This window comes from Amycolatopsis sp. NBRC 101858, assembly GCF_030269325.1.
Taxonomy (GTDB): Bacteria; Actinomycetota; Actinomycetes; order Mycobacteriales; family Pseudonocardiaceae; genus Amycolatopsis; species Amycolatopsis ponsaeliensis.
Genome location: NZ_BSTD01000005.1, coordinates 163561 through 218047, shown reverse-complemented (window position 1 = coordinate 218047; position 54487 = coordinate 163561). Strand labels below are relative to the sequence as shown.

The following is a 54487-nucleotide window of genomic DNA, read 5'->3' as shown; positions in this document are numbered from 1 at the left end:
TCGAAGGGTCGATCACGCGGTCCTGGGAACCGTGCACGACGAGGGTGGGTTTGTCGACCGCGGCCAGCACTTCGTCACTGCCGATGTCCCGGCGGAACAGGGCCGCGCGGACCGAAGGGGGCACGCTGAGAGAAGCCCCGAGCAGGGCCTGGACCTGCGCTCCGGGCACCGGCCCGCCGGCCAGGTCGCGGCAGAACTCGGTGAGCGCCGGGACCGCGATGTCCGGATCGTCCGAAAGCATCGCCCGCATGTGCTCGCGCATCAGCGGGCCGACGCGCCCGCCCGCGCGGTCGCGGCCGATTTCGGTGATCGCGCCGACGAGCACGATCCCGCGCAGCCGTGCGGTGCCGTGCACCCGGATGTGGTCGGTGAGCACCAGGCCGCCGTAGGACCAGGCGACGACGATCGCGCCGGGTCCGGCGAAGTCGAGCACCGCGGCGAGGTCGTCGGCCCAGACCACCGGGTCGTCGTAGCCCGCGGCCGGGACGTCGGACGCCCCGTGGCCGCGCAGGTCCACCGCGACCAGCCGGAACCGCTCGGTCAGCGCCGGGTCGGCGAGCTGGGCGGCCCAGCAGCCCGCCGACTGCGCCCAGCCGTGCAGGAACACGATCGGCCGGCTGTTCCCGGCGCCTTCGACCCGCAGGCCGAGCCGGGTCCCGCCGTGCCCGACGACTTCGGTGCGCATCGGCTACTTCGCGCCCATGCCCTGCCACGCCGACCAGGAGAAGTTCCAGTCCTTGACGTCGGAGTTCATCGGCGCGCCCAGCTGCGAACCGGTGATCTCGACCGGGTCGCCGACCAGCGCGGAGTCGAAGTAGTCCTTGGCGTCGGCCTCGAGGAGGTTGACGCAGCCGTGGGAGTTGTTGGTCTTCCCGATGTTGGCCGCGTTGTCCTGGTTCTCGTGGATGTACTCGCCGTGGTTGGAGAACCGGCAGGCCCACTTCTTGTTGACGTTCGTGTAGCCGTAGCGGGCGTTGTCGAACACTGCCGTCGGCTCCTTGCTCATGACGATGTAGGTGCCGTTCGGGGTGTTGCGGTCGACCTCGGCGTCCAGCCCGTTCGCGCACGGGTAGCTCTTGACCTGGGCACCGTTGCGGTAGACGTGCATCTGGTGGTCCGGGGTGTTGACCTTGACCACCTGGTTGCGGCCGATCTTGAACTTCGTCGTGACGTCGGCCTTGCCGTACGCGCCGCCGCCCAGCTCGACGCCGTACAGCTTCGCCTCGACGCTCACGGTGATGTTCTGCGGCCAGTACTCCTTCGGCCGGTAGTCGACCTGGCTGTCCGAGAGCCAGCCCCACGCGCCCTCGACGTTCTTGTCCGTCTTCACCGAAAGCGCCTTCTCGACCGCCTTGCGGTCCTTGACCGGCGACTGGAACTTGACGCTGATCGGCATGGCCACGCCGACCTGCTGGTTGTCGGCCGGGTTGAGCGTGGCGCGGATCTGCTTGGCCGGGGTGATCGTGCTGAAGGTGCCGGTGAGCTCGACCGGCTTGCCGTCGGTGCCGGTGGCCTTGGCCGCGTAGGTGTAGGTCTTGCCGTAGCCGAGCGGCTCGGAGCTGGTCCAGGTGAGCCCGTCCGGCGCGGTGTCGCCCTTGAGGGCCTTGCCGCCCTCGGCGGTCACCTTGCACTCGGTGAGCTTGCCGTCGGCGACCTTGATGGTGACCGGCTTGAGGACGGCGGCGTCCTTGGTGTTGACGGCGGGCTCGGCCGTGATCTTCGCCACGGGCTGCGCGCCCTCACCGTCGGCCCCCGCGGCGCCGGTGGGCAGCGCGGTGCCGTCGTTCGTGCTCGAACACGCCGCGGCGACCAGAGCGGCTCCCGCCGCCAGAGCGGCCTTGAAGACCGTACGCCGTTCGATCACCGAAACCTCCCGAGTTCCCCCGCCTGACCAGCGGAGCACACGCTCTTAGCGCTGGTGGCGCGCTCGACGTTACCCGCCGAAAGGTAAAGACCATCCGATCAGGTGGCGCCGCCCTTGTCGACAAAGACGTCTCATACACGTCCAGGTTGCCCGTTTCGGCTCAAATGACGCAGTTGATCAAGAGCGGTTCGGGGTGCAGCCGGACGCCGAACCGCGCGAAAACGCCGTCGCGGACCTCCCTGGCCAGGGCGAGCAGGTCTTCGGTCGTCGCGTCGCCGCGGTTGGTCAGCGCGAGGGTGTGCTTCGTCGACAGCGAGACGCGGTTCCCCGGCCCGGGGTACCCCTTCGCGAAGCCGGCGCGCTCGATCAGCCAGGCCGCGGACAGCTTGACGCCACCGTCGGCCGGGTACTGCGGGGCCGCCGAGCCGACGCTGTCCGTGATGCGCGCGAGCACGGCCTCCGCTTCGGCCGACGGGACGATCGGGTTGGTGAAGAAGGAGCCCGCGCTCCACGTGTCGTGGTCGTCCGGGTCGAGCACCATGCCCTTGCCGCGACGCAGCTTGAGCACCGCTTCGCGCGCTTCGGCCGCCGGGACGCGGGCGCCGATCTCGACGCCGAGGGTGCGGGCCAGCTCGGCGTAGCGGATGGGCGCGGAGAGGCCGTCTTCGCGGATCTCGAAGCGGACCGAGAGGACGACGCCGGTGTCGGTGCCCTTGAGGACGCTCGTGCGGTAGGCGAAGCCGAGCTCGTCGGCCTTGAGCGTGCGCACTTCGCGCGTCCGCCGGTCGTACAGCTCCACCGAGACGATCGACTCGGCGACTTCGCAGCCGTACGCGCCGACGTTCTGGATCGGCGTCGCGCCGACGCTGCCCGGGATGCCGGAAAGGCACTCGAGCCCGCCGAGGCCCGCTTCGACGAGCCCGGCGACGAACGCGTCCCAGTTCTGGCCGGCCTCGACCGCCACGACGTCACCGTCGCGGCGCCAGCCCGTGTTCGCGACCTCGATCAGCGTGCCGTCGAACCCCGCGTCGCCGACCACCAGGTTGGAGCCGCCGCCGAGCAGCAGCACCGGCTCGCCCGCCGCGTCGGCCTCGCGGACCGCCGTGACGAGGTCTTCGCTGGTCACGGCGCTGACGAACCGGCGCGCGGGGCCGCCGAGGCGCAGCGTGGTGTACGCGGCGAGCTTCGGGAGAGCGGGAGTTCGGGCGGTGTTCACGCGTCTGACGGTACTGTCCGGCTCATGGGATCCCGGATCGAGCACCGTGCTGAGTTCTCCGCCGACGTCGCCGCGACGTACGCGGCGGTCGCCGGCGAAGACGCGCTGCGGGCGCGGCTCGAGGAGCTCGGCGGGCACGACGCGGCGCTGCTGTCGTACGAGGTCTCCGGCACGAACCTGCGGTACGAGCTGCGGCAGGGCATCAGCGCGGACAAGCTGCCGCAGGCGGTGCGGACACTGCACAAGGGCGACCTGCTGGTGACCCGCACGCAGACCTGGCGCGTGAGCAACGACGGCACCGGCCGGCAGGGCAACGCGACGGTCGAGGTCGGCGGCGTCCCGGGCGAGATCGCCGCGCGGACGGCGTTGCTGGCCAGTGACGAGAAGACCGTCCTGCGGATCAGCGGCGAGGTCACCGTCCGGATCCCGCTGTTCGGCGGGAAGCTGGAGAGCGTGATCGCCGAGCAGGTCACGAAGCTGCTGGAGCGCGAAGCCGAATTCACGGCGAAGTGGCTCACCGAACCAAACTGAGCCCGGTCGGCGCACCGACCCGCGGCACGACCAACCCGAACCGCCTCCGCCGGGTCGACCGGTGGATCACGTACGCGCCCGCGACGACCCGGCTGCTGCGCGCGGCGGACGCACCCCTGGTCGTCGACCTCGGGTACGGCGCTTCCCCGGTGACGACGGTGGAGCTGGCCCGGTGGCTGCGCCGCGTCCGGCCGGACGTCCGGGTGCTGGGGCTGGAGCTGGATCCCGCGCGGGTTTCGGCGGCCCGGCCCGCCGCGTCGCCGCCGCTGCTGGACTTCCGCCGCGGCGGGTTCGAGCTGGCCGGGACGCGGCCGGTGCTGGTGCGCGCGTTCAACGTGCTGCGGCAGTACGCGGAGGACGAGGTCGCGGGCGCGTGGGGGCTGGTGCTGGACTCGATGGCCCCGGACGGCCTGCTGGTCGAGGGCACGTGCGACGAGATCGGCCGGCTGTCGACGTGGGTGCTGGTGTCTTCGTCCGGCCCGGTTTCCCTGACGCTCTCGATGCGGCTGGCGGGGCTGGACAAGCCGTCGACGATCGCCGAGCGGCTGCCGAAGGCGCTGATCCACCGGAACGTCCCGGGCGAGCGGGTGCACGAGCTGCTGGCGACGCTGGACACCTGCTGGGCGACCGCCGCGCCGCAGCAGGCGTTCGGGGTGAAGTCGCGCTGGCTGGAGACGGTCCGGCTGCTGGTGGCCCGCGGCTGGCCGGTCGCGGACCCGCGGATCCGCCTGGGCGAGCTGACGGTCCCCTGGGCGGCGGTCTCCCCTGCCTGAACGTTCACCGGGGCACCCCCGCTGCGTCACCCCGAAGTGACCTGCGGTGATCACCATTGAGCCGTGGAACTGCTGGCGCATGTCACCGACCTGCTGCGCGACGCCCTGGGCTCGCCGTGGCTGTGGGTGCTCGTCTTCGCCGTGTCCGGGTTGGACGCGCTGCTGCCGTTCATGCCCAGCGAGACGACCGTCGTGACCGTCGCCGTGCTGCTCGGGCCCGATCCGGCGAACCTCACGCTCCTCGCGGCCGTGGCCGCCGGGGGTGCGTGGGCCGGTGACTGCCTCGGGTACGCCGTCGGCCGGGCCGCCGGGCCGCGGGCGATCGCGCGGCTGCAACGCGGGCCCGAAGGGCAACGGCGCTACGCGTGGGCGCAGGACCAGGTGCGGCGCAACGGCGGGCTGCTCATCATCGCCGCGCGCTACCTGCCCGGCGGCCGCGTCGCGAGCGCGCTCGCCAACGGCAGCCTCGGCTACCCCCTGCGCCGGTTCGTGCCGCTGGACCTCGCCGGCGCGGCGATCTGGGCGGTCTACAGCGTGCTGATCGGCCTCGCCGGCGGAGCCGCTTTCGCCGACGAGCCGGTGAAGGGCCTGTTGCTGTCCTTCAGCCTCGGACTCGGTTTGGTGGTCGCGATCGAGGCCGGGCGACGGCTACGGTCGGCCCATGCTGGAAGCGATCGACATCCACGCGGACGCGCTGAAGCGGGCGGCACTGACGGCCGGCCCGGCGGCCCGGGTGCCGAACTGTCCGAAGTGGACTGTTCATGACCTGGTGGCGCACATCGCGCTGGTGCACTGCTTCGCCATCGGGCTGGCGATGAACCGGCCCGCGAAGCCGGCGCCACCACCGGACTGGGAAGACCTGCTCGGGTGGTGGGACGGCCAGCGCCTGGCCCTGCGCGAAGCACTGGGCCAGGACCCCGGATCTCCCGCGTACTCGCCGTACCCGGGCTTCGACGTGACGGTCGGCGACTGGACCCGCCGGATGGCCCACGAGACGGCGATCCACCGCCTCGACGCCGAATCGGCCCTCGAAGAAGCTCCGGAGACACGCTTCTCCCCCGAGTTCGCGAACGACGGCATCGACGAGTTCCTGACCTACCTCGCCCCGCGCCTGGGCCGGAAGACCGACATCCGCGTCACGACGCCGGAGCGCACGTGGAGCCTCGGCGAAGCCCTCGCCGAAGTCGACGGCCCCGCCGACGACGTCTACCGGGCACTCTGGGGCCGTCCGCACCGGGCGTCCGTCACGGGCGACCTCGCACCAGTCGAGGCGCCCTGACCAGCGCGGGGGACAATGCCCGTCGTGACCGCTCCCGAACGCCGCTACGTCATCACCTTCGGCTGTCCCGACCGCACCGGCATCATCGCCCGGATCTCCGGGTTCCTCGCCGAGCACGGCGGCTGGATCGTCGAAGCGGCCTACCACACCGACCCGGACACGGGCTGGTTCTTCACGCGCCAGGTCGTCCGGGCCGGCTCACTGCCCTTCGACGCCGACGAGCTGCGCGCCCGCTTCGGCGAGGTGGCCGCGGACCTGTCGGCGGAGTCGAGCTGGGAGGTCAGCGACACCGGTGAGCGGCGCCGCGCGGTGGTGCTCGTCTCGAAGGCCGGGCACTGCCTGTACGACCTGCTCGGCCGCGTCGCGTCCGGCGAGCTCGACGTCGACATCGCGGCGGTGATCGGCAACCACGAGTCGCTGGCCGACATCACCCGCGCGCACGGGATCCCGTTCCACCACGTGCCGTTCCCGGCCGGGGACAAGGCAGCGGCGTTCGAAGAGGTCCGCAAGCTGGTCGGCGAGCACGACCCGCACGCGGTGGTGCTGGCCCGGTTCATGCAGATCCTGCCCGCGGACCTGTGCCGCGAGTGGGCCGGCCGCGCGATCAACATCCACCACAGCTTCCTGCCGTCGTTCATCGGCGCGAAGCCGTACCACCAGGCGCACACGCGCGGGGTGAAGCTGGTCGGCGCGACGTGCCACTACGTGACGGCGGACCTCGACGCGGGCCCGATCATCGACCAGGACGTGATCCGCGTGGACCACGGCGACTCGGTCGAGGACATGGTCCGCAAGGGCCGGGACATCGAGAAGGTCACCCTCGCCCGCGGCCTGCGCTGGCACCTGGAGAACCGGGTGCTGGTGCACGGCAACCGCACCGTGGTGTTCTGACGCGGTTGCCGTGCTCCCGTGGTCACGCCCCGATGGTCGAGGCGTCGATGACGAAGCGGTAGCGCACGTCGGAGTTCTCGACGCGCTCGTAGGCCTCGTTGACCTTGTCGGCGGAGATCGTCTCGATCTCCGCGCCGATGCCGTGCTCGGCGCAGAAGTCCAGCATCTCCTGCGTCTCGGCGATGCCGCCGATCATCGACCCGGCCAGCACCTTGTTGCCGCCGAGCAGCGAGAAAGCGTTGTACGACAGCGGTTCGCCGGGCGCGCCGACGTTCACCATCGCGCCGCCGACCTTCAGCAGGCCGAGGTAGGCGTCCACCGGCAGCTTGGCCGACACGGTGTTGAGGATGACGTCGAACTTGCCCTTGAGGACGTCGAACGTCGCCTCGTCGCTGGTCGCGTAGTAGTCGGTCGCGCCGAGCTTGAGGCCGTCCTCCTGCTTCTTGAGGCTCTGGCTGAGCACGGTCACCTCGGCGCCCATCGCGGCGGCGATCTTGACGCCCATGTGCCCGAGCCCGCCGAGGCCGATCACGGCGACCTTCTTGCCGGGGCCGGCGCCCCAGTGGTGCAGCGGCGAGTAGGTGGTGATGCCCGCGCACAGCAGCGGCGCGGCGATGTCGAGGCTGATGCCCTCGGGGATGCGGCAGACGAAGGCGTCCTTCACGACGATCTGGTTGCTGTAGCCGCCGTAGGTGTTCTCGCCGTCGAAGCCGACGCCGTTGTACGTCTGGACGTTGCCCTTGACGCAGAACTGCTCGGTGCCGGCCTGGCAGTACTCGCACTCGCCGCAGGAGTCGACCATGCAGCCGACGCCGACGCGGTCGCCGACCTGGTACTTCGTGACGCCGGACCCGACCGCGGCGACGACGCCGGCGATCTCGTGGCCCGGGACCATCGGGAAGATCGCCTGGCCCCAGTCTTCCTTGGCCTGGTGGATGTCGCTGTGGCAGATGCCGGCGTAGGCGATGTCGATGAGGACGTCATCGGCACGCAGGTCGCGGCGCTCGATCGTGGTCGGTGCGAGCGGCGCACCCGGCGCCGGGGCGGCGATGGCGTGCGTGGTGGTGCTCATGGAACCCTCCAGGTTCAAGTACCGTTGGTCCTCGTAAGAGGTCTCTTACATCTCTACGTAAGAGGGGTCTTACATATTTCGAGCGGGAGATGTGATCCAGGTCATGGGCGGCAAGTACCACCACGGCGACCTCCGGGCCGAGCTCGTGCGCGTTTCGCTGGACCTGATCGCCGAGCAGGGCCTCGAGGGCTTCTCGGTCGCGAAGGTCGCGAAGCTGGCGAACGTCAGCCCCGGCGCGCCGTACCGGCACTTCGCGACCCGCGAAAGCCTGCTGGCCGAGGTCGCCTGCCACATCGCGTGCCAGCTGACCGAACGCGTCGCGGCCGCGGCGGCCGAGCACGAAGACCCGGCGGACGCGCTGGCGGCGGCCGCGGGCGCGTACACGCGCTACCTGATCGAGCGCCGGGCCGGGATGAACGTGATCTACGCCGAGGGCCTCCACGGCCCGGAGCACGTGGAGCTGATGGAGCAGACCCGCCGCCTGACGGACGAGTTCCTGATGCGCTGCCTGGCGGTCGCCCCCGACCCGGCGACGGCGCTGGAGCTGATGGAGCAGCTGTTCACCCAGGCCCACGGCTACGGCACGTTCCAGCTCGACGGCGTCTTCGTGAAGCACGGCTACCCGGTGGACCTCGTGGTGCAGAAGTCGACCGAGGCCGCGCGCATCGCGATCGCGGGCCGGACTGTCGGTGGTCCGCGCTAGCTTGGGTCCATGGGCATCACCGGCACGCACATCGACACGCACGAGGCCCTGCGCGAGCTGCTGGGCGAACCGAAGCCGAGGACGAAGCAGAAGGTCCTCGGCCACATCGACGAGCACGCGCGGGACCTGATCGCGCACTCGCCGTTCGTGCTGCTGGCGACGTCGGCACCGGACGGCACGTGTGACGTCTCACCCCGCGGCGACCCGGCGGGCTCGGTCCTGGTGCTCGACGACCGCACGCTGGTGCTGGCCGACCGGCCGGGCAACAAGCTGATCGACAGCTTCCGCAACATCGTCGACAACCCGCACGCGGGGTTGCTGTTCCTGGTGCCGGGGATGAACGAGACGCTGCGGGTCAACGGCCGCGCGCAGCTGCTGTCGGACGCGCCGTTCTTCGACTCGCTGGTGGTGCAGGGGAAGCGGCCGAAGCTCGCGGTGGTCATCGAGGTCGAAGAGCTCTACATGCACTGCGCGAAGGCGTTCCTGCGGTCTTCGCTGTGGGACCCGTCGACGTGGCCGGAGCGCTCGACGCTGCCGACGCTGGGCACGATCCTGCGCGACCAGCTGGCGCTGTCCACCTCGGCGGAAGAACTCGACAAAGATCTCAACGAACGGTCGCTGACCCAGCAATACTGAACCCATGCTCTGCGTCTTCGACGTCAACGAGACCCTGCTCGACCTCGCCGCCATGGACGACCTCGTCGGCGGGCCCGAGCTGCGGCGCGAGTGGTTCGGGCTGGCCATCCACACGGTCCTGACCGTCACGGCCACCGGCGGCTACCGCGACTTCGCCGGCATCGCGGGCGAAGCCGCCACCGAAGTCGCGGCGCGGCACGGGCGCGAAGTGAACCTCGCCGCGATCGGCGAAGGACTCCGTTCGCTTCCCGCCCACCCGGACGTCGAGGAAGGCCTCGCCAAGCTGCGCGAAGCGGGCCACGACGTCGTCGCGCTGACGAACTCGCCGCTCGCCACGGCCGAGGCCCAACTGCAGAACTCCGGCCTGGCCAAGCTCTTCGACCGGATCTTCTCGGCCGAGCAGGTGGGCAGGCTCAAGCCCGCGCCCGAGCCGTACCGGCAAGTCCTGGACGCCTACCCCGGCAAGCCGGCGGTGATGATCGCCGCCCACGACTGGGACATCGCGGGCGCGCAGGCGGCCGGGCTGCGGACGGCGTTGCTCGCCCGTCCCGGCGTCCGCCCGCTGCCCGGCTCACCCGAGCCGACGTACACGATCACGTCCCTGACCGAGCTGGCCGGCGTCCTCTAGTCCGCGATCCGGACCAGCATCTTGCCGGTGTTGGCCCCGGACAGCAGGCCCAGGAAGGCCTCCGGCGCGTTGCGGATGCCGTCGACGAACGTCTCGGAGTACTTGATCCGCCCGGACTTCACCAGCGGCGCGATCTCGCTGACGAACTGCTGCTGCAGGCCCCAGTGGTCGAGCACCAGCAGGCCGCGGATGGTGATCCGCTTGGCGATGATCTGCGTGAGGTTGCGCGGCGCCGGCGTCGGCTCGGTGGCGTTGTACTGCGAAATCATGCCGCAGACGGCGATCCGGCCGTGGAGGTTGATCGAGTTGATCGCCGCTTCCAGGTGCTCGCCGCCGACGTTGTCGAAGTAGACGTCGATGCCTTCCGGCGCGGCTTCCTGGAGCTGCTGGGCGACCGGGCCGTCCTTGTAGTTGAACGCCGCGTCGAAGCCGAGGTCCTCGACCAGGTGGCGCACCTTCTCCGCCGACCCCGCCGAGCCGATGACGCGCTTGGCGCCCTTCAGCTTCGCGAGCTGCCCGACGAGCGAGCCGACCGCACCGGCCGCGCCCGAGACGAACACCGTGTCGCCCGGCTTGAACTCGGCCGACTCCAGCAGGCCCGCGTACGCGGTCAGGCCCGGCATGCCGAGCACGCCGAGGTACGTCGACAGCGGGGCCGCGGCAGCGTCGACCTTCACGTAGCGCTTGGCGTCGAGGACGGCGTGGGTGCGCCAGCCGGCCTGGTGCAGCACGTGGTCACCCGGTTCGACGCCATCGATTTTCGACCCGACGACCTCGCCGACCGCCCCGCCGGACATGACCTCGCCGACCTCGAACGGCGGCGCGTACGACTTGACGTCGCGCATGCGGCCGCGCATGGCCGGGTCGACGCTCATGACCAGGTTGCGCACCAGGATCTGCCCCTCACCAGGAGTGGGGATCTCGGTGTCGACGACGTCGAAGTTGTCGTGCGTCGGGACACCTTCCGGGCGCGAAGCCAGCCGGATTTCCGTCGCCTGTGCGTTCACCGTCGAACTCCTCAAGTCTCTCTCGAAGCGGGGCAGGCGCCCCGGATTCCACCGGGTAGAACCGGCTAACCGGGGCGCGCATTCCGATTGTGACGCGCTACACGATCTCCGCAAGCTTGCCGAGGACGCCGTCGTAGATCTTCTTGAGCCCGCCGGGCGCGAACGTCTTCTCGAAGAAGCCGCCGATGCCGCCGGCGCCGTCCCAGGTGGTCTCGATCTTCACGACACTGCGCTCGCCGGCCTCGGAAACCGTCCAGGTGGTGACCATGCTGGAGTTCGCGTCGGTCTCGACCAGGGTGCCGGGCTTCGGCTCGCTGATGGTGGCCTTGACGTCGCGCACGCGCTTGGACGTCGCCTGCAGCTTCCAGCCGGCGTGGGTCCCGGCGCCGGTGCCGCCCTCGGTCACCTCGTAGTCGCGGTAGTGCTCGGTGAGCAGCTTCGGGCGCGTTTCGGCGTAGTCGGCGACGAGCGCGCGGACCTTGTCGGCCGGGGCGTCGATGGTGCGCTCCGCGGTGGCCGTGACCTTTCCCATTTCGCTCCTTCTCCTTCTGGCGTCGATTGTGGTCCACGATTCCACCACCGGCCCGGCGGCCGTTCACCGCGTTACGCTGACGCGCATGAGTGCCACGACGGACGCCACCGGGCGGCGGCGCGCGACCGTCGCGCTCAAGGAGTCGCTGCGAGACCTGCGCAACCAGCTCTCGCTGCTGAACCACCAGGTCAGCGCCCACTTGGCGCTCAAGGACGTCGACCTCGACTGCCTGGAGCTGATCGGCAGGCACGGGCCGCTGAGCCCGAGCGCGCTGGCGCGGCGCGCCGGGCTGCACCCGGCGACGATGACCGGCATCCTCGACCGGCTCCAGAAGGGCGGCTGGGTCGTCCGCGAACGCGACCCCGAGGCAGCCGACCGCCGCGCGGTCGCGGTGCGCGCGGTCCGCGGCCGCAACGCCGAGCTGTTCCGGCTGTACGCGGGGATGAACACGGCGATGGACGAGCTCTGCGCCGATTACAGCGAGGAGGAGCTGGCCCTGATCGCCGGGTTCCTCCGGCGGGCGACGTCAGCGGGCAACACCGCAACGGGTGATCTGGCTAACGGCTGACCAGCGGTTCTTTGTGCTGTACTCCCACTCATGTGGCAGACGGGCGACGCGTACGAGGCCTACATCGGGCGGTGGAGCCGCCGGATCGCGCCGATCTTCGTGCGGCAGCTGGCCGCCCCGGCGAGCCGCCGCTGGCTCGACGTCGGCTGCGGCACCGGCGCGCTGACGTCGGCCGTGCTGGCCGCGGGCGATCCCGCCGAAGTCGTCGGCGTCGACCCGTCCGAGGGATTCCTGGCGACCGCCCGGGCGAGCGTGACCGATCCACGGGCGTCGTTCGAGGTCGCCGACGCGCGTGAGCTCCCGTTCGAGGACGACAGCTTCGACGTGGTCGTGTCCGGCCTGGTGCTGAACTTCGTGCCCGACCCGGTGCGCGCGGCGGCGGAGATCGCCCGGGTCACGCGGGGTGTGGCCGCCGCGTACCTCTGGGACCTCGCGGAGGGCATGGAGCTGATCCGGCACTTCTGGGAGGCCGCCGCCGAGCTGGACCCGGCGAAGGTGGCCGAGCTGGACGAAGGCCGCCGGTTCACGCTGTGCCGCCCCGAGCCACTGGGCCGGCTGTGGACGGAGGCGGGCTTCTCCGGGGTGTCGGTCGGCGAGATCAAGATCCCGACGGTGTTCGCCGGATTCGACGACTACTGGCAGCCGTTCCTCGGCGCGCAGGGCCCGGCCCCGGCGTACCTCGCGACGCTTCCGGAGGCCCGCCGCGACCAGGTGCGCGAGCTGCTGCGCAGCCGCCTGCCGACGAACCCGGACGGCTCGATCCCGCTCTCGGCCCGCGCCTGGGTGGTCCGCGGAACGGCGTAGGCCGCCCCCGTTCCCGAGGGCGGCCTACGGCTCAGCTCAGAGACCGGCCTGCGCCAGCCAGTCCTTCGCGACGTCGGCGGCCTTCTCGCCGTCCGAGTCGACGCGCTTGTTCAGGTCGCGCATGACGTCCGTGGTCAGCTTCGCGCTCACCGCGTTCACCGCGGTCGCGAAGTCGGCGCCGCGTTCGTCGAGCACCTTCTTGTTCACCGCCGGCACGACGTTCTCCGTCGGCACGATGTTCAGGTCGTCCTTGAGCACCGTGTAGTTCGAGTCGCCGGTCAGCGGGCTGACCGAGTCGACCGGGATCACCGTGACGGCACCCGACTTCAGCTGCTCGACGCGCGGCCCGGCTTCCTGGATGGTCTGGAACGTCGCGTTCGTCAGCTTATAGACGTCCTTGAAGCCCTGGAAGCACGGCAGGCGCTTTTCGCACTCCGGCGGCCCCGCCATGACGACCTTGTCCAGCTTCTTCAGGTCGCTGATGGACGCGATGCCCTTGTCCTTGGCCAGGTCGGACTTGACGATGTAGGTGTTCTTGTCCTCCGCCGCGGCGAAGTTCAGCAGGCCGACGCCGCTGGGCTCGAACAGCTTGGCCAGCTGGTCGTGCTCCTCCTGCGCGGTCTTCCCGGCCTCCTTGCCGAAGCCGGTCGTGATCGCCGCACCCTGGTACTCCGGGATGAACTGCAGCTCACCGGACTTCAGCGACGGGTAGATCAGCTCCCGCGACCCCAGGTTCAGCTTGCGCGTCACCGGGTAGCCCTTCGCCTCCAGCGCCTGCGCGTAGATCTCGGCGAGGATCTGGCTGTCGGTGAAGTTGAAGGACGCGACGACGATCGGCGCCCCACCCTTGCTCTGCGCGGCGGGCTTGTCACCGCTGTCGCTGCCACCCCCACAGGCGGCCAAACCGAGCGTCGCCGCGACGGCCACCGCCACCACGGACGCGTTCCGGAACCAGCGCACGAATCCCCACTCCTTCGTCACTCGAACAGACGAAAGGACCCTAGCCCCGCCCACCGACAAGCGCCCACATATTGGGAGAAAAGCACTCGAATTCCCAGACTTCGGAATGAGTCCCCACCAAACGGGGTAGGGTCGCCAGGTGCACGTGACCGCGGTGACCCCGCTGGCCGCCGATAGCGGGCCCCCGATCTTCCAGTGGAAATGGGTGGACCGCAACGCGGACGACATCGTCCAGCGCCTCGGCGAACACATCTCGCTGACCGCCGCCGCACTCGGCGTCGGGCTGGTCGTCTCGATCGCGCTGGCGGTGCTTTCGCTGCGGTACCGGTGGTCGTACCCGGTCATCCTGGGCACGGCCGGCGCGCTCTACGTGATCCCGAGCCTCGGCGCGTTCGCCGTGCTGGTGCCGTTCTTCGGGCTGACGTTCCTCACCGCGATGATCCCGCTCGCGACGTACACGCTGCTCATCCTGGTCCGCAACATCGTCACGGGCGTCGACCAGGTGCCGAACGAGGTCCGCGAGGCCGCGGTCGGCATGGGCTACACGCGTGGCCGGCTGCTCTGGCAGATCGAGCTGCCGCTCGCGCTGCCGGTGGTGATCGCCGGGCTGCGCGTCGCCGCGGTGACGACGATCGGCCTGGTCACCGTGACGTCGATGCTCGGCCTCGGCGGCCTGGGCTACTTCATCCGCGCAGGCATCCAGACGGCGACGCCCAACCCGACGGAGATCATCGTCGGCGTGGTGCTGTCGGTGGTCCTGGCGGTGGTCGTCGATCTGCTGTTGTGGCTCAGCGAGCGCCTGCTGGCGCCGTGGTCGCGGAAGGTGCGGGCGCGATGAGCTTCCTCGACCAGCTGAACGCGTGGCTCTCGGACCCCAACCGGTGGAGCTGGACGGACAAGGCCGGCATCCCGTACCGGACGCTGGAGCACCTCCGGTTTTCGTTGCTGGCACTGGTGATCGCGGCGGTCCTGACGATCCCGGCGGCGCTGTGGCTGGCCCACTACCGCAAGGGCGCGTTCCTCGCGAGCAGCGCGGTGAACATCGGCCGCGCGATCCCCAGCTTCGGCCTGATCATCCTGTTCTGGTTCCTGGCCAGCCGCTGGGAGTTCGACACGACGTTCTGGCCGTTGCTGCTGGCGCTCGTCGCGCTGGCGATGCCCCCGCTGTTCACGAACACGTACGCGGGCGTGGTGTCCCTGGAGCAGGAGACGGTCGACGCGGCCCGGGGAACGGGCTACCGCGAGTGGCAGATCATGCTGCGCGTCGAGCTGCCGCTGGCGTCCCCGGTGCTCCTGGCGGGTGCCCGGGTGGCGTTCCTCCAGCTGATCGCCACGGTGGCGATCGGCGCGATCGTCAACGACGGCGGCGGCCTCGGCCGCTACATCGTCGACGGCTTCGCACTGGGAGCGTCGGGCTACGGCGAGATCTTCGCGGGCGGTCTGGCCGCGGTGGTCCTGGCGCTGGTGTGCGACGGGCTGTTCGCGCTGATCACCCGCTTGGCCACACCCCGAGGCCTGGCCCTGCAGAACGCCCGGCGCGAGTCGTAGCAAGCTCGCGGCTTCAGAAGGCACCGACCAGGATCAGCACGCCGAGCGCGACGAGCACCACGGGCAGCACGACGTGCCCCCACCGCGCGAGCACCCGCGCGACACCCGGCCGCGTCGCGAGAAACCGCCCGGCACCGCACCACACGGCGACGCCCACGAGGAAGACCACGGCGTAGCCGACGAGCCCGGCCGCCCCGGTCGCGGCGAAGGCGGGCACGTAGACACCGATGTTGTCCCCGCCGTTGGCGAAACACACGAGGGCGATCCCGAACACCCCGGCCGCCGGCGCGGGCTCGTCTTCCTCGGTGCGCCAGGCCTGCCAGGCGGCCCGGATCCCGAGCAGCGCGGGCAGCACGCCCAGCCAGCGGACGGTGCCGTCGGGCAGCAGCCCGGCCCCGAGCGCCCCGGCGACCGACGCGGCGAGGATCGCACCGAACCCGAGGAACTGCCCGGCGACGACCGTGCGCCCGGCGGCCCGCCCGAAGAAGACGGCGAGCAGCACGAGATCGTCGACGTTGGTCACCGCGAACATCGCCGCGGCCCGCCCGATCAGCCCGAGGTCCACTTACGAGCCGGTGAAGCCGCGGCAAGCCGCGATCAGCCGTTCGACCTCCGGCCCCAACGGCCGGTCCTCCTCGACCGGCGGCACCACCGACCGCACCCATTCGTAAGCCGCGCCCAAGGCCGCGACTCCGTCCGCGGCCAGGTACCGCGCCTGCGACCCGGTGATCAGCTCGCACGCCGTGATCGCGAACAGGTGCGTCGCCGCCGCTCGAAGCTGCTCCCCCGCCGCCCACGCAAACGCTTGCACGTCCTCCTGGCCGGCCGATGTGTCCAGGGAACCGATCGTCGCGGGCGTCGCGAGCCGGCGCAGTGCGTGCAGCTCGCCGACCGCCCGCTTGTGCAGCGGCACCAGCCCCGCCCGTGGTCCCGGGTCCGTCGTCAACTGCGCCGGCAACCCGCTGAAGCGCTCGTCCAGCAAGCGGTGCATGCGCTGCACCGAAATCTCGCCGAGGTGGACCAGCGCGGCCGTCACCGCGTCCATCCGCAGGCCCAGGTCCACCGCGTGGTACGCCGTCCCCGGGATGAACTCGCCCTCGACGAACGACGGCGAATCACCCGGCATCGTCGCCCAGCGCCGCCGGGTCTCGGCCAGTTCGTCGTTGACGCGGGACGCGTGGGCCAGGGCCCGCGGCGCGACCCGCACCGACAGCGGCGCCTGCACGACCCCCGCGCGCACCGGGCCCGCGCCCACCATCCCGGTCAGGGCCTGCAGCAGCCGCCGCAGGTGGTCGTCGCCGCCCGCCATGACCGGGGAGAACACCTCGCGCGGTGCGCCGAGGACGTCGATCGCCAGCGCCTCGGTGAGCGTCTGCAGCCGGATGAGCTGCCGCGCTTCGGCCCAGCCCCGCTGCGCGTGCATCACGGCCAGCGGAGAACCCTGAAGCAGCGAAGCACCTTCCTTGGGCCCCAACACATACGGCGCTACGCCACGCTTGGCCAGTGCCTCCGCGGCGGCGGTCTCGACGCCGTCCTCGAGGACCGTGCCGATGCCGAGGAACGTCTGGAAAGCGTGCGACAGCGGGATGATCTCGCCCGAACTGCCGAGACCGGAGCGCGGCACGGCAGGCGTGAAGCCGTCGTTGAGGCGGTCCACGAGGAACTGCACCAGCTCCGCGCTCACCCCCGACCACGGCTGCAGGAAATCCCGCAGCCGTGCGACGAACAGCGCGCGGACGTCCTCCGGCGGCAGCCACGGCGGCCCGCCGACCGCGCGGCCGATCAGCAGGGTGCGCTGGTGTTCCGCCTGCTGCCGCGCGTCGAGCGCGACGCCCGCCAGGCGGCCCATGCCGGTGTTGACGCCGTAGACCGGTTTTTCGCCCTTTTCGAGCGCCGTCAAGAGCTCGTTCCGACGCTGCTGCAACGTCTCCACCAGCGGTTTGGCCAGAACCAACCGTTCACCGTCGGCGAACTCGCTTCCGTCGATGATCATCGGTACGGCAGCATGGTGCCGACGCCGGAAGCCTCGGCACGGGCCAGGATCATGGTCGCCACCGCGACGTCCGTTGTGGACAGTCCGCGGTGCCAGAACAGGATCCGCTCGGCGTCGTGCTCGCGGCCCGGCTTCTTCCCGGCCACGATGTCGCCGATCTCGGCGTGGACCCCGTCCGCGGTGAGGAGGCCGGCGTTGAGCTGCGGGCGCAGGGCGCCGAACCGCGGGTTGCCGGACTGCGATTCGCGCCAGTCGTCGACGACGACCTTGTCGACGTCGTCGAGCAGTGTGAGCTCGAGCGCGCTGATCGTGCCGTAGGGCACCAGGAAGGTGCCCGGCCGGAGGAACTCGCGCCGCACCAGCGGCTCGGGCTCGACCAGCCGGGAGGCCTCGACCTGGATGTCCGCGCCGTCCAGGGTCTCCTCGGCCGTGGCGCAGACGCGGACGTCCTTGCCGAGCCGCTCGGAAAGCCGGCGGCCGAAGTCCTCACGGGACTCCGGGCGCTTGCTGGTCACGCGGATTTCGGCGAAGTCGAACAACGAGTCGAGGAGGACGACGTTCCACCAGGCGGTACCGCGGGCGCCGATGTGCCCGAGCACCCGGGAGTCCGGGCGCGCCAGGTACTTCGCGCCGACGGCGGTCATCGCGCCGGTGCGGGCCTCGGTGATCATCGTGCCGTCGACGATGGCCCGCGGCATGCCCGTGTCCGGGTCGAGCAGCAGGATCAACGCCATTTCGGAAGGGAGGCCCCGTTCGAAGTTCCCCACGAAGTCACCGACGACCTTCACGCCACTGACCTGCTTCGCGGAGAGATGGCCGCGAAGGATGTTGAAGTGGCCTTTGCCGCCGTTGTCCGGCACGAGGTGCGTCCGCGGCTCGAAGACGACCTGGCCGCGGCCGTGGTCGGCGAGCACGTCCTCGACCGCGCCGACGATGTCCGCGTCCGTGACGCCGAGCGAGTCGATGTCGGCACCGGTCAGGTACCGGAGCCAGACGGACGTCACTTGGCGAGGTCCTCGATGACCTCGGCGCCGGGCAGCGAGGCGAGCGCGGTGCCGGAGATCAGCAGCTTGCTGCCGCGGATCCCGCTGCCGATGACGAGCTCGGGCGCGTCGGCGACCCGCTGGTCGATGAGGATCGGCCAGTCGGCGGGCAGGCCGACGGGCGTGATGCCGCCGTACTCCATCCCGGTCAGGGAGACGGCTTCGTCCATCGGCGCGAACGACGCCTTGCGGACGTCGAGGCGGCGCTTGATCACGCCGTTGACGTCGGCGCGGGTCGTCGCGAGCACGAGCGCGGCCGCGAAGCGGACTTCGCCCGCCCGCTTGCCGGCGACGACGACGCAGTTCGCGGACGCTTCGAGCGGCGAACCGTAGGTCTCGCAGAAGGCGGCGGTGTCGGCCAGCGCCGGGTCGATCTCGGCGACGCCGACGGCGTCCGGATCGGCGAGCGCGGCGAGCGCCTTGGCGACGGGATCGGCGAGCAGGTCGGTACGCGTGGGGGCGGGAACCACGGTGAGGCTCCCGGCAATCGTCCAGGTCACCCGGCCAGCGTAGCTACCAGTTGGAGCCGCCGCGCTGGACCTCGATCAGCTTGGGGCGGACGTCCACGATGTAGACCAGGGCCGCGGCCATGGCCGGCACCCAGAAGATCATCCCCGGGCCCATCACGCTGAACAACGCCATCGCGAGCGTCGCGCCGCCGGTGATGAGCATCCAGACGGGCTTGGTCTTGCGATCGGCCGCGGAATAGGCGTCGGCGCGCTGAAGGAGCGCGTGCACGAACGCGAAGAGCCCGACCAGCGCGCTGCCCCAGTGGATGACTTCGAGGATCCAGATGGCAACCAGCACAGCGACAGCTTACGGCAAACCGCCCGAACGACCCCGGCCCCGCCACCGGGATACGGTGGCGGGGCCGGGGTGTTCACGGCGTTTTTACCAATCAGGCCGGTAACGATCGACTCGGTTACTTGTCGGCCTTCGGCGCGGCCGGCTTCTTCGCGGCGGCGCTGGTGGTCGTCCGGCGGGCCGGGGCGGCCGTCTTCGGGGCCGTCTTGTTCGCGACCTTGCGGCTCGCGGACCGGGTCTCGTGGGCGACGTCGTCACCCAGCTCCTCGATGGCTTCGGCAGCCTCACCGGCGACCTCGGTCACCTTGCGGGCGGTCTTCTCGCCGACCGAGCGGGTGCGCTTGGTGAAGGTGCCCAGCACGCCGTCGACGCGCTCGCGGACCTCGGTGGTGACGCCCTCGACCTGACCCTGCGCGGTGGTCAGGGCCTCCTCGAGCTGCTCGATGGCCTTCTTGACCTGCGGCTGGGCGGAGAACTTGTCCCACGCCTGCTCGCCCGACTCGGCCAGCTTGTTGTACAGCTTGAGCGCGGCCTCGGTGTACTCGTCGATGACCTTGCGCAGCTCGGCCGGGTCCAGCTTCTCGCGGAGGCTCTCGACGTCGGTCGGCAGCTCCTGCAGGTTCTTGCGGGCGGTCTCGCTGCCCTTGGTCACGTTCTCCTTGGCCTTCGCCACGGCGTCGGTGACGGCCTGGCCGGCCAGGTTGCCGGCGCCGAGCGCGGCCAGCAGCGGGGTGCGGACCTGGTCGAGAGCGCTGGTCACGGCCTTCTTGACGTCTTCGGTGGTCTTGGGGGTCGTCATGCTGACTCCTTGGTGTCTGCGGCTGGTGTGGTGTCTGGGGTGTCTGTGGCGGGTGACGACTCGGCGGCCGGCCGTGCCGCGGCGTTCTCCCGGCGGAAGGACTCGTAAACGTCGAGCAGGACCTGCTTCTGCCGTTCGGTCAGCTCGGCGTCGGCGCGAATCGCGTCGCCCACCGGACCACCCGTCGGCAGATCGAGGATCCCGGCCTGCACATACAGCGCTTCGGCGGAAATGCGCAGTCCCTTGGCGATCTGCTGCAGGATCTCGGCGCTGGGCTTGCGGACCCCGCGCTCGATCTGGCTCAGGTACGGGTTGGACACTCCGGCGAGCTTCGACAGCTGGCGCAACGAAATCTTCGCGGTGTTGCGCTGCTGGCGGATGTACTCGCCGATGTCGGAAGCGATGTCCGCGACCTTCTCCATGGGACTGCCGGATCCTGACGTCCCACCGGTCTCTGCCATCCGGTCACCTCCTCGCGACACCTTCGACGGTACGCGCGAGTGCTAGCTATTGCAAGCACTCTGCTTGCAACTATCGGGCGTGATCGTGCTCACCCGCTGCTGGGCCGATGGTTAGCGCTCCGACCGCAGTCACGGCCGAATGACCTCGCGGCTCGGGTTACGTACCGCTCGGGGGGCGGCCTACTTGTGGTCGGATCGCTAACGTGGGCCTATGACGCGCTCGGCCCGGCTGCGGCGGCGGCTCGTCGAGCAGCTGCTCGACGAGGACGTCCTGCACGCCCCGGAATGGATCGCCGCTTTCCGCGCGGTACCTCGCCACGTCTTCCTACCGCGGTTCTTCACGCCGGCGGGCGGGCTGTGGGCGGCGGTCGACCGGGACGACCCCGGCTGGCTGGAGACCGTCTACTCGCGCGACGTGCTGGTCACGCAGCTGGACGACGACCCGGACCGCTGGGAGCTCGCGCGGCGCACCGGACCGGTGCCCGGCACGCCGACGAGCTCGTCGAGCATGCCCTCGATCATGGCGATCATGCTCGAGGAGCTGCGGGTGCGGGACGGGCACCGCGTGCTCGAGATCGGCACCGGCACCGGCTACAACGCCGCCCTGCTGAGCCACCGCTGCGGCGCGGGCCAGGTGTCCACTGTGGACATCGACCCGCTGCTCGTCGGCCTGGCGCGCGAACGGCTGGCCGCGGCGGGCTACCGGCCGGCGTGCGAGGTGGGCGACGGTGCGCTCGGCTTCCCGGCCGGCACGCTGTTCGACCGGGTGCTGTGCACCGCCTCGGTTTCCTCGATCCCGCTCGCTTGGCTGACGCAGACCGTGCCGGGCGGGCTGATCGTGACGACGCTGAACCGGCCGATCGGTGCCGGACTGATCCGGCTGGTCGCCGGCGAGGACGGCACCGGGCAGGGCCACGTCCTCGCGCGCGACGGCCGCTTCATGCCGCTTCGCGCGCACCGGCTGGCGCAGGCCGACCCGCTGCCCAGGCCGTCGCGGGACGACTGGGAGCAGACGCGGCTGCCGATGTCGTCGGTGATCCAGCCGCGCAAGCAGTTCGAGTTCTTCGCCGGGTTGGCGATGCCCGGCGCCCGGCCGGTGCGCGACGGCACGGACGACAGCGTCTCGCTGGTCCACCCGGACGGCTCGTGGGTGCGGCACCGCAAGCGCGGCGGCGCGGACGAGGTGGCCCAGGGCGGCCCGCGCGCTCTGTGGGAGCTCGTCGAATCGGCGTACGTCGACTGGTGTGAGCTGGGCAAGCCGGACCGCGACCGGTTCGGGGTGACGGTCACGGAAGACCGCCAGGAGTTCTGGCTCGACGAACCGGGCGGCCGGACCTGGCCCCTCGGCTAAGGCAGCCGGCCCCGAATCCACTTCTCGACGTGATCGGCCGTCGTCTCGGCCGAGGCCTCCGTCGTGTCGAAGAGGTCGACGCCCAGTTCCGACGCCGACTTCTGGAGCCAGTCGTTGAACTCCAGCATCTCCTCGATGCGCGGCTCGTCCCACTCGCGCCAGGCCGGGCGCGCCCGCAAGCGCTTGCGCAGCGACTCCGGGGTGCCGACCAGCGCCAGGTAGTGGATGTCGCTGAAGAACGCGCGCTCCGGCAGCGGCTCGAACTCCGGGGGCGCGACCGTGCCGCACAGCACGACCGGGCGGCCGTTCTGGTGCAGCATCGCCGCCATCCGGAGCCACACCGCGCGGAACGCCGAGACGTCGTCGCGCAGGGCTCCCGTCCAGAGGACGTCCTGCTCCAGCACCACGACCTCGCCGCCGAAGCGGGCCTCCAGGAGGGGGCCGAGCGTCGACTTGCCCGCGCCGCTCGGGCCCGTCAGCGCGAACAGCGGCAGCCGCCGGAACGGCCACCGGTGTCCGCACCGCGCGCACGCCAGCTCCGCCCCGGCGACGACCGGGCGGTCGGCCCGGTCGCCGCACGACGGGCAGATCCGCAGGTCGAGACCCACCTCAGTCGAAGAGGTTCTCGAGGAAGCCGCGCTTGCGGTGGCCGTGCCCGTGCGGCCTCGGCGAGTCCGAGTACCCGCCGCCGCGGTAGCCCTTGGGCGAGTCCGCGTACCCGCCTCCCTGGTAGCCCTTCGGCGAATCCGCGTAGCCGCCGCGGTAGGGGCGCGGCGAGTCGGGACGGCCGTGACCGCCGCCCTGGTAGGGCGGTGGCTGGTGGCCGTAGAACGAACTCTCCGCACCGGAGATCGCTTCGAGCTCACCGCGGTCCAGGAAGATCCCGCGGCAGCCTTCGCACTGGTCGATGTGGACGCCGTTCTTGTCCACGGTCCGCATCTGGTTCTGACACTTCGGACAAATCACACATGCGAGCCTACGCACAAATCGGTCAGCAGGCGCAGAGGCAGAACGGGTGGCCCACCGGATCGGCGTAGACGCGGAAGGTCTCCGGCCCGTCGTCCAGCAGTTTCGCGCCCAGGCCGAGCACGCGCTCGTGCGCCGCTTCCAGGTCCGTGACGTTGAGGTCCAGGTGCAGCTGCTGGGGGTTGGCCGCGGACGGCCACGACGGCGGCCGGTAGTCGGGCACCCGCTGGAAGGCGATGCCCGCGCCGCCCTCGGGGTTGGCCAGCGTGACCCAGTGGCCGTCGTCGGAGACGTCGGGTGCGTCCCACTCCAGCACCGCCCGGTAGAACCCGGCCAGCGCCACCGGGTCGGGGCAGTCCAGGGCCACCACACCCAGCGTCGGTACCGCACTCATGCGTCGCTCCTCTCGATCGCGGATAACCACTGAAAGAAGTATGTGGGTTAGCGCACGCGGGAGCAACCACCGACCGCCGTACACTGGGTTCGTGCACACCGACGCATCCCTCGTCGTGGAGTTCCTCAACACGGTCAACGTCGAAGAGGGCACTGACCTGCTCGAAGATCCCGGGCAGTGGCGAAGGTGGGCGTCCGGGAGAGCGCTGACGGCCAATCCCGCCCCCGAGGCCCGCGCGGCGCGTGACGCGTTGCGCGCGGCGATCGGCGACCCGCGGCTGCCGGGCGGAAGCCTCGACGTCGGCACCCGGATCTCCCTGACCGACGACGGCCCGGCGCTCGTGGCGGACGACGTCGTGGGCGCGGTGTTCGCGGCCTGCGCCCGGCTGGTGGTGCGCGGCGACTGGATCCGGCTGAAGATCTGCCCGGCCGACACGTGCTTGTGGGCGTTCTACGACGAGTCCCGCAACCGCTCGCGCACGTGGTGCTCGATGCGGGTGTGCGGAAACCGCGAGAAGGCGCGTGGCTGGCGGGCCCGGGCAGCGGAGACCGCGGCGGGCTGACGCCGCAACCCGCTCTCATCCGAGCGGCGGACCCTCGAAAGCCTGTGGACAACCCGCCGGCCGAGCACCACATATCCACGCCCCCGGCCGTCCACACCCCCACACGTTGTGGACAGCGATTAGGCCATCACCGTGAAAACCTGTGGATAACCCCGGGGATAACTCAGCTTCCTGTGGACAACTCGTTTGAAGCTCCCCCAGGTGTGGTATACGACTCGGCTCCTCAGAACAGCAGCTCCGCGACCGCGTAGATGACGAGCCCGGCCAGCGCACCCACGACCGTGCCGTTGATGCGGATGAACTGCAGGTCGCGGCCCACCTGGAGCTCGATCTTGCGGGACGTCTCCTCGGCGTCCCAGCGCTCGACCGTGTCCGTGATGATCGTCGTGATCTCGCCCGAGTAGTTCTTCACCAGGTACGCCGCGGCGCCCTCGACCCAGCCGTCGGCCTTCGCGCGCAGCTGGTCGTCCGAGACCAGCCGGGACCCCAGCGACATCAGCCCCGCGCGGACGCGCCGGCGCAGCTCGCTCGACGGGTCCTCCGCCGCCGTCAGGAGCATCTCCTTCGCCGTGCTCCACGCCGAGCCGATCAGGCGCTGGACCTCCTCGTGGTGCACGATCTGGCCCTTCACCTGCTCGGCGCGGGCCATCACGTCCGGGTCGGTCTGCAGGTCCTGGGCGAACTCGCCGAGGAACTTGTCCAGCGCCAGCCGCATCGGGTGGTTGACGTCCGTCTTCACCGCCCACGCGAACGACAGCACCTCGCCGTAGACCTTGTCCGCGAGCATCTCGTCGACGAACTTCGGCGACCAGCTCGGCGCGCGGTCGGACACCACGCGCAGCATCGTCGTGTGGTTGTCCCGAGTCCACTCGTACGCGCGGTCGCACATCAGGTCCACGAGCTTGTGGTGCGCACCATCGGCGAACACGCCCTGCAGGATCTTGCCCAGCGGCGGGCCCCACGGCTTGTCGATGATCCGCCGCGCGACCGCCTGCTCCATGATCGCCTGGACGTCCTCGTCGCGCAGGACGCGGACCGCCGCCCGGACCATGGTGGCCAGCTCGGACGTCACGCGCTCGGCGTTGTCCTCCTGGGCCAGCCACGAACCCAGCCGGCGCGCGATCTCGACGCGCTTCAGCTTGTCGCGGACGACCTCCTCGGAGAGGAAGTTCGACCCGACGAACTCGCCGAGGCTGCTGCCCAGCGCGTCCTTCTTGTTCGGGATGATCGCCGTGTGCGGGATCTTCAGCCCGAGCGGGTGGCGGAACAGCGCCGTGACGGCGAACCAGTCGGCCAGCGCGCCGACCATGCCGGCCTCGGCCGCGGCCCGCACGTAGCCGACCCAGCCCGGCCAGCCTGCCGACTGCGCCCAGCTCGTGAGCAGGAACACGACGGTGGCGCCGATCAGGAACGACAGCGCGACCAGCTTCATCTTGCGCAGCGCGCGCCGCTTTTCCGCTTCACCGGCGGCGCCGCCCGGCGGATCGGCGGGCGTCACCTTGGCGGGGGTCAGTTGCTCCACACCGCCATTGTCCGCGAGGATCGCTGATCGTGCGCGAACCTGCTCTCGTCCCCCGTCTGCGGCCCTTCACGTCGACCATCTTCGCCGAGATGACGGCGCTGGCCGTCCAGCACGACGCGGTCAACCTCGGCCAGGGCTTCCCGGACACCGACGGACCCGCCGGCATGCTCGACGCGGCCAAGAACGCCCTGTTCGGCGGCGCGAACCAGTACCCGCCGGGCCCCGGCCGCCCCGAGCTGCGCGAGGCCATCGCGCGGCACCGGCTGCGCTACGGCACCGAGTACGACCCGGACACGGAGATCCTGGTCACCGCGGGCGCCACCGAAGCCATCACCGCGACGCTGATCGCGCTGACCGAGCCCGGCGACGAGGTCATCGTCATCGAGCCGTACTACGACTCCTACGCCGCCGCGGTCGCGATGGCGGGCGCCGAACGCAAGGTCGTCGGGCTGGTCGAGGGCGAAGACGGGCGGTTCGGCCTCGACGTCGAGGGGCTGCGCGCCGCCGTCACGCCGCGGACGCGGGCGATCCTGGTCAACTCGCCGCACAACCCGACCGGCACCGTGTTCACCCGCGCCGAGCTGGAGGCGCTCGCCACGCTGTGCGTCGACCACGATCTCATCGCGATCTGCGACGAGGTCTACGAGCACCTGGTCTTCGATGACGCCGAGCACATCCCGCTGGTCACGCTGCCCGGGATGCGCCCGCGGACGGTGAGCATCTCGAGCGCCGGGAAGACGTTCAACTGCACCGGCTGGAAGATCGGCTGGGTCTGCTCGACGCCGGAGCTGGTCGCGGCGGTGAAGGCGGCGAAGCAGTTCATCACCTTCGTGTCCGGCGGGCCGCTGCAGCCGGCCGTCGCGTACGCGCTCGACCACGAGCTGCCCTGGGTCGAGGGCCTGCGGTCGAGCCTCCAGGAGAAGCGCGACCGGCTTTCGGCCGGGCTGGCGGACGCCGGGTTCACGGTGCGGCCGACGGCCGGCACGTACTTCGTCTGCGTCGACGTGCGGCCGCTGGGCTTCACCGACGCCGCCGACCTCGCGTGGGAGCTGCCCGGCCGGGTCGGTGTCGCGGCGGTGCCCGTCAAGGTGTTCACCGATCACCCGGAAGAGTGGAAACACCTCCTGCGTTTCGCGTTCTGCAAGCGCAACGACGTCATCGACGAGGGCGTCACCCGATTGCGCAAACTGGTCTGACGACCGCGCCGGCGAGGCGGAAACTTTCCGGCGGTGAATTCGGGAGCGAAAAGCCGACGCACCACCCGGGCGGCTGCCGGACGCGCCGGGCCGCGGCGCGGCACCGGCCGGACGGGGTCGACCGGTTGCCGTAGCCGGCAGTCACGCTCCGCGATCGTGAAGGCGATTTCGCGTCTGCGGCGTCGCCTGGCGAGCGAGGTCCGGACCAGCAGCCCTCCGGCCGTCGATGATCACGGACCGGAGCGGGCCCGAGCGGCGCGGATCCGGCCGGACGGACCACAGTGGACCCATTCGGCCCAGTGCCGTGTCCCACACACCGAGCACCTTCCGACCGTCCGGCCGAACCGGGGTCCCGCGCACCCAAAGCCACTGCCGTGGCACGGAAAGCGACCAGGCCGCCGGAAACATCAGGTCAACGCCCGAATGTGCAAGTTGCAGTACTCGTCCGAATGGCCGCCGAGAAGCACCCGAACGGCACTGAGAGTGATCAACTCGTCGGCCGCAGATACCTTGCCCGGTAGGGCCGTTCCGCCTTACGGGCTGGATAGAACGCGGGAGAGATGAAAGACTCCCGAGCGGTGCTAGAAAGAGTGCAGCCCCGGGGGAACTGCGACCTGGCCGGAGAAAGACCCCAGCAAGAACGAACTCGAGCGGACAACGCGAGGGTTTCAGGCGCGGACGGTGGTGGTGGCGGTGAGCAGCACGGCGAACGCGCGCCGCAGCGCTCCCGCGCAGCCTGCGCTCACAGCGGGTGAAACGCACTGGGTAACCAGCGCACGCCCGAGCGCCTCCGACGCGAGCCACGGCCTTTCCGCGGTCGGCCCCCTTCCCGCCGGGATGCGCCAGGGCCTTTCTGCGGCCAGCACGCTTCCCACCGACGCGAGCCAGGGCCTTTCCGCAGCCAGCACCCTTCCCGCCGGAACGCGCCACGGCCTTTCCGCGGTCAGCACCCTTCCCGCCGACGCGGGCCACGGCCTTTCCGCAGCCCGCACCCTTCCCGCCGGGAAGTCCCGCGCGCGCACGCCGCGGCCCTGGGCGGCCGCGCTGCAGCGGCCCGCCGCCAAGATCCTCGTCGCCGGCGGCCTGACCCTCGCCGGCTGGCTGCTCACCGGCGCACTCTCGGGCAGCACCGCGACCGCGGCCGAAACGGCGAGCTGCCCGGAGGCCCCCGCCGTCTCCACTGTGGACCATTCCGCGAAGCCCTCCTTCGCGCACAGCAGGCACCACAGGAGCCACCGCGAAGCCGCCCCCTCGTGCGCTCGCCAGGCCGACGAAACCGAGACTCCGTCCTCGGACACCGAGACCGCCGCGAAGCAGTCCACGAAGGACACTCAGACCGAAGAACCGGCCACGAAGGCGACCTCCTCCCAAGGTCTTCTCGGCGGGCTGGTCCACAGCGTCACCTCCGCGACCAAACCGCTGACCCAGCCCACGACGAAGGCGACCTCCTCCGGCGACCTGCTCGGCGGGCTCGTCGGCGGCGTCCTCAACGTCGTCGGCGGCACGCTGAACACGGTCACCACGACCGTCGACGGAACGCTGAACACCGTCAGCACCCTCACGAACACGCTGTCCCACACCGTCCTCGCGCCGCTCACCCAGCCGAGCGCGGGCAACCCGGACGCGCCCGTCCTGCTCCCCCTCGACGACATCCTCGACCCGATCCTGGGCGGCAGCTCGAACTCGGGCGGCGTCACGACCACCGTGACCGGCATCGTCGGCGACGTCCTCACCCCGGTGACGACGACCGCCACCACCGCCGCCGCCGAAACCGCCCCCGCCGCGGCGGACGCGACGACCTCGCCGGCCTCCCGGGTCGCGGTCGTGCACCTCGTCGAGGTGCAGAACACGCTGCCCGCCCAGCAGGAGCAGCCGCGCGACTCCGGCGTCCACGCCACCGGCGGTGGCGGCGGCGACAGCACCCCGGGCCTGCCCGGCGGCACCAGCGCCCCGAGCGCGCCGGCGCCCACCGCGGCTCCCGGCCACGACGGCCCCGGTGGCGTCCGCCACCCGTTCGCCGTCCACGCCGACAACGCCACCACCACGCAGCTGAAGCTCATCGGCACCAGCCTCGACCACGAGGTCGACGGCGCAGGCAGGGAAGCCGCCCTGCCCACCACCTCCCCCGACTGACCCCGAACCGGGCAGCCGGGGAGAAGTGCGTCCAAAACAAGATCAACAAGACGCACGCGCGCGCCGCTGAGGCGTGACGATTCCCCTGCTCCAGTACGCGATCCGTGACTCTTTCACGTCTCGTGACGCTCACCCGCGTCCGACGTACCCCAGGGGCGAAAACCCATGCGAAACCACAGTCTTTCCGACCGGCCGACCGCGCCCGGCCGGGTCGGATCCCGGTCCCGGCGTCGCGCTGCCCCCGCGACGCCGGGACCCACACCGGGTGCACTCCGGGAGTTTTCGCTCACCGCGCCGAGCGGAATCTCGCAGTACCGAGAGCGCACCTGAACCGCGGGCTTCCCGGCACGTCGAGGGGCTGTGCCGGGAAGCCAGCGGTTACCCGCGAGCGGGGTCACGTCCGCGAACGGGGGTGTGAACACCGAACCGGTGCGCTGGATGCTCACGAACGCCGCCCATCCCTGGGAGCAGGCTCGCATCCAGCGCACCGGTTCGTTTTTCAGGCGATCGGCGCGTCCAGTGAGGCCGGAGTGCCGCTGACCGACGCCGCCGCGGCGCTCAGCCGCCGGACCGCCTCGTCGATCTTGTCCGGCGGCAGGGAGAACGGCAGCCGGATCCAGCGCTCCAGGCCGCCGTGGACGCCGAAGCGGGACCCGGGCGCCACCTGGACGCCGTGGCTCGCCGCCGCCACCGCCAGCCGCGAGCTCACCGGCTCCGGCATCCGGCACCACAGCGACAGGCCGCCCTTCGGCAGCGTGAACGTCCAGTCCGGCAGGTACCGGTGCACCGCGCCGGCCAGGGCGTCGCGGTAGCCGCGCAGCTCCTCGCGACGGCGGGCCAGCGCGGTTTCGTCGGCCAGCAGCTCGGTGAGCACGATCTGCTCGAACACCGGCGACCCGAGGTCGACCGCGTAGCGCGCCGAAACCAGCCGGCCGAGCAGGTCCTCCGACGCGCGGATCCAGCCGAGCCGCAGCCCGCCCCAGTGCGTCTTCGACGCCGAGCCGACGCAGATCGCCAGGTCGCCGGCGAACGCGGCCAGCGGCGGCGGCCCGTGGAGCGGGTCGCCTTCCAGGTCCAGCTCGACGAGCGTCTCGTCGACGACCACCGGGGTCCGGGCGCGGGTCAGCACGGTGCCGAGCCGGGCGCGGCCTTCGGCGTCCATGCGCAGGCCGGTCGGGTTCTGGAAGTCGACGACGAGGTAGGCGAACCGCGGGTTCGCCTGGCGCAGCGCCGCGTCGACGCCCGCGATGTCCCAGCCGCGCGGCCCGGCCGGGTCGAGCGCCACCGGCACCGGGATCGCGTGCGCGGCGCGGATCGCCTCCAGGGCGTTCGGGTAGGTCGGCTGCTCCACCAGCACGCGGTCGCCGGGGCCCGCGAGCATGCGCAGGACCAGGACGAACGCGTGGTGCGCGCCGTTGGTGACCATCACCTGCGCGGGCGTCGTCGGCAGCCCGCGTTCGGTGTACCGCTGGGCGATCTTCTCCCGCAGGCCGAGCAGGCCGCGTTCCTGGTAGCCGTGGTCTCCGAGGAAGTCGGTGAGCCGGACGCGAGCCGTGTCGACCGCCGCGGCCGTGCCCGGGATGGCCGGCGAAGACGCGTGCGTGAAGTCGATCGAGCCGTCCCCCACCGGCGCGAGCGGTCCACGGCGCCGCCGTCCGGGCGCGGCGATCCACGACCCCGCGCCTCGGCGGCTCGCGACGAACCCGCTCTCCCGCAACCGGTCCAGGGCCGCGCCGATCAGCGTCCGGCTGGCACCGAGCGCGTCGGCCAGCTCGCGCTCGGCGGGCAGCCGGGTGCCGAGTGGGAGCTGGCCGTCCAGCACCTGCAGCTCGATGGCTGCGGCCAGATCGACCGCCCCCTGCCGGGACCCGCCTTGCCGCCACGAGCCCAGCATGACAGCCAATCGAGGGCCGGAGATGCGTCCACCTACCGGGATGACGGGATCCATAAGGCCAATATCCTGGAATTGGCTATGGTTTACAAGGCCACTTCCGGCCGATAGTGGAGCCGTGGCTCAGATCGATCTCCGGCCCGTCCGGATCTCCCGCAACCCCGTCCGCCGCAGCACCCAGCTCCTGGTCGGCCTCGCCCTCTACGGCACCAGCGTCGCCTTCGTGACCCGCGCCGGCCTCGGCCTCGAGCCGTGGAGCGTGCTCGCCGAGGGCGTCATGAAGCACGCGGGGCTGACCTTCGGCACGGTGACCGGGCTGATCTCGGTCGTCGTCCTGCTCCTGTGGATCCCGCTGCGCCAGCGGCCCGGCATCGGCACCATCGCGAACGTCGTCGTCATCTCGGTGGTGGTCGACCTGGTTCGCGCGGTGCTGCCCGACCAGCACGAGCTCGGCTGGCAGATCGCGCTGCTGGCGGGCGGGGTGGCGCTCAACGGCGTCGCGACCGCCACCTACGTCGGCGCCCGGCTCGGCCCGGGGCCCCGCGACGGCCTGATGACCGGGCTCGCGGGACGCACCGGCTGGTCGGTCCGGCTGGTGCGCACCGGCATCGAGGTCACCGTGGTCGCCGTCGGCTTCCTGCTCGGCGGCACCGTCGGGATCGGCACCGTGCTCTACGCACTGGCCATCGGGCCGCTGACCCAGGCACTGCTGCCGCTGACCACCTGGCGCGACCGTGCCGCCGAAGAGCAGGAGCAGCAGCAAGGTCACTAGCCGGCCTTGCGTTGCTGCACCGCCCGCCGCAGCGTCGGGTAGTCGGCGCCGCGGCGGGCGAGCACGTCGTCGGTGTCCCGCTGCTGGGCCAGCGCCAGCAGGATGTGCTCCTGCCCGAGGTGCTTGTCCCCCAGCCGGACGGCTTCCTTGAGGCTCAGCTCCAAGGTCTTCTTCGACTGGGACGTGAACGGGATGTGCCCGCGCTTGGCCGGCCCGAGCCGGCCGGCGAGCGCCCCCTCGCCGTGGGTTTGCTCGATGCGTTCGACGATCTGCTCGACGTCGATGCCGAACTCGGTGAGCGCCTCGGCGTCGGCGTCGCTGACCCCGCCGCGGCGCCGGGTGCGCGCCAGTTCGGCGGCGACCTCTTCCGCGGAGATTCCCAGCTCGGCGAGCAACGGGACGTCCGTCTTGACCAGCCCCGCCAGCAGGTGCACCGGCCGGATTTCGACTGAACCGGACTCCCGCGCCACGATCTGCGCTTCGACGACCGCCATCCGCGCGTCCGCCGTGAACCTCTCGAACATCAGTGCCTCCCGTACTTCTTGTGCACGGCCTGCCGGCTGACCCCCAGCTCGGCGGCGATCTCCTGCCACGACCAGCCGTTGATCCGCGCACTGCGGACCTGCACGGCCTCCAGTTGTTCCACCAGCCGCCGGAGCGCGGCGACCGCACGCAGTCCCACCCGGGGATCGCGGTCGCCGGCCCGGGCGGCCAGGTCCGTCGCTTCCGTCATGCCTGTCAACCTACGTTGACATCTTGGGCTTGTCAACCTGAGTTGACAGCGTCCGATGTGGCACGCGTTGCGGCCGCGGTTCGAAGGTCTTGAATGAGGCGGGCGCCCGACCTCGTCCGCCGGCGAAGCATGGTTGACAGCGTCGGCGCGTAGGTCACGGACCGGCGACGTAGAGTCGGGTGATGCCCGAGATCGTGTTCGCCGAGCGGGCCGGGGTGGGCGCCGACGGTCACCCCCGCCCGACCGAAGACCACGTCGTCGTGCTGGACAACGCCGTGTTCGTCCTCGACGGCGCCACCTCGTCGGACCCCTCGCAACCCCCCGGCGGCTGGTACGCCGAACGGCTGGCCCGCCGCCTCGCCGACGACCTGCGCGCGGCACCCGAAGCCGACCTGACCGACCTCCTGACCGGCGCGATCGCCGTCGTGACGGCGGAGAACGCCCTGCGCCCGCAGCAGTCGCCGTCGAGCACGGTCGCCGGGGTGCGGTGGCTCGATGACCGCGTGGAAGCACTGGTGCTGGCCGACAGCCCGGTGATCGGCTTCGGCGGCTTCGGCGTCGACGTCGTCTCCGACGACCGGCTCGCCCGGCTGCGGCGGCGCGGGATGCTCCAGACCGGCGCGGACGTCCGGCGCCGGCGCAACGCCCACGACGGCTTCTGGGTCGCCGAAGCCGACCCCGGCGCGGCCGCCCACGCCGTCCGCCGCAGCTGGCCGCGGGCCGACGTCGACGCCGTGGTGCTCGCGAGCGACGGCGTCTCCATCGGCGTCGACCAGTACGCACTCTTCGACTGGCGCGAAGTCCTGGCGATCACCCGCGCCGACGGTCCGGACGCCGTGCTGGACGCCGTCCGGACCGCGGAGAAGCAGGACCCGGACGGCGCCCGCTGGCCGCGCCCGAAGTGCCACGACGACCAGGCCCTGGTGCTGATCGACTTCGCATCCGGGGGAATTCAGGGTCTTCCCTGATCACGGCCGTCCGGTTCTTCGAGAACCTGAATGGCATGGGGACGGAACAGGGGAAGCGCACGAGACCGTGGCGGCTCGTGGCGCTGGGCGCACTCGGCTGGGGGCTGTTCACGGCCGTCGTGCTGCACATCGTCAGCTCGCACAACCCGGTGTACGACACGCTGTCGAGCTACACCGTGACCGACCGGGGCGAAGGGATGCTCGCCGCGAGCGTGTTGTCGCTGGCCATCGGTTCGCTGGCGGTGCTCGGCGCGCTGCACGCCGCCGGCGTCCCGCTGTCGCGGACGACCCGGCTGCTGCTCGCGCTCTGGTCGCTCGGGCTGGCCGCGGCCGCGGTGTTCCCGGCGAGCTACCCGGAAGCGCCCGACCCGGTGAGCGGCGAAATCCACCTCTACGCGTGCCTGGTCGCGTTCCTGAGCCTGCCCGGCGCGGCGATCTCGCTGCTGGAACCGTTGCGGGGACGGCCGGAGCGCGTCGCCGTCGTGCGGGCGGTCCGGCTGAGCGCGGTCGCGTTCGGGCTGTTCGCGATCAGCTTCGTGCTGGTTCGCTTGAGCGAGGCCGAAATCGGGCCGTTCCCGGAGATCTCGGACGCGTTCCCGATCGGCGTCATGCAGCGGCTGCTGCTCGCCGACGTCGGCCTGCTCTTCACGCTGCTGTGGGTCGCGACCCGGCTCGAGTCAGCCTTCGACGGCCGCGGCGAATTCGGGCGCGTAGCCGTACAGGCCGGGCATCCCGCCGGTGTGCAGGAACACCACGTGGTCATCGGGGGCGAAGTGGCCGGCCCATTCGACCAGCGCGGCGGCCACCTTGCCGGTGTAAACCGGATCGAGCACAACGCCCTCGGTGCGGCCGAAAAGCCGTAGCGCGTTCCAGACCGCGTCGGTCGGGATGCCGTAGCCGGGGCCGAGGGTCGAGTCGCTCATCTTCGTGTGCGTGAACGACGGCGGTTCGACGCCGAGCAGCTTGGCCGCACCGCCGACGAGGTCGCGGAGGTTCTCCGTGGCCTCGTCGAGCGGGTGGCTGACGCAGGCGATGCCGACGCCGAGGTTCCCGAGGAGCCCGGTGGCCAGCACGACCCCGGCCGCGGTGCCGCCGCTGGCGTGCGGGATGACGAGGTGCGCACGCTCGACCCCGCGTTCTTCGAGCTGCTTCGCGAGTTCGAGCGTCGCGCGGACGTACCCGAGGGCGCCGAGGTCGCTGGAGCCGCCGACCGGGACGGTGGCGACCCTCCGGCCTTCGGCGGCGGCTTCGGCGACGAGACGGTCGTAGGTGCGGCCGGTCTCTTCGCCGTCGGCGCAGACGTGGACGGTCGCGCCGAAGAGCTTGTCGAGCGGGATGTTGCCGGAGCGTTCGTACGCTTCGCCGTCGCGCGGGACCTTCGCGGTGAGGACGAGTTCGCAGCGCAGGCCGAGCTTCGCGCACGCGGCGGCGGTCTGGCGGCCGTGATTGGTCTGGAGCGCACCGAAGGTGATCACGGTGTCCGCGCCGGCTTCGAGCGCGGCGCCGAGGTGGAATTCGAGCTTGCGGAGCTTGTTGCCGCCGGCGCCAAGCGAGTGGACGTCGTCGCGTTTCAGCCAGAGGTTCCGCAGGCCGAGGGCTTCGCCGAGCCGCGGTGCTTCCTGCAGCGGCGTCGGCCAGCCGCCCAGGTCGACGCGGGGGATCGCGGTCAGAGCGGCCTCGGGGAATCCGGCGAAGTCGAACGTCATCACTTCACTCTAGAGCGCCCGGGGAGTAGCCGGAAACCATCGGTATCCGGTAACGTTCGTTCGAACGAACGAGAGCGCCCCGGGAGGTGCCATGACCGCCACGAGCCTGGACTTCACCGGTCTCACCGCGCAGGCCGCGCAGCTCGCCGCCGGCGAAGTCACCTCGGCCGAGCTCACCGCGACCGCGCTCGGGCGCGCGCACGCCAGCCAGCCCGTCCTCAACGCCTTCCGGCACCTGCGCGACGACGCGGCGCTCGCCGAAGCGGCCGAGGCGGACGAACGGCTCCGGGCCGGTGACCGGAAACCCCTGCTCGGCGTGCCCGTCGCGATCAAGGACGACGTCGACATCACCGGCCTGCCCACGTCGTTCGGCTGCGTCGGCGACTTCCCGGCCGCGACGTCCGACGCACCCGCCGTCGCGCTGCTGCGCGAGGCCGGCGCGGTCATCATCGGCAAGACCAACACCCCCGAGCTGGGCCAATGGCCGTTCACCGAGGGCCCGGCCTTCGGCGCGACGCGCAATCCGTGGCACACCGGCCACACCCCCGGGGGTTCTTCAGGCGGGAGCGCGGCCGCGGTGGCGTCGGGGGCCATCGCGGCCGCGCTCGGTTCCGACGGCGCCGGCTCGGTGCGCATCCCGGCCGCGTGGACCGGGCTCGTCGGCATCAAGACCCAGCGCGGCCGGATCCCCACCGACGGCGAGCTGTTCCACGGCCTGACCGTGCTCGGCCCGCTCGCCCGGACCGTCGAAGACGCCGCGCTGCTGCTGGACGTCGCCGCCGCCACCGGCCGCACGTTCCGGACCGCCGCGGCACGCGAACCCGGCCGGCTGCGGATCGGGCTGTCGACGCGGATCCCGTTCACCGCCACCAAAACCCGGCTCGACCCGGTCGTCGAAGCGAACGTGCGGCGCCTCGCGGAGTCGCTCGCCGGGCTGGGCCACGAGATCGTCGAGGTCGAGCCGGACTACGGGCTGATCGGGCTGACGTTCCTGCCGCGCTCGCTCACCGGCGTCCGCGACTGGACGTTGCGCGTGCCCGACCGCGCCGGGCTCGACCCGCGCACGCGCAGCAACGCCGGCCACGGGCGGCTCTTGGCCGGGCCCGCGCTGCGGCTCGCGCGGGCGCTGGAGCCGGGGCTGCACCGGCGGATCGGCTCGGTCTTCGGCCGCGTCGACGTCCTGCTGACCCCGACGACCGCGACCCCGCCGCCGCCGATCGGCACGTTCGACGGGCTGTCCGGCTGGGAGACCGACCAGGCCATGATCGCCGCCTGCCCGTACGCTTGGCCGTGGAACGTGCTGGGCTGGCCGGGGGTCAACGTCCCGGCCGGGCTGACGGACGGCGGGCTGCCGCTGGGCGCGCAGCTGCTCGGCCCCTCGCACTCCGAGGAGCGGCTGGTTTCGCTCGCCGCGCAACTGGAAGAGGTCGAACGGTGGCCGGAGCGGCATCCCGAGACAAGCTGGTAAGCACCCGGGACGCCATCCTGCGCGGCGCGCTGACGGTCGTCGGCGAGCACGGCGTCGGCGGGCTGACGAACCGCCGGATCGTGGCCGCCGCCGGTGTTTCGCTCGGCACGCTCACCTACCACTTCCCCAGCCAGACGGCGTTGCTGCGCGAAGCGATGCTGATGTTCGTCGAGGACGAAACCACGAAGCTCGGCGCGATCGTCGACGGCTACCGCGCGGACGGCCTGAGCGTCGAGCAGGCAGCGTCGGTCGTCGAGCACGTGATCGCGCAGCTGCCGTTCGGCGCCGACGAGCTCGGCGCGCACGAGCTGTACCTCCAGTCCGCCCGCGATCCCGAGCTGCACGAAGCGTCTTCGCGCTGCTTCGCGGCGTACGACGAGCTGGCGGTGACGATCCTCGAAGCGCTCGGTGTGCCGGACGCGCGGCGGCTGGCCGGGCCGGTCGTCGCGCTGATCGCCGGGCTGCAGCTGCGCCGGCTGGCGACCGGCGAGACGGACACGCCGGTGGCCGAGCCGCTGATGATGCTGCTCCGCGGGGCTTGATGGCCCGGCCGATCGTCCGCGGCACGGCGGCGTGGAAGTACTTCGGCGACTTCCGCGACGGACTGCTGGCCGGCCAGGTCCTGGCGCTGCAGGTGGCGCACCCGGTCGTCGCGGCGGGGGTGCGCGATCATTCGGACTACCCGTCGGATCCGTGGACGCGGCTGATGCGGACGGGCGCGTCGCTGTCGATCTACGTCTACGGCGGGGTCGCGGGCGCCCGGGTGGAGGCCGCGCGGTTGCGTGCGTTGCACCGTTCGTTCACGGGTTCCCTGGACGGACGGCGCTACAGCGCGTTGGATCCGGCGGCCTATGCGTGGGTGCACGCGACGCTGGTGAAGGTTCCCGTTGACGCTCAACGGTTCTTCGGCCGCCCACTGTCCACTTCGGACCTTGACGAGTACTACGCGCAGATGTGCGACATCGGTCGGCTGCTCGGGGTCCGCGAGCGCGATTTGCCACCAGACTGGGTCTCGTTCGAGCGCTACTACGACGAGATGGTGGCCGGTTTCGCCGGGAACCCGACGGTAGATCAGCTTTTCGAGACGATCCGCACGGTGGGCAAGCCGGTGCGCTGGCTGCCCGATTCGTGGTGGCGGTGGCACGCCCGGGCCCAGATGTTCCTGCTCCGGGCGACTTTGCCGCCCGGTTTGCGGGAGCGGTTGGGTCTACAGTGGACTCTCCGGGATCAGCGGCGGTTCCTGCGGTTCGCGGCGGCGGTGCGGATCCTCGCGACGCCGATCCCCGCCGGGCTGCGGACGGCGCACATGCGGTGGATCGGCAAGCTGAACGTGTGGTTGCGCGCGCACCCGAAGGTTTACCAGCGTTTGGTGGGCGGCAACGGTCCCGGTGCTACGCCCTGACGGGCTTCGCGCGAATCGCGCCGGCGGTGCAGGGAAGGCTGCGCGCGGCCGACTGCATTTCAGCGTTGGCCACGAGAGCTGACCCGCCTACCCATCTCGGCCACGCGAGCCGACCCACCCACTCGTCTCAGCCACGCGAGCCAACCCACCTACCCGCCTCGGCCACGCGAGCCAACCCACTCGCGTCGGCCGCGAGAACCGACTCACCTACTTGCCTCAGCCACGCGAGCCGACCCACCCACTCGTCTCAGCCACGCGAGCCAACCCACCTACTCGTCCCGGCCGCTGACCCGCGCATAGTGCGCCCGAGCCTTGGCCCGATTCCCGCACCGGGACATCGAGCACCACTGCCGGTTCCGCCTCGGCGAGGCGTCGGAAAACCGCAGCCCGCAGTCGTCCGCTGCGCACACCCTTACCGATGCCTCGCTCGTCGCCAAGTCGATCGCGTCCGCCGCCAACGTCGCGAAGGCCACCGCCACCGGGTCCTTCGGCGCCGGTACCTCGCGCCGCAAACCTCCGTCAGTCAGGACCAACCGCGGTGGGGGCGCCGGCGCTGAAGCCGCCGCGTTGTTCACCAGGCCGATGTCCATCTCCGCCGGTTCGCGCAGCACCCGGTCGATCGCCTCCCGCAGCGCCTTCGCCGCCAGCACGTTGCCCGCCGTCACCCGCACCGGGCCCGTCGTGAACCCCGCGAGCGCGAGCCACTCCGCCAGCGCGCCGGGCCCGGTCAGCAGCTCGACGCCGCCGTCGTGCCGGCTGCGCAGCGTGTTGACCAGGTCGAGGCACGGCCGTCCGCCGTCGAAGACCCACTCCATGCCCGCAGTCTAACCGTTGCGAACGGTTAGACTGGCCGCTACCTTCTAACCGTATGAACAGGTTAGAAAGCACGGCCACGGTCAACGGCATCCGGATGCACTACGTCAGGGCCGGCGACGGCCCGCCCCTGTTCCTCCTCCACGGCTGGCCGCAGACGTCGCACTGCTGGCACCGGGTCCTCGAGCCTCTCGCCGAGACGCACACCGTCATCGCCCCCGACCTGCGCGGTTACGGCCGCACCGACAAGCCCCGGACCGGCTACGACAAGCGCACCATGGCCGCCGACGTCGCCGCGCTCGCCGAGCACCTCGGCTTCCCGCAAACAGCCGTCGCCGGGCACGACCGCGGCGGCCGCGTCGCCCACCGCTGGGCCCTCGACCGCCCGGACCAGGTCGACCGCCTCGCCGTCCTCGACATCGCCCCGACCCGCGCGATGTGGCAGCGCCTCGACACCGGCGTCGCGAAGGCCTACTGGCACTGGCTCTTCCACCTCCAGCCCGACCTCCCCGAGCTGCTCGCCGGCCAGAACATCGCCGCTTACCTCGGCTACTTCTTCGAACGCTGGACCTACCAGCGCCACCACCTCGACCCCGACTCCGTCGCCGAGTACGTCCGCGCCTTCTCCCAGCCCGGCGCCCTGCGCGCCGGTTTCGACGACTACCGCGCCTCCTTCCCGGACGACGCCGAGCTCGACGACGCCGACTTCGCCGCCGGAAAGCGCATCACCCAGCCACTTCTGGCCCTCTGGGGCGCGAACGGCCTGCTCGGCACCCTCCCCACGCTCGAAATCTGGCGGGAGTACGCGAACGACGTCACCGGGGTCGCGCTCGAGGAGTGCGGCCACTTCCTGCCCGAGGAGCAGCCCGCGGAAGTCGTCGCCCACCTGCGGGAATTCCTGCACCCCTGAGACTCCCGGGGGCTCCGGTCCCCCGCACTGGGGACCGGAGTTCCCTCCCCGCCGTGACGCCCGGCACAGTCCGCCGTCGCTAGGTTCGAACCCACGATGGGGACCAAACCAAGAGCCGTACTGCTGATGCTGCTGGCCGTGCTGGGGATCGCACTGGCCGGCGGGACCGCGCACGCCGACGGCGCGCCGTCCGGCACGGACGTCCAGGTCGCGCAGACGCTCGGCGCACGCGAGCTGACCGTGATCATCCGCCGGGTCGACGTCACGCCGTCGCCGCTGCGGGTCGACGTCGTGACCCACCAGGGCACCGCGCCCGGCACGCTGCACCTGGCCGTCGCGGCCGACGGTGTCGTCACTTCGCGCGGTGACGTCGTGCTCGGCGCCGAACCGGGCGTGTACCCGGGAAATCTCCAAGTCGACAAGCCGGGACCGTGGCAGCTGTCGCTGGACGACGGCAGCGGGACCACCGCGACCATCCCGTTCATCGTGCCGGCGCGGGTGGTTCCGCCGTGGGAGAAGGCGACCTACGGCGGGTTCGTCGCCGCAGGCGCGTTCCTGCTGCTCGCGCTGGTCGTCGGCGTCAAGGCGAAGCGAACCGCCTTCGCACTGGTCCCGGCCGGTGGCGCGGTCGCCGCGATCGCCGTCGCCGTCACCGGCGCGCTGCTGTCGGCGAGCACTCCCCCGCCGCCCGCGCCCGGCAGCCAGCTCGATCCGACGTACGACAACGTCACCGACCCGTACGCCAACGCGCAATTGTCCACAATGGACTATTCACGGCCGCCGGTGAACCTGGCCGTCCAGGCCGAACGCGACGAGCTGACCCTGCACCTCACCGACGGCGCCACCGGCCGCCCGGTCGACGACCTGCTGATCCACGACAACGCGCTCGTGCACCTCGTCCTGATATCGCCGTCCGGGCGGATGAGCCACCTGCACCCGGTGCGCGTCGGCCCCGGCGACTACCGCGTCGGCGTGGCCGATCCGGAAGCGGGCACGTACACCGTCGCGGCGGAGCTGGTCCGGCGCGGCGGCGGGGTCCAGCTCGTCCGGTCCACTGTGGACCTGACGGGCACCGCCGCGCCCGCGCCCGAACCGCCCGGCGCCGGCCCGCGGACAGTCGACGGGACGCCGGTGGACCTGACGATCACCCCCGGCACGCCGACCACGATCACCGCGCACTTCAAGACCCAGGACCTCCAGCCGTGGCTGGGCATGCTCGGCCACCTGATCGTCGCCGGGCCGATCACCGGGCAACCGGGCACCGCCGCCGCGAAGGCACCGACGTGGGCGCACGTCCACGCGATGATCCCGCCGGTCGCGGGCCAGCTCGACCGGCCCGACGAGACCGTCGCCGCCTACGGCCCGGACGTCAGCTTCACCTACACCTTCGCCGCGCCCGGCCGGTACCGGATCTGGCTGCAGGCCGAGCGCGGCTACCGCGTGCTGACCATCCCCGCCGTGGTCGACGTCCCGACGACAGGAGCCGGACGATGAAACGCCCCAAGGTGCTGATCGCCGTCGTCGCGCTGGTGGTCGCGGCCGGTGCCGCCTGGCTGCTCTGGCCCGCCGGCGACGCGAAAGCCACCACGCAGCAGGCGGTTTCCGGGCCGTACACGGTCCAGTTCTCCGCGGACCCGCCGCGCATCGGCGGCAACACGTTCGCGGTCGCGGTGACCGGGCCCGCGCCCGACAGCGTCCTGGTCGAACCGGTCATGGCGCAGATGGGCCACGCGTTCGCCCCGGTGCTCGCCGTGGCGGAAAGCTCCGGCCGGTTCCGCGCCACGGGTGTCGCGCTGCCGATGTCCGGGCAGTGGGAGATCACCGTGTCCCTGCGCGGGCCGGGCGGCCCCGCCCAAGTCGTTTTTCCGTTGCTCGTCAAGTAGAAAGGTTCGGGGGAAATGGATCTCACCGCATCCGGCGTGCGCACCACGCCGGTGGCGAAACAAGCGCGAACGGGGTTGCTGCCGGCGAACGTCGCGCTCGGCGGTTCGCTGCTCTCACTGGTCGGGCTGACCTGGGACATCCAGTGGCACGACGACGTCGGGCCGGACACGTTCTTCACGCTGCCGCACCTGTTCCTGTACGCGGGCACCGCGGTCGTCGGCCTGGCGAGCCTCGCCGTCGTGCTGCTGACGACGGCGGCGCGCCGGGCCGGGCGTCCGGTCGACCCGCGGGTCGGCGGGCGCGTGGTCAACGTGTTCGGCAAGACCTTCGCGGCCCCGATCGGCTACCTGGTCTCGGGGGTCGGCGCGGCGACGTTCCTGCTGTACGGCCTGTGGGACCAGTGGTGGCACGGGCTCTACGGCTTCGACGCGGTCATCGACTCGCCGCCGCACATCGGGTTGCTGCTGGCGATCACGGTGTCGCTGATCGGCACGACCGCGGTGTTCGCCGCGGCGCGCGAACACCGCTGGGGACGGATCGGCACGCTCGCGTCGCTGACGGTGCTGCTCACCTTCGGGCCGGTGCTCGCGCTCGGGCTGCAGCAGGTGCCGGGCGACTACTTCAACGCCGTGTCGATCGGCTGCTCGATGATGGCGGTGCTGCTGGTCTCGGTCGGCGCCGGGTTCCTGCGGCGCCCGGGCGGCGCGGCCGGCACCGCGGCGCTGGTCCTGCTCGTGCAAGGGGTCTTCTGGTGGTTCTCGCCGTGGGCCGCGAAGGCCTACGCCGACCTGGTCGACCTTCCCCTGCGCGACGCGGTCACCGGCGTGCCGCAGATGCCGTCGCTGACGCCGCTGGCGTTGCTGCCGGTGGCAGCGCTGATGGAGCTGGGGTACCTGGCCGGGCGACGCCGGGGGTGGCCCGCGGGCCGCGTGTCCCTGGTCACCGGCGGGATCGCCGGGGCGCTGATCGGGCTGAGCCTGCCCTTCCAGCACTTCCTGCTCTTCCCCGGCGCGCACTTGTCGCCGGCCTGGTACCAGATCACGACGGCCGTGCTCAGCGGCCTGTTCGGGCTGCTCGGCGGGTTCGCCGGGTGGCGGTTCGGCGGGATGCTCTGCCTGCTGGCGCCCGCGAAGAAGGGGGAAACCGCTGATGCGTAAGGCACTCCTGGCGCTGGCCGCCGTGGCCGGGCTGCTGTTCGCCACCGCGGCGCCGGCGAACGCCTACGAGCCGGTCAACATCGTGCACACCGAGCACGTGCAGGCCGGGCCGTACGGGATGACGATCGGGTTCAGCACCTGGCCGCTGAAAGCCATGCAGTCGCTGGACTTCACGTTCATCCCCGACGGCGGGATCGCGGACAAGTCCGGCACGCTCACGATGATCAACCCCGAAGGCGGCCAGAACCGCACGCAGCCGCTGGTCCGCCACCCGCGCAAGCTCGACGTGTGGGGTCTCGACGTCCGGTCGATGCCACGGCCGGGTGAGTGGACGTTCCGCTTCGCGGTCAACGGCCCGGCCGGGTCCGGTACCGGCGACCTGCGCGGGCTGCCGGTGCTCGAACAGCCCGGGCCGCCGATGGGCTTGAGCTGGGCGATCAGCACACTGCCGTTGATCGGGCTCGTGGTGCTGGTCGTGGTCGCCTGGCGCCGGACCCGGAGCCGGCTGCGCGGAGGCGAGCTTCCGGCGATCGGGTGAGATTCCCCTCACAATCGGCACCCGGACGTATCCGGGCCGTCGCGAAGGCCTCCTTCACCAGGGACGGGGAAGGGGGCCTTCGCCATTTTTTCGGACGTGACCGGGGACGGATCAGGCGGGCAGGTCGAACTGCCCGGCCTTCACGGCGACCAGGAACGCTTCCCATTCGGCGGTGTCGAACACGAAGACGGGGCTGGTCGCGAGCTTGGTGTCGCGGACCCCGATCAGGCCTTCGCGGCCGAGGTTGACCTCGACGCAGCTCCCACCGTTGGGCTCGCTGGCGAACGACTTCTCCCAGGCGGCCTCTTGGAACAGGGACACGGCCGTGTTCGGATCGTAATCCGCGAACGACGGATAATCCGCCATGGGTCGTACCTCCGTGGATCGATGGGGGGCGCGGCCGGGACCAGGTCAAAAGTACCCGCGTCCGGCTACTCAGTGTCTCAATGGAGTACGCCGCACGGCCAAGCGGGTGATCAACTAGGTCCGGCCTCGACATGAAGATTATTCCAGGAGTAGGATTAATCGCATCGGCCGGGGCGCTGGTGTCGGTGAATGACTGCCTGCATGCGACGGGCGGTCCCCGAACGCAGGCCACTGGTTGACGAACGACCAAACCACCACTGCAGGACCTCATGGGGGAGGATCAGCGTGATCGTCGAGGACAGTGCGCCACCGGGCGTTCTGGTCGTGGGCAGGCTCGCCAGGGGAACCGCAGGCGAGGCCCGCCGGGTGGTCCACGTCTTCGGACTGGACGTCACCGGGAGCACGAGCGAGCTGGTCCGAACCAAGTGCGGGGAAGCGCTTTCCCGTGCCGACGTGGAATGGCTGGCCCCCGGGGCCGGCATGCCGTGTGAACCCTGTCTCGGACTGACCGGCGGCGAACGCGCCCGGTCACCGCGACGAGAGCTGGGGGTGTAGACGAGATGGCCGTCCGGATGAACTCGCTGTTCCGCCGCGAGGAGGAGCACCGTGGCCGCCGCGGAATCGGCAACGAACTGCGGAACCGCTTCGGCTTCAGCCTGATCCAGGCGCCCCTGCGCAAGACCACGACGTGGGCGACGGACCAGGACCTCCCGCTGCAGCGCCACTCCGACGGGGTCCGGACCACCCGGCCCCTCGAGACCGCGATCGACCTGAGCCCGCTCCTGCGCGGCCGGGTGGGGTCGCGCGCCTGACCACCCGAAGCACCGCACCACCACGACGAAGAGCCCCGGTCCCCTGCGCGGACCGGGGCTCTCGCCGTTCCCGGCTACGGTTTCCGCAGCAGCAGCCGTCCTTGGCGGAAGGGGCGTTCCCCGTCGACGGCCTCGCGGTACATCCGGCCCACTTCGACGAGACCCGCCTCGGCCGCGATGCCCGCCAGCTCGCCGAGCGGCCACCGGTACGCCGTGGTGACCTTGTGGTCGAACTCCGAGACCGGGCCGGCCCCGGCCTCGAAGCACCCCAACAGAACGTGACCACCGGGCGCCAACGTCCGGGTGAATTCGGCGAAGTACCCCGGCACCTCCGACGGAGGCGCGTGGATCACCGAATACCACGACAGGATCCCGGCGAGCGACTCGTCGGGCAGGTCCAGGGCCGCCATCGAACCCACTTCGAAGCGCAGGTCCGGCAGCGAAGAACGCGCCAGCGAAACCATCTCCGGCGACACGTCGACGCCGAACGCGTCGAGCCCCAGCGAGCGCAGGTGCGCCGTCAGGTGGCCGGGGCCGCACCCGAGGTCGGCGACCGGGCCGCGGCCGCGCACGTAGTCCGCGAACGCCGCCCACGCGGCCCGGTCCAGCGGGTCGCCGTCCCAGATCCCGCGGACGAACTCCGCGTACTGGACGGCGACCGCGTCGTAAGCCGCTGTCACGGTTTGCGGCCGAGGCCGCAGATGTGGCCGCTGAACGCCGGGTCGTTCGCGAGCTTCTTCGTGGCCCGGGACTCGATCTCCTCCGGGTGCCACTCCGGGAGGTAGACGATGCCCGGCTCGACGAGCTCCAGGCCGTCGAAGAACGTCGTGAACTCCGCCTTGCTGCGCAGGTGCAGCGGGGTGCTCGACTTGTTGTACTGCTCGATGATCGACTCGCGGCTGCCGGCGTCGGACATGCCCTCGATGCCCTCGGTGGTCAGGTGCGAGGACAGGAAGTACGAGCCGGACGGCAGCAGCGACAGGTACTTCTGGATGATCTCGGCCACCGGCTCGTCCTCGCCGAGGAAGTACAGGACGCCGACGATGATCAGGCCGATCGGCCGGTTCGTGTCGAGGACGCCGGTCTCGACCGCGCGCTTCCAGATGTCGGCCGGGTCGCGCAGGTCGCCCTGCAGCACCGCGTGCCGGTCGGCCACGCCCTCCTTCTCGAGGAGGACCTGCGAGTGCGCCACCGCGACCGGCTCGTTGTCGACGTACACGCACCGCGCGTTCGGGTTCACCTCGGCCGCGACCTCGTGGACGTTCCCGACCGTCGGCACACCGGACCCCAGGTCGAGGAACTGGTCGATGCCGTTGCGGGCCAGGTACTGCACGCCGCGGCCGAGGAAGTCGCGGCCGACGCGGGCGACCGTCTTGATCATCGGGAACGTCTTGACCGCCTGTTCGCCGAACTGGCGGTCGATGGCCCAGTTGGCGTCGCCGCCGAGGAACCAGTCGTAGATGCGGGCCGCGTTCGGCCGCTCGAGGTCGACGCCTTCGGGGGCTTCGGGATCCTGCGTCGTCATTTCCGTCCTCCAGGCTTGCGGCCGACACCGCCGACCACGCTCGCGAGGGGGACCGGGGCGGCGCCGGGCTCGGGGCGCCACTCTCCCACAGGCACGATCCCGGGGTCGACGACGTCGAAGTTACCGAAGAACGCGGCGATCTCGTCGAGCGACCGGGAAACCGCCGGCGAGCTCGACCGCTCGGACAGCTGCACGAGCCGCCGGATCTGCGCGAGCTCGTCGCCCTCGACGCCGGACTCGGTCGCGTGCGAGAGGACGTACGCCGACCCGGGAGCGAGCAGCGTCCGGTAGTCGCGGATGGCTTCGCGTACGCCGGTGACGTCCGGCAGGAAGTGCAGCACGGCCACGCTGAGCAGGCAGATCGGCCGCTCGGGGTCGAGCACCCCGGTGGCCAGCGCGGCCTCCCAGACCTCCTCGGCGTCACGCAGGTCGGCGTGCAGCACGGCGTGCCGGGCCGGATCGCCCTCCTCTTCGAGCAGGATCCGGCCGTGCGCGACGGCCACCGGCTCGTTGTCGACGTAGACGCAGCGGCTGTCGTCGGCGTAGTCGTCGGCGACCTCGTGGACGTTGCCGGCCGTGGGGATGCCGGACCCGAGGTCGAGGAACTGCGTGATGCCCTCGGTGACGCAGTGGCGCACGGCCCGGCCGAGGAAGTCGCGGTTGCCGCGCGCCAGGGTCTTCGCCAGCGGAAACGCTTTCACGGCCAGCTCGCCGTACTGCCGGTCGACCGCCCAGTTCGCGGTCCCGCCGAGCGCCCAGTCGTAGATCCTCGCCACGTTCGGCCGCTCGAGGTCGACGGCGTCGGGGAGGAAGTCGGGGTCCACGCTGTCCCCTTCGGGCGGCACTTCCGGTGGATTAGGGCACAACAGAGTCACTCTACCGACAGTTGTTCACCGCCTGGGACCCTTCGCGCGGCCGTTCGCCCTATTGGAGCTGCTGCATCTGGCCGCGGTAACCCTCAGCGAGCTCTTTGAGGAACTGCCGGGTCTCCTGCCGCTCCAGCGCCGCGCCGCGCAGCCGGTCCCACGAGTCGACGAAGATGTTGAAGTCCTTGACGTCGTCGAGGTACAGCCCGCCGGCGGAGTGCTCGATGTAGACGAAGTCCCGGGTGCGGTCCGGGAAGCGCATGATCGTGAAGTCGTTGGGCACCGCGGCCAGCCGGGCCCCGAACGGCAGCACGTGGACGTAGACCCGCGGGTGCCGTTCGAGCGAGAGCAGGTGCTCGACCTGGTCCAGCATCACCGCGGGCGCGTACCCGCCGGGAGCCCGGCGCAGCGCGCCCTCGCTGATGATGAACCGGTAGTACGGCGGCTGCTGCTGCTCGAACACCGCCTTGCGGTCGAGCCGGTTGCGCACCAGCGACGTCACGTCGGTGGCACCGAACTCGGTGAACTGCTTGAGCATGTAGTGCTCGGACTGCAGCGGGCCGGGGATGCGCTCACCGTGCCAGGTGAGGATCTCCGCGGCCGCGGGCTCCAGGTCCGTGAAGGTGCGGAACCAGTGCGGCACCACCGAGCGGTAGCCCGACCAGTGGCCGCGCTGCCCGGCGGCGGCGCGCGCCAGGTTCATCAGCGTGTCGGCTTCTTCGCCGTTGATCCCGAACGCGTTCAGCATCGATCGCACATCCCCGAGCTTCACCCCGACGGCACCGGACTCGATCTTGTTGACCTTGCCCTGGGTGCAGCCGAGGACCTCGGCGACCTGCTGCTGTGTCATCCGCGCCGCGGTGCGGGCATGCCGGAGCTCGTTCCCGAGCTGCTTCCGGCGCGAGGTGACGGTGCTGGCCATCGCCCTGCTCTCCCGGACCACTAAAAGCGACGGCGGCCGCCGGCCGCCGTCTCACGCGAACTATCGAACCCACCCAGGTTAGTGCTTCACCTTGCGGATCTCGATGATGACATCGCGCAGCGTTCCAGGAAACGTCGCGGAACGCCAGTCACCTGTGTCTTCACTCGCCTGGACCAGCGAAATTCCTAATTTTTCCGCCAACCGGCGGAGCCGCGTCTCGGGCAGACTGGCCCGGTGACCGATCGTTCGCCCTCCGCCGCCGCCGTCACCCGCCTGGCCGACCGGGTCCACGGCTACGTCCAGCCCGACGGCTCCTGGTACATCAACAACTGCGGGTTCGCCGACGCCGGCGACCACACCGTGCTGATCGACACGTGCTCGACGGAGCGCCGCACGCGCGCGCTGCTCGAGACGGTCGAAGCCGCCACCGGCAGCCCGGTGACGACGCTGGTGAACACCCACCACCACGGCGACCACACCAACGGCAACTACCTGGTGGGGAGCGCGACGATCATCGGGCACCGCAAGACGCGCGAGCTGATGGTCGCCGAGGGCATCCAGACGTTCGAGGGGATCTTCGTCGGCAGCGACTGGGGCGAGCTGCGGTCGCGGCCGCCGGAGGTCGTGTTCGACGACCGGCTGACCGTGCACGCCGGCGACCTCACCCTGGAGCTGATCCACCCCGGCCACGCCGCGCACACCACCAACGACGTGCTGGTCTGGCTGCCCGAGCAGCGCGTGCTGTTCGCCGGTGACCTGGTGTTCAACGGCGGCCAGCCGTTCGCGCTGATGGGTTCGGTGGCCGGCTGGCGGGCCGGGCTGGACGTGATCCGCGAGCTGGAACCCGAGGTGATCTTGCCCGGGCACGGCGGCCCCTGCGGGCTCGACGTGGTGGACACCGTCGACCGGTACCTGGCCTTCGTCCAGGAGACGGCCGAGCGCGGGAAGGCCGCCGGGCTGTCGCCGCTCGAGGTCGCGAAGGAGACGGACCTGGGCGAGTTCGCCTCGATGACCGAGCAGGAGCGGCTGCCGGGGAACCTGCACCGGGCGTACGCCGAGCTGGACGGCGCCGGGTGGGGCGCGCAGATCGACCTGGTCGCGGCGGTCACGGACATGGTCGCGATCAACCGGGGCCCGATCCGCTGCTTCTCCTGAACTGAGTGAGCCCCGTCTTCGTGCCCTTCCTTGAGGCGTCGATCGGACTAGTGTCTGAATCGAGAGAGTCTTCGGAAGGATGCGGATGAGCAAGAAGGCGAGCATCGGGGTCACCGGCCTGGCGGTCATGGGCCGCAACCTGGCCCGGAACCTGGCGCGGCACGGGCACACGGTGGCCCTGCACAACCGGTCCGAGGAGCGGACCCGCACGCTGGTGGACCAGTTCGGCGACGAGGGCGACTTCATCCCGGCGTACTCGGCGCAGGAGTTCGTCGACGCGCTGGAGCGGCCCCGCCAGGTCGTGATCATGGTCAAGGCGGGTGGCCCGACGGACGCCGTCATCGAGGAGTTCGCGCCGCTGCTCGAAGAGGGCGACGTGATCATCGACGCCGGCAACGCGCACTTCGCCGACACGCGCCGCCGCGAGAAGGCGCTGCGCGAGCGCGGGCTGCACTTCGTCGGCAGCGGCGTCTCCGGCGGCGAGGAAGGCGCGCTGCACGGGCCGAGCATCATGCCCGGCGGCTCGAAGGAGTCCTACGAGTCCCTCGGCCCGCTGTTCGAGGACATCTCGGCCAAGGTCGACGGCGAGCCGTGCTGCACGCACATCGGCGCGGACGGCGCCGGCCACTTCGTCAAGATGGTGCACAACGGCATCGAGTACGCCGACATGCAGCTCATCGCGGAGTCGTTCGACCTGCTGCGCGGCGCGGGTGGGTACTCCCCCGCCGAGATCGCCGACGTGTTCCGGACCTGGAACACCGGCCGGCTCGACTCCTACCTGATCGAGATCACCGCCGAGGTGCTGGCGCACGTCGACAAGTCGTCCGGCAAGCCGTTCGTCGACGTCGTCGCGGACGCCGCCGAGCAGAAGGGCACCGGCCGCTGGACCGTGCAGATCGGCCTCGACCTGGGCGTCCCGATCTCGGGCATCGCCGAAGCCGTCTTCGCGCGTTCGCTGTCCGGCTCGACGTCGCTGCGCGCGGCGGCCCGTGGCCTCGGTGGTCCGTCGCGAGCGCCGCTGACCGGTTCCTCGCTGGAGCGCTTCGCGGACGACGTCGAGCAGGCGCTGTACGCGTCGAAGGTCGTCGCGTACGCGCAGGGCTTCAACCAGATCCAGGCCGGCGCGACGGAGTACGGCTGGGACATCGACCTCGGCAAGGTCGCCTCGATCTGGCGCGGTGGCTGCATCATCCGCGCGAAGTTCCTCAACGACATCACCGCGGCCTACGCCGACGAGCCGGAGCTGCCGACGCTGCTCACCTCGGGCGGCTTCCGCAAGGCCGTCGAGGACGCGCAGGACTCGTGGCGGTCGGTGATCTCGACGGCGGTCAAGCTGGGCATCCCGACGCCGGGCTTCTCGACGGCGCTGGCGTACTACGACGGCCTCCGCGCGGACCGGCTGCCGGCGGCGCTGGTCCAGGGTCAGCGTGACTTCTTCGGGGCGCACACGTACCGCCGCGTGGACCGCGACGGCTCGTTCCACACGGCGTGGGCCGCCGACGGCCGCCCGGAGTCCGACGCCTGACGCCGTGCTCTGACCGGGAAGACCCCCTGGTCCTTCCCGGTCAGAGCAGCGTCACCAGCAGCACCGCGAGCAGCGCGGCCAGCCAGAGCGGTCTCATCCGCGCGCGGCGAGGATTTCCGCGAGGACCGCGACGATCTTCTCCTCGGCCTTGTCCTTCTTGATCCCCAGGCCGTCGAGCACCTCGAAGCCGACGCCCTCGCGCTGCTCCAGCAGCGCCAGCAGGATGTGCTCGGTCCCGATGTAGTTGTGCCCCAGCCGCAGCCCTTCGCGCAGCGTCAGTTCCAGCGTTTTCTTCGCCTCGGCACTGAACGGCGTCGGGCTGGGCACCGCGTCGGCCCGTGCGGGCAGCCGGGCTTCGGCCGCCTCCTGAACGGTCTCCAGCGTGACGCCCTGGGCGAGGATCGCGCCGGCCGCGAGCGCGGCGGGCTCGGTGAGCAGGCCCAGCACGAGGTGCACGGTGTCGATGGCCGGGCTGGCGTTGTCGATGGCCGACTTCTGGGCCGCGACGATCACGTGCCGCGCGCGGTCGGTGTAGCGGCCGTAGACGCGCTCGATCGCGCCGGAGACGTCGCCTCCCGGGTCCACCTTGGGCACGAACCGCTTCTGGGCCGCCTGCTTCGTGACGCCCATGCTCTTGCCGATCTCGGTCCAGGAGGCGCCGGAACGGCGGGCCTGGTCGACGAAGTGGCCGATCAGGTGGTCGGCGAGCTCGCCCAGGTGCTCGCCCATGTAGACGGCGTCGGACAGCTGGGCCAGGGCGTCCTTCTCGTTGTTGCCCTTGATGGCGGAGATGAGGTCGTCGAGCTTGACGTTGATGGGAGGTGTCATGCCGTCAACTGTAGGTTGACGATCCTTGAGCGTCAACCGCGAGTTGACGCTGCCTTGAGGTGCTCCTTCAAGTTGAACTCGCTGGCTTCGAGGTCCGCGTACTTCGGGTGCGGGTCCGCGGTGAACAGGCGGCGCGCGGCGATGTGGTCCGCCGGCCGGTTGACCGACTCGACCGCGATCAGGACGTCGTCGCGGAAGGACAGCACCGAGAACTTGCCCGCCTCGCGGTCACCCGCGACCACCGTCCGGTCGGCGTCCGCCAGGATCCCGGCGATCTGCAGCTTCGCGCCGGACTGGTCGGTCCAGAACCACGGCAGGCTCACGTACGGCTCGGGCGCGCCGGTGATCGCCGCGGCCACGCACCGGGCCTGGTCGACGGCGTTCTGCACGGACTCCAGCCGCGTCGCCGCACCCGCCTGGACGCACGGAAAGTTCGCGCAGTCGCCGATCGCGAAGATCTTTTCGTCGGCCGTCCGCAGGTGCTCGTCGACGACGACGCCGTTGTCCACCGCGAGCCCGGCCGCCGCGGCGAGCGTCGTCTCCGGCACGACACCGACGGCGATGACGACCAGGTCGGCGGGCAGCCGGCTCCCGTCGGACAGCTCGACCTCGCGCACCCGCGAGTCACCGTGCAGCGCCGAGACGCCTTGGCCGAGCAGCACCGTGTGCCCGGCTTCGCGGTGCAGCGCGGCGAAGTAGGCGGAGATCTCCGGCGTCGCGACGCGGTTGAGGAGCCGGTCCTGGGCCTCGACGATCGTCACCGGGCGGCCGGCGTGCGAGGCGAACTCGAGCCCGATGAAGCCACCGCCGACCACGACGACGTTTTCCGCGGCGGTGAGCGAAGCACGCAACCGGTCGGCGTCGTCGCGGGTGCGCAAGGTCAGCACGCCCGGCAGGTCCGCGCCGGGGACGGGCAGCGTCCGGTTGCGCGCGCCGGTGGCCAGGATCAGGTGGTCGTACGCCAGTTCGGTGCCGTCTTCGAGACGCACCAGCGAAGCCTCGCGATCGACCGAAGCGATCCGGCCCGCGACCAGCTCGATGTCCTTGTCGGCGAAGAAGTCTTCACCGCGCAGGTGCAGCTGCTCGAGCCCGGCGGTCCCGGCCAGGTAGGCCTTCGACAGCGGCGGCCGCTGGTACGGCACGCCCGGTTCGTCCCCGACCAGCACGACCCGGCCGGCGAAGCCCCGGTCCCGCAGCGACGCCACGGCCTGGAACCCGCTCTGCCCCGCCCCGGCCACGAGAACGGTGCTCACTCCCTGCTCACCCATGGTTTCATCTGAGCACACCCCGCCCGGATCGTCGAGGAACGAAGGTGATCAGTGGGGTTCTCCACTGGTCCGCAGCGCTCGCGGCGCCCCGAGCACCCGCGAGATCCCCCGCGCCGCGGCCCGCACCGCCGGGACCAGCGTCCGCGGGTCCGTCCCCTCCGCCGGGACGACCACCGAGATCGCCGCGACGACCTCGTCCGTCGAGTCGTGGACCGGGGCCGCCACCGACAGGGAGATCAGCTCGATCTGGCCGTCGCTGATCGCGTAGCCGTCGCGGCGGACGTCGGCCAGTACGCGCCGCAGCTGCGAAGGTGAGCTGATCGTCTTCGCGGTGAACGCCTTCAGCGGCGCGGCCAGGACTTCCTCCTGGGCGTCGGCCGGGGAGTGCGCGAGCAGCACCTGGCCGACTCCGGTCGCGTGCGCGGGCAGCCGCCCGCCGACGCGCGTCAGGACGTTGACGGCACCGCGGCCCGAGATGCGCTCGACGTAGACGACCTCCGCCCCGTCGAGCACGGCGAGCTGCACGTTCTGGTGCGTGGCCTCGTAAAGGTCCTCCAGGAACGGCATCGCGCTCTCCCGCAGCTCGGCACCGTGCGGAGCGAGCGAAGCGACTTCCCACAGCCAAAGCCCGACGCGGTAGACGCCCGCTTCGTCGCGCACGAGCGCACCACGCCGGGTCAGCTCACCGGCCAGCCGGTGCGTGGTCGACAGCGGAAGGCCGACGCGCCGGCTGAGCTCGGACAGCGTCAGCCGCGGCCGTTCGGCCGTGAAGGCCCCCAGCAGATCGAGAACCCGATCCACGACCGACGGCGGCCGCCGCGCGCTGTGCCGCACGTCAGAGGTCGTCGTCCGGCAGGAACGGCCGCATGAACGACCGCCGGTACCGCACCACGCACCCGCTTTCCTCGCGGATCTTGTCGGCCTCGATGAAGTCCGGGTCGACGCCGAACAGCGTCCGGTAGCGCTCGTACGCCGCGAAACTCTCGAAGCTGAACAACGCCCGGGCTTCGTCGCTCGCGCCCTCCGACGGCAGGAAGTAGCCGTGGTGGATCCCGCCTTCGCGCTGCACCAACCGCATCCACGCGGCGGCGAAGCGCTCGAAGTCGGTGATCTTCGCGGGGTCGATGACGTAGTCGACGACGCACGTGATCACTGGCCGCCCCAGACGCGGTCGGCCGTCGCCACGATCAGCTCCAGCTTCCGCAGCTGGTCGTCCGTCGTGAGGTCGTTGCCCTCCTCGGTCGAGGAGAACCCGCACTGCGGCGAAAGGCACAGCTGGTCGATGTCGACGTACTGCGCCGCCTCCTCGATCCGCCGCACCAGGACGTCGGCGTCCTCCAGCTCCGGCCGTTTCGTCGTGACCAGGCCGAGGACGACCTTCTTGTCCTTCGGCACGAACCGCAGCGGCTCGAAGCCGCCGGAGCGTTCGTCGTCGAACTCCAGGAAGAACCCGTCGACGGCCAGCTCGCCGAACAGCGCCTCCGCGACGAACTCGTAGCTCCCCGAAGCCACCCACGACGACCGGAAGTTGCCGCGGCACAGGTGGGTCGTCACGGTCAGGTCCTCGGGCCGGCCGGCCAGCGCCGCGTTCATCGTCGCGATGTTGCGGACGTGCTGGGTGTCCGGGTCGCCGCCCATCCGCGCGACGAGCTCCCGCTGCGCCGGGTCGTTGAGGTAGGCCAGGCTCGTGTCGTCCAGCTGCAGGTACCGGCAGCCGAGCCCGTGCACCGCGGAGACCTGCGCCGCGTACGCCGCGCTCAGGTCGGCGAAGAACTCTTCGAGGTCCGGGTAAACGCTTTCGCTCACGGCCGCCCGGCCGCCGCGGTAGTAGACCATGCTCGGCGACGGGATGGTCAGCTTCGGCGTCACCCCATCGTCCACATGGGACTTGAGAAACTCGAAGTGCGAGGCGAAGATCGGCTCGTCGAGCCGCACCTTGCCGTCGACCTGCAGGCCCGGCGGGCTGAACTCGAGGTCGCCCGCCAGGTTGTGGAACTTGACGTGCAGCCGCTCGTCGCTCTTGGAGATGCCGCCGAGCGCGTAGATGAAGTCCATGTGCCACGACGCGCGCCGGAACTCGCCGTCGGTGGCCGAGCTCAGCCCGGCCACCCGCTGCATCTTGATGACGTCGCGGATCGCGTCGTCCTCGACCGCGCGGAGCTGCTCCGCGCCGATCTCACCGCTTTCGCGCCGCCGTCGCGCGTCGCGCAGCACCGGGGGCCGCAGGAGGCTCCCGACGTGATCGGCGCGAAACGGCGGGCCCACCTGGGAAATACCGCCCGAAGTCATGCACCGATGGTCACACATTCCCGGCCGTCGCGCCGCCCCCTGAAACAAGATCATGACGTCCGGTTCTTGCTACGGTCACGCGCGGAGTGTCGGATGTGCCGCGGAGAGGGGCCAGATCATGACGAAACCCGTGGTGCACCCGGTCGACCAGGGCCTGCCCGCCGGCCGGCTGGCGCTGCTCGGCCTGCAGCACATGTCGATCATGTACGCCGGCGCGGTCGCCGTGCCGCTGATCGTCGGCAGCGCGCTGAAGCTCGACCCGGCGACGATCGGGCTGCTGGTCAACGCCGATCTGCTCGTCGCGGGCATCGCGACGCTGATCCAGTCGATCGGCATCGGGAAGCTCCTCGGCATCCGGCTCCCGGTGGTCGCGGGCGCGACGTTCAGCGTCGTCAACCCGATGATCCTGATCGCGTCCCAGTACGGCCTGACCGCGGTCTACGGCGCGATGCT

63 protein-coding genes and 1 pseudogene (2 of these 64 running past the window's edge) are annotated in these 54487 nt (G+C 71.2%); 31 read left to right on the top strand and 33 right to left on the bottom strand.

The genetic code is table 11. The features are described 5' to 3' along the window. The 3 genes from QSK39_RS35050 to QSK39_RS35040 all read right to left on the bottom strand — a co-directional run. On the bottom strand, positions 1–685 hold the 5' portion of the coding sequence (locus tag QSK39_RS35050) for an alpha/beta fold hydrolase (RefSeq protein WP_285482150.1). The gene continues 131 nt to the left of window position 1, outside the view; 685 of the gene's 816 nt are visible here — the first part of the coding sequence; the start codon lies at positions 683–685; its stop codon lies off the left edge, out of view. Positions 686–688: 3 nt separating this feature from the next. Next, entirely contained in the window at positions 689–1864 is a 1176-nt protein-coding gene (locus QSK39_RS35045) for a L,D-transpeptidase (protein WP_285482149.1), read from the bottom strand. Positions 1865–2024: 160 nt separating this feature from the next. Further along, entirely contained in the window at positions 2025–3080 is a 1056-nt protein-coding gene (locus QSK39_RS35040; RefSeq protein ID WP_285482148.1) for a UDP-N-acetylmuramate dehydrogenase, read from the bottom strand. A gap of 24 nt (positions 3081–3104) precedes the next feature. Here QSK39_RS35040 and QSK39_RS35035 point away from each other — a divergent pair, with 24 nt between their 5' ends. The 5 genes from QSK39_RS35035 (at position 3105) to purU (ending at position 6554) form a co-directional block, all read left to right on the top strand. Then, positions 3105–3611, top strand: a complete 507-nt coding sequence (locus QSK39_RS35035) for a DUF2505 domain-containing protein (protein ID WP_285482147.1) — start codon at positions 3105–3107, stop codon at positions 3609–3611. Further along, positions 3590–4384, top strand: coding sequence for a class I SAM-dependent methyltransferase (locus QSK39_RS35030; protein WP_285482146.1), 795 nt, complete (start codon positions 3590–3592; stop codon positions 4382–4384). The genes QSK39_RS35035 and QSK39_RS35030 overlap by 22 nt, the downstream gene beginning before the upstream one ends. Positions 4385–4447: 63 nt before the next feature. After that, entirely contained in the window at positions 4448–5149 is a 702-nt protein-coding gene (locus QSK39_RS35025; protein WP_285482145.1) for a DedA family protein, read from the top strand. After that, positions 5046–5663: a maleylpyruvate isomerase family mycothiol-dependent enzyme gene (locus QSK39_RS35020; protein WP_285482144.1), complete on the top strand. Its 618-nt coding sequence runs from the start codon at positions 5046–5048 to the stop codon at positions 5661–5663. The genes QSK39_RS35025 and QSK39_RS35020 overlap by 104 nt, the downstream gene beginning before the upstream one ends. A gap of 15 nt (positions 5664–5678) precedes the next feature. Further along, a complete protein-coding gene (gene purU, locus QSK39_RS35015) occupies positions 5679–6554 on the top strand; it encodes a formyltetrahydrofolate deformylase (RefSeq protein WP_285482143.1) in 876 nt (291 codons plus the stop codon). 22 nt (positions 6555–6576) lie between these two features. Here purU and QSK39_RS35010 read toward each other — a convergent pair whose 3' ends face one another. After that, positions 6577–7626 (bottom strand): NAD(P)-dependent alcohol dehydrogenase, encoded by a 1050-nt coding sequence (locus QSK39_RS35010; RefSeq protein ID WP_285482142.1) that lies wholly within the window; start codon positions 7624–7626, stop codon positions 6577–6579. Positions 7627–7729: 103 nt separating this feature from the next. On the opposite strand from QSK39_RS35010, the gene QSK39_RS35005 reads away from it, so the two are divergent. From QSK39_RS35005 to QSK39_RS34995, 3 genes are read left to right on the top strand one after another with little or no spacing between them, the layout of a single operon-like run. Then, a complete protein-coding gene (locus QSK39_RS35005) occupies positions 7730–8329 on the top strand; it encodes a TetR/AcrR family transcriptional regulator (RefSeq protein WP_285482141.1) in 600 nt (199 codons plus the stop codon). 9 nt (positions 8330–8338) lie between these two features. Next, the gene (locus QSK39_RS35000; RefSeq protein WP_285482140.1) at positions 8339–8965 is read left to right on the top strand and encodes a pyridoxamine 5'-phosphate oxidase family protein; all 627 of its coding nucleotides are present in this window, start codon (positions 8339–8341) and stop codon (positions 8963–8965) included. Between the two features lie 4 nt (positions 8966–8969). Next, on the top strand, positions 8970–9593 hold the full coding sequence (locus QSK39_RS34995) for a haloacid dehalogenase type II (protein ID WP_285482139.1): 624 nt from the start codon (positions 8970–8972) through the stop codon (positions 9591–9593). Here the strand turns inward: QSK39_RS34995 and QSK39_RS34990 are convergent. Both QSK39_RS34990 and QSK39_RS34985 read right to left on the bottom strand, forming a co-directional pair. After that, complete coding sequence (locus QSK39_RS34990) at positions 9590–10600, bottom strand: NADP-dependent oxidoreductase (protein WP_285482138.1); 1011 nt, start codon at positions 10598–10600, stop codon at positions 9590–9592. The genes QSK39_RS34995 and QSK39_RS34990 overlap by 4 nt on opposite strands. A gap of 97 nt (positions 10601–10697) precedes the next feature. After that, positions 10698–11132, bottom strand: a complete 435-nt coding sequence (locus tag QSK39_RS34985; RefSeq protein ID WP_285482137.1) for an SRPBCC family protein — start codon at positions 11130–11132, stop codon at positions 10698–10700. An 85-nt stretch (positions 11133–11217) separates the two neighbouring features. Here QSK39_RS34985 and QSK39_RS34980 point away from each other — a divergent pair, with 85 nt between their 5' ends. Both QSK39_RS34980 and QSK39_RS34975 read left to right on the top strand, forming a co-directional pair. After that, positions 11218–11700: a MarR family transcriptional regulator gene (locus tag QSK39_RS34980; RefSeq protein WP_285482136.1), complete on the top strand. Its 483-nt coding sequence runs from the start codon at positions 11218–11220 to the stop codon at positions 11698–11700. A 30-nt stretch (positions 11701–11730) separates the two neighbouring features. Then, positions 11731–12504: a class I SAM-dependent methyltransferase gene (locus QSK39_RS34975; RefSeq protein ID WP_285482135.1), complete on the top strand. Its 774-nt coding sequence runs from the start codon at positions 11731–11733 to the stop codon at positions 12502–12504. Positions 12505–12540: 36 nt separating this feature from the next. On the opposite strand, the gene QSK39_RS34970 is transcribed toward QSK39_RS34975, so the two are convergent. After that, positions 12541–13464, bottom strand: a complete 924-nt coding sequence (locus QSK39_RS34970) for an ABC transporter substrate-binding protein (RefSeq protein WP_285482134.1) — start codon at positions 13462–13464, stop codon at positions 12541–12543. A 139-nt stretch (positions 13465–13603) separates the two neighbouring features. Between QSK39_RS34970 and QSK39_RS34965 the strand changes: the two genes are divergently transcribed. Both QSK39_RS34965 and QSK39_RS34960 read left to right on the top strand, forming a co-directional pair. Beyond that, positions 13604–14302 (top strand): ABC transporter permease, encoded by a 699-nt coding sequence (locus QSK39_RS34965; protein ID WP_285482133.1) that lies wholly within the window; start codon positions 13604–13606, stop codon positions 14300–14302. Beyond that, complete coding sequence (locus tag QSK39_RS34960; protein WP_285482132.1) at positions 14299–15012, top strand: ABC transporter permease; 714 nt, start codon at positions 14299–14301, stop codon at positions 15010–15012. Before QSK39_RS34965 ends, QSK39_RS34960 begins: the two co-directional genes overlap by 4 nt. 13 nt (positions 15013–15025) lie before the next feature. Here QSK39_RS34960 and QSK39_RS34955 read toward each other — a convergent pair whose 3' ends face one another. The 7 genes from QSK39_RS34955 to QSK39_RS34925 all read right to left on the bottom strand — a co-directional run bounded on the left by QSK39_RS34955 (position 15026) and on the right by QSK39_RS34925 (position 20073). After that, positions 15026–15577, bottom strand: a complete 552-nt coding sequence (locus QSK39_RS34955; RefSeq protein ID WP_285482131.1) for a cadmium resistance transporter — start codon at positions 15575–15577, stop codon at positions 15026–15028. Beyond that, on the bottom strand, positions 15578–17005 hold the full coding sequence (locus QSK39_RS34950; RefSeq protein WP_285482130.1) for an aromatic amino acid lyase: 1428 nt from the start codon (positions 17003–17005) through the stop codon (positions 15578–15580). Continuing rightward, complete coding sequence (locus tag QSK39_RS34945) at positions 17002–18009, bottom strand: ornithine cyclodeaminase family protein (protein ID WP_285482129.1); 1008 nt, start codon at positions 18007–18009, stop codon at positions 17002–17004. Before QSK39_RS34945 ends, QSK39_RS34950 begins: the two co-directional genes overlap by 4 nt. Beyond that, entirely contained in the window at positions 18006–18548 is a 543-nt protein-coding gene (locus tag QSK39_RS34940) for a YbaK/EbsC family protein (protein WP_285482128.1), read from the bottom strand. Before QSK39_RS34940 ends, QSK39_RS34945 begins: the two co-directional genes overlap by 4 nt. Before the next feature lie 13 nt (positions 18549–18561). After that, complete coding sequence (locus tag QSK39_RS34935) at positions 18562–18855, bottom strand: DUF2516 family protein (RefSeq protein WP_284748166.1); 294 nt, start codon at positions 18853–18855, stop codon at positions 18562–18564. A 115-nt stretch (positions 18856–18970) separates the two neighbouring features. Further along, positions 18971–19651: a hypothetical protein gene (locus QSK39_RS34930; RefSeq protein WP_285482127.1), complete on the bottom strand. Its 681-nt coding sequence runs from the start codon at positions 19649–19651 to the stop codon at positions 18971–18973. Then, positions 19648–20073, bottom strand: a complete 426-nt coding sequence (locus QSK39_RS34925; protein ID WP_285482126.1) for a helix-turn-helix domain-containing protein — start codon at positions 20071–20073, stop codon at positions 19648–19650. Before QSK39_RS34925 ends, QSK39_RS34930 begins: the two co-directional genes overlap by 4 nt. 250 nt (positions 20074–20323) lie before the next feature. On the opposite strand from QSK39_RS34925, the gene QSK39_RS34920 reads away from it, so the two are divergent. Continuing rightward, entirely contained in the window at positions 20324–21463 is a 1140-nt protein-coding gene (locus QSK39_RS34920) for a methyltransferase domain-containing protein (RefSeq protein ID WP_285482125.1), read from the top strand. Here the strand turns inward: QSK39_RS34920 and QSK39_RS34915 are convergent. Genes QSK39_RS34915 through QSK39_RS34905 form a run of 3 tightly spaced genes read right to left on the bottom strand, consistent with a single transcriptional unit; the run spans position 21460 to position 22823 of the window. After that, positions 21460–22071: an ATP-binding protein gene (locus QSK39_RS34915; RefSeq protein WP_285482124.1), complete on the bottom strand. Its 612-nt coding sequence runs from the start codon at positions 22069–22071 to the stop codon at positions 21460–21462. The two genes, QSK39_RS34920 and QSK39_RS34915, sit on opposite strands and share 4 nt — an antisense overlap. A gap of 1 nt (position 22072) precedes the next feature. Beyond that, positions 22073–22426, bottom strand: a complete 354-nt coding sequence (locus QSK39_RS34910; RefSeq protein WP_285482841.1) for a TFIIB-type zinc ribbon-containing protein — start codon at positions 22424–22426, stop codon at positions 22073–22075. A 28-nt stretch (positions 22427–22454) separates the two neighbouring features. Then, the gene (locus QSK39_RS34905) at positions 22455–22823 is read right to left on the bottom strand and encodes a VOC family protein (RefSeq protein WP_285482123.1); all 369 of its coding nucleotides are present in this window, start codon (positions 22821–22823) and stop codon (positions 22455–22457) included. A gap of 91 nt (positions 22824–22914) precedes the next feature. Between QSK39_RS34905 and QSK39_RS34900 the strand changes: the two genes are divergently transcribed. Then, positions 22915–23385, top strand: coding sequence for a CGNR zinc finger domain-containing protein (locus tag QSK39_RS34900; protein WP_285482122.1), 471 nt, complete (start codon positions 22915–22917; stop codon positions 23383–23385). Positions 23386–23608: 223 nt separating this feature from the next. Here QSK39_RS34900 and QSK39_RS34895 read toward each other — a convergent pair whose 3' ends face one another. Further along, positions 23609–24907, bottom strand: a complete 1299-nt coding sequence (locus tag QSK39_RS34895) for a DUF445 domain-containing protein (protein ID WP_285482121.1) — start codon at positions 24905–24907, stop codon at positions 23609–23611. 29 nt (positions 24908–24936) lie between these two features. Here QSK39_RS34895 and QSK39_RS34890 point away from each other — a divergent pair, with 29 nt between their 5' ends. Together QSK39_RS34890 and QSK39_RS34885 are read left to right on the top strand one after the other, a co-directional pair. Then, positions 24937–26103 (top strand): pyridoxal phosphate-dependent aminotransferase, encoded by a 1167-nt coding sequence (locus QSK39_RS34890; protein ID WP_285482120.1) that lies wholly within the window; start codon positions 24937–24939, stop codon positions 26101–26103. A gap of 693 nt (positions 26104–26796) precedes the next feature. Continuing rightward, positions 26797–28236 (top strand): hypothetical protein, encoded by a 1440-nt coding sequence (locus QSK39_RS34885; protein WP_285482119.1) that lies wholly within the window; start codon positions 26797–26799, stop codon positions 28234–28236. Positions 28237–28735: 499 nt separating this feature from the next. On the opposite strand, the gene yczR is transcribed toward QSK39_RS34885, so the two are convergent. Then, positions 28736–30184, bottom strand: a complete 1449-nt coding sequence (yczR, locus tag QSK39_RS34880) for a MocR-like transcription factor YczR (RefSeq protein WP_285482118.1) — start codon at positions 30182–30184, stop codon at positions 28736–28738. Between the two features lie 61 nt (positions 30185–30245). On the opposite strand from yczR, the gene yczE reads away from it, so the two are divergent. Then, the gene (gene yczE / locus QSK39_RS34875; RefSeq protein ID WP_285482117.1) at positions 30246–30899 is read left to right on the top strand and encodes a membrane protein YczE; all 654 of its coding nucleotides are present in this window, start codon (positions 30246–30248) and stop codon (positions 30897–30899) included. Here the strand turns inward: yczE and QSK39_RS34870 are convergent. Both QSK39_RS34870 and QSK39_RS34865 read right to left on the bottom strand, forming a co-directional pair. Continuing rightward, a complete protein-coding gene (locus QSK39_RS34870) occupies positions 30896–31423 on the bottom strand; it encodes a Clp protease N-terminal domain-containing protein (RefSeq protein WP_284750437.1) in 528 nt (175 codons plus the stop codon). The two genes, yczE and QSK39_RS34870, sit on opposite strands and share 4 nt — an antisense overlap. Continuing rightward, positions 31423–31632, bottom strand: coding sequence for a helix-turn-helix domain-containing protein (locus QSK39_RS34865; RefSeq protein ID WP_284750436.1), 210 nt, complete (start codon positions 31630–31632; stop codon positions 31423–31425). The genes QSK39_RS34870 and QSK39_RS34865 overlap by 1 nt, the downstream gene beginning before the upstream one ends. Positions 31633–31814: 182 nt before the next feature. Here QSK39_RS34865 and QSK39_RS34860 point away from each other — a divergent pair, with 182 nt between their 5' ends. Both QSK39_RS34860 and QSK39_RS34855 read left to right on the top strand, forming a co-directional pair. Next, complete coding sequence (locus QSK39_RS34860; protein WP_285482116.1) at positions 31815–32600, top strand: protein phosphatase 2C domain-containing protein; 786 nt, start codon at positions 31815–31817, stop codon at positions 32598–32600. 35 nt (positions 32601–32635) lie between these two features. Further along, a pseudogene (locus QSK39_RS34855) lies at positions 32636–33193 on the top strand (DUF998 domain-containing protein); the annotation flags it as partial. A gap of 84 nt (positions 33194–33277) precedes the next feature. On the opposite strand, the gene QSK39_RS34850 reads toward QSK39_RS34855, so the two are convergent. After that, positions 33278–34306: a D-cysteine desulfhydrase family protein gene (locus tag QSK39_RS34850; RefSeq protein ID WP_285482115.1), complete on the bottom strand. Its 1029-nt coding sequence runs from the start codon at positions 34304–34306 to the stop codon at positions 33278–33280. Positions 34307–34397: 91 nt separating this feature from the next. On the opposite strand from QSK39_RS34850, the gene QSK39_RS34845 reads away from it, so the two are divergent. From QSK39_RS34845 to QSK39_RS34835, 3 genes are read left to right on the top strand one after another with little or no spacing between them, the layout of a single operon-like run. Beyond that, positions 34398–35774, top strand: coding sequence for an amidase (locus QSK39_RS34845; RefSeq protein ID WP_285482114.1), 1377 nt, complete (start codon positions 34398–34400; stop codon positions 35772–35774). Then, positions 35741–36316, top strand: coding sequence for a TetR/AcrR family transcriptional regulator (locus QSK39_RS34840; protein ID WP_285482113.1), 576 nt, complete (start codon positions 35741–35743; stop codon positions 36314–36316). The genes QSK39_RS34845 and QSK39_RS34840 overlap by 34 nt, the downstream gene beginning before the upstream one ends. After that, on the top strand, positions 36316–37176 hold the full coding sequence (locus QSK39_RS34835) for an oxygenase MpaB family protein (RefSeq protein WP_285482112.1): 861 nt from the start codon (positions 36316–36318) through the stop codon (positions 37174–37176). The genes QSK39_RS34840 and QSK39_RS34835 overlap by 1 nt, the downstream gene beginning before the upstream one ends. A gap of 269 nt (positions 37177–37445) precedes the next feature. Here the strand turns inward: QSK39_RS34835 and QSK39_RS34830 are convergent, their stop codons facing one another. Beyond that, positions 37446–37991: a CGNR zinc finger domain-containing protein gene (locus QSK39_RS34830; RefSeq protein ID WP_285482111.1), complete on the bottom strand. Its 546-nt coding sequence runs from the start codon at positions 37989–37991 to the stop codon at positions 37446–37448. Positions 37992–38044: 53 nt separating this feature from the next. Here QSK39_RS34830 and QSK39_RS34825 point away from each other — a divergent pair, with 53 nt between their 5' ends. From QSK39_RS34825 to QSK39_RS34805, 5 genes are all read left to right on the top strand, one after another. After that, positions 38045–38899, top strand: coding sequence for an alpha/beta fold hydrolase (locus QSK39_RS34825; protein ID WP_285482110.1), 855 nt, complete (start codon positions 38045–38047; stop codon positions 38897–38899). A 96-nt stretch (positions 38900–38995) separates the two neighbouring features. Next, a complete protein-coding gene (locus QSK39_RS34820; RefSeq protein WP_285482109.1) occupies positions 38996–40393 on the top strand; it encodes a DUF8832 domain-containing protein in 1398 nt (465 codons plus the stop codon). Next, complete coding sequence (locus QSK39_RS34815) at positions 40390–40782, top strand: FixH family protein (RefSeq protein WP_285482108.1); 393 nt, start codon at positions 40390–40392, stop codon at positions 40780–40782. The genes QSK39_RS34820 and QSK39_RS34815 overlap by 4 nt, the downstream gene beginning before the upstream one ends. 15 nt (positions 40783–40797) lie before the next feature. After that, on the top strand, positions 40798–41940 hold the full coding sequence (locus tag QSK39_RS34810) for a hypothetical protein (protein WP_285482107.1): 1143 nt from the start codon (positions 40798–40800) through the stop codon (positions 41938–41940). After that, positions 41933–42478 (top strand): hypothetical protein, encoded by a 546-nt coding sequence (locus tag QSK39_RS34805; protein WP_285482106.1) that lies wholly within the window; start codon positions 41933–41935, stop codon positions 42476–42478. Before QSK39_RS34810 ends, QSK39_RS34805 begins: the two co-directional genes overlap by 8 nt. Positions 42479–42589: 111 nt before the next feature. Here QSK39_RS34805 and QSK39_RS34800 read toward each other — a convergent pair whose 3' ends face one another. After that, positions 42590–42844, bottom strand: a complete 255-nt coding sequence (locus tag QSK39_RS34800; RefSeq protein WP_285482105.1) for a DUF397 domain-containing protein — start codon at positions 42842–42844, stop codon at positions 42590–42592. Positions 42845–43404: 560 nt separating this feature from the next. Here QSK39_RS34800 and QSK39_RS34795 point away from each other — a divergent pair. After that, complete coding sequence (locus QSK39_RS34795; protein WP_284750422.1) at positions 43405–43656, top strand: hypothetical protein; 252 nt, start codon at positions 43405–43407, stop codon at positions 43654–43656. Between the two features lie 74 nt (positions 43657–43730). Here QSK39_RS34795 and QSK39_RS34790 read toward each other — a convergent pair whose 3' ends face one another. The 4 genes from QSK39_RS34790 to QSK39_RS34775 all read right to left on the bottom strand — a co-directional run bounded on the left by QSK39_RS34790 (position 43731) and on the right by QSK39_RS34775 (position 46969). Beyond that, on the bottom strand, positions 43731–44336 hold the full coding sequence (locus QSK39_RS34790) for a class I SAM-dependent methyltransferase (RefSeq protein WP_285482104.1): 606 nt from the start codon (positions 44334–44336) through the stop codon (positions 43731–43733). Then, positions 44333–45181 (bottom strand): SAM-dependent methyltransferase, encoded by an 849-nt coding sequence (locus QSK39_RS34785; RefSeq protein ID WP_285482103.1) that lies wholly within the window; start codon positions 45179–45181, stop codon positions 44333–44335. Before QSK39_RS34785 ends, QSK39_RS34790 begins: the two co-directional genes overlap by 4 nt. Further along, the gene (locus tag QSK39_RS34780; RefSeq protein WP_502873334.1) at positions 45178–46005 is read right to left on the bottom strand and encodes an SAM-dependent methyltransferase; all 828 of its coding nucleotides are present in this window, start codon (positions 46003–46005) and stop codon (positions 45178–45180) included. The genes QSK39_RS34785 and QSK39_RS34780 overlap by 4 nt, the downstream gene beginning before the upstream one ends. A 100-nt stretch (positions 46006–46105) precedes the next feature. Further along, complete coding sequence (locus QSK39_RS34775; protein ID WP_285482102.1) at positions 46106–46969, bottom strand: helix-turn-helix domain-containing protein; 864 nt, start codon at positions 46967–46969, stop codon at positions 46106–46108. A gap of 234 nt (positions 46970–47203) precedes the next feature. Here QSK39_RS34775 and QSK39_RS34770 point away from each other — a divergent pair, with 234 nt between their 5' ends. Beyond that, positions 47204–48124 carry an MBL fold metallo-hydrolase gene (locus QSK39_RS34770; protein ID WP_285482101.1) on the top strand — a complete coding sequence of 307 codons (921 nt, stop codon included), beginning with the start codon at positions 47204–47206 and terminating at the stop codon, positions 48122–48124. Between the two features lie 85 nt (positions 48125–48209). Next, complete coding sequence (gnd, locus tag QSK39_RS34765) at positions 48210–49649, top strand: NADP-dependent phosphogluconate dehydrogenase (RefSeq protein ID WP_285482100.1); 1440 nt, start codon at positions 48210–48212, stop codon at positions 49647–49649. Positions 49650–49742: 93 nt separating this feature from the next. Here gnd and QSK39_RS34760 read toward each other — a convergent pair whose 3' ends face one another. The 5 genes from QSK39_RS34760 to QSK39_RS34740 form a co-directional block, all read right to left on the bottom strand. Continuing rightward, positions 49743–50477: a Clp protease N-terminal domain-containing protein gene (locus QSK39_RS34760; RefSeq protein WP_285482099.1), complete on the bottom strand. Its 735-nt coding sequence runs from the start codon at positions 50475–50477 to the stop codon at positions 49743–49745. Positions 50478–50509: 32 nt separating this feature from the next. Next, positions 50510–51730 carry an NAD(P)/FAD-dependent oxidoreductase gene (locus tag QSK39_RS34755; protein WP_285482840.1) on the bottom strand — a complete coding sequence of 407 codons (1221 nt, stop codon included), beginning with the start codon at positions 51728–51730 and terminating at the stop codon, positions 50510–50512. Positions 51731–51793: 63 nt separating this feature from the next. After that, entirely contained in the window at positions 51794–52579 is a 786-nt protein-coding gene (locus QSK39_RS34750) for an IclR family transcriptional regulator (RefSeq protein WP_285482098.1), read from the bottom strand. Position 52580: 1 nt separating this feature from the next. Then, the gene (locus tag QSK39_RS34745) at positions 52581–52898 is read right to left on the bottom strand and encodes an NIPSNAP family protein (RefSeq protein ID WP_285482097.1); all 318 of its coding nucleotides are present in this window, start codon (positions 52896–52898) and stop codon (positions 52581–52583) included. Then, a complete protein-coding gene (locus QSK39_RS34740; RefSeq protein WP_285482096.1) occupies positions 52895–54034 on the bottom strand; it encodes a 5-methyltetrahydropteroyltriglutamate--homocysteine S-methyltransferase in 1140 nt (379 codons plus the stop codon). The genes QSK39_RS34745 and QSK39_RS34740 overlap by 4 nt, the downstream gene beginning before the upstream one ends. Before the next feature lie 118 nt (positions 54035–54152). Here QSK39_RS34740 and QSK39_RS34735 point away from each other — a divergent pair, with 118 nt between their 5' ends. Beyond that, positions 54153–54487, top strand: the 5' end (the start) of a protein-coding gene (locus tag QSK39_RS34735; RefSeq protein WP_285482095.1) for a nucleobase:cation symporter-2 family protein. Its footprint extends 997 nt past the window's final position; only the first 335 of its 1332 coding nucleotides appear in the window; its start codon is at positions 54153–54155; its stop codon lies off the right edge, out of view.

Coding starts and splice junctions, on each gene's coding strand:
- gnd (WP_285482100.1), top strand. CDS start 48,210: ATGAGCAAGAAGGCGAGCATCGGGGTCACCGGCCTGGCGGTCATGGGC.
- QSK39_RS34785 (WP_285482103.1), bottom strand. CDS start 45,181: ATGACGACGCAGGATCCCGAAGCCCCCGAAGGCGTCGACCTCGAGCGG.
- QSK39_RS34835 (WP_285482112.1), top strand. CDS start 36,316: ATGGCCCGGCCGATCGTCCGCGGCACGGCGGCGTGGAAGTACTTCGGC.
- QSK39_RS34820 (WP_285482109.1), top strand. CDS start 38,996: ATGGGGACCAAACCAAGAGCCGTACTGCTGATGCTGCTGGCCGTGCTG.
- QSK39_RS34920 (WP_285482125.1), top strand. CDS start 20,324: ATGACGCGCTCGGCCCGGCTGCGGCGGCGGCTCGTCGAGCAGCTGCTC.
- QSK39_RS34815 (WP_285482108.1), top strand. CDS start 40,390: ATGAAACGCCCCAAGGTGCTGATCGCCGTCGTCGCGCTGGTGGTCGCG.
- QSK39_RS35020 (WP_285482144.1), top strand. CDS start 5,046: ATGCTGGAAGCGATCGACATCCACGCGGACGCGCTGAAGCGGGCGGCA.
- QSK39_RS34760 (WP_285482099.1), bottom strand. CDS start 50,477: ATGACACCTCCCATCAACGTCAAGCTCGACGACCTCATCTCCGCCATC.
- QSK39_RS34870 (WP_284750437.1), bottom strand. CDS start 31,423: ATGTTCGAGAGGTTCACGGCGGACGCGCGGATGGCGGTCGTCGAAGCG.
- QSK39_RS34830 (WP_285482111.1), bottom strand. CDS start 37,991: ATGGAGTGGGTCTTCGACGGCGGACGGCCGTGCCTCGACCTGGTCAAC.
- QSK39_RS34795 (WP_284750422.1), top strand. CDS start 43,405: ATGGCCGTCCGGATGAACTCGCTGTTCCGCCGCGAGGAGGAGCACCGT.
- QSK39_RS34905 (WP_285482123.1), bottom strand. CDS start 22,823: ATGAGTGCGGTACCGACGCTGGGTGTGGTGGCCCTGGACTGCCCCGAC.
- QSK39_RS34980 (WP_285482136.1), top strand. CDS start 11,218: ATGAGTGCCACGACGGACGCCACCGGGCGGCGGCGCGCGACCGTCGCG.
- QSK39_RS34775 (WP_285482102.1), bottom strand. CDS start 46,969: ATGGCCAGCACCGTCACCTCGCGCCGGAAGCAGCTCGGGAACGAGCTC.
- yczR (WP_285482118.1), bottom strand. CDS start 30,184: ATGGATCCCGTCATCCCGGTAGGTGGACGCATCTCCGGCCCTCGATTG.
- QSK39_RS34960 (WP_285482132.1), top strand. CDS start 14,299: ATGAGCTTCCTCGACCAGCTGAACGCGTGGCTCTCGGACCCCAACCGG.
- QSK39_RS34800 (WP_285482105.1), bottom strand. CDS start 42,844: ATGGCGGATTATCCGTCGTTCGCGGATTACGATCCGAACACGGCCGTG.
- purU (WP_285482143.1), top strand. CDS start 5,679: ATGCCCGTCGTGACCGCTCCCGAACGCCGCTACGTCATCACCTTCGGC.
- QSK39_RS34810 (WP_285482107.1), top strand. CDS start 40,798: ATGGATCTCACCGCATCCGGCGTGCGCACCACGCCGGTGGCGAAACAA.
- QSK39_RS34995 (WP_285482139.1), top strand. CDS start 8,970: ATGCTCTGCGTCTTCGACGTCAACGAGACCCTGCTCGACCTCGCCGCC.
- QSK39_RS34975 (WP_285482135.1), top strand. CDS start 11,731: ATGTGGCAGACGGGCGACGCGTACGAGGCCTACATCGGGCGGTGGAGC.
- QSK39_RS34860 (WP_285482116.1), top strand. CDS start 31,815: ATGCCCGAGATCGTGTTCGCCGAGCGGGCCGGGGTGGGCGCCGACGGT.
- QSK39_RS34850 (WP_285482115.1), bottom strand. CDS start 34,306: ATGACGTTCGACTTCGCCGGATTCCCCGAGGCCGCTCTGACCGCGATC.
- QSK39_RS34825 (WP_285482110.1), top strand. CDS start 38,045: ATGAACAGGTTAGAAAGCACGGCCACGGTCAACGGCATCCGGATGCAC.
- QSK39_RS34950 (WP_285482130.1), bottom strand. CDS start 17,005: ATGATCATCGACGGAAGCGAGTTCGCCGACGGTGAACGGTTGGTTCTG.
- QSK39_RS34740 (WP_285482096.1), bottom strand. CDS start 54,034: ATGACTTCGGGCGGTATTTCCCAGGTGGGCCCGCCGTTTCGCGCCGAT.
- QSK39_RS34805 (WP_285482106.1), top strand. CDS start 41,933: ATGCGTAAGGCACTCCTGGCGCTGGCCGCCGTGGCCGGGCTGCTGTTC.
- QSK39_RS35035 (WP_285482147.1), top strand. CDS start 3,105: ATGGGATCCCGGATCGAGCACCGTGCTGAGTTCTCCGCCGACGTCGCC.
- QSK39_RS35000 (WP_285482140.1), top strand. CDS start 8,339: ATGGGCATCACCGGCACGCACATCGACACGCACGAGGCCCTGCGCGAG.
- QSK39_RS34845 (WP_285482114.1), top strand. CDS start 34,398: ATGACCGCCACGAGCCTGGACTTCACCGGTCTCACCGCGCAGGCCGCG.
- QSK39_RS34925 (WP_285482126.1), bottom strand. CDS start 20,073: ATGGAGAAGGTCGCGGACATCGCTTCCGACATCGGCGAGTACATCCGC.
- QSK39_RS35010 (WP_285482142.1), bottom strand. CDS start 7,626: ATGAGCACCACCACGCACGCCATCGCCGCCCCGGCGCCGGGTGCGCCG.
- QSK39_RS34985 (WP_285482137.1), bottom strand. CDS start 11,132: ATGGGAAAGGTCACGGCCACCGCGGAGCGCACCATCGACGCCCCGGCC.
- QSK39_RS34930 (WP_285482127.1), bottom strand. CDS start 19,651: ATGACGACCCCCAAGACCACCGAAGACGTCAAGAAGGCCGTGACCAGC.
- QSK39_RS34865 (WP_284750436.1), bottom strand. CDS start 31,632: ATGACGGAAGCGACGGACCTGGCCGCCCGGGCCGGCGACCGCGATCCC.
- QSK39_RS35005 (WP_285482141.1), top strand. CDS start 7,730: ATGGGCGGCAAGTACCACCACGGCGACCTCCGGGCCGAGCTCGTGCGC.